A 57,671-nucleotide genomic window follows, 5' to 3' on the forward strand; every position below is an offset into this window, starting at 1 on the left:
ACCGCCAACCGCGGCGCCACCCGATCCGCGCCCCGACGGTGCACGATCACCGTCCTTGCCCCCGGCTCACCGGCAAGATAGAACGCGGCCTCGACCAGCACCCCCGTCGACAACGGCCAGAACTCCGCCTCCACCCTTGGCACCTCACCACCGGTCGGCTCCTTGCAGACCAGCACGCCATCGGCGTCCGGCAACTCCACCTCAGGCAACCAGCGGTAACGGACATCGTCCGGGCCGTCGCCCTCGAGCAGGCTCACAGCGCCGGCACCCCTTCCACGTCGGTCACGCACAACATCGGCGCCACCAGCCAGTCCCCGTAACACCGCTCCCGCGCATGACGCTGCGCCGCCGCCGGCGAATCAAACGGGCCAATCAGCCCCTCCAACCGCCGCCCCGTGCCGAACGTCGCCAACCCCCACCGGACAACCGACCCGACCGGCACGCCGTCACCCGACCCGCCAATCCCCACCTGTTCCTCACACCCGGCCATGGCCAGCCCCCTTCCGAGGCGACGACGATGGGCGCAGCCCCGACCAGGCCAAGCCCACGGCGACTAGTCCGCCGATCAAGACGGCCCGCGCCGAGGACAACCAGGCCAATCCGGCAGGCGCCGCCGGAGATCAGTCTTTGTCGCTCACCGAGCGGCTCCTAGTGACACTCACGGGTCTCATTCCGTGGCACCTCCGTGGCACCCAGTAGCGGCATGGTGCCGTCGGAGTGCCACCTAGGTGCCGTTTCGGCCTCCGCGAGCGCCAGGCCGTGACATTCGGACCATCGGCCGGTAAAGCTTGCTGAAAGTCCGGCGGGACTGTCCGGACTGCCGGAGTTCTGGGCCAGCACGAAGGAAGTCCGCGTATGCCGTCGACCCCCGCCGAGCCCCGAACGCTGCTTGCCCGCTGGGTCCGCCAGCAGGGATGGACTGTCGAGGAGTTCCGCCGCCGCTATGCGGAAACCGCACAAGCCATCGACGCGCGGGCCGACAGCGTCAGCGAACGGCAGGCGAAACGCTGGCTCGCCGGCACACTCGTCCACCGACCCCATCCGTCCGCAAGCTCAGTCCTCGAAGCCCTGTGCCGGCACCCCATCGACACGCTGCTCAGTGAAGCTGACCCGGCTCCGGCCACGCCTGAACTCCTTCCTCGGAGCCAGCCACCGCCGGTGCATCAGCCGCCCGCATTCGAGGCAACCACCGCAGTGGCAGATGCCGAGGAAACGTTTCGATTCCTGGTGCGCGCGGAGAACACACCCGCTCCCGAGATCATCGAGATGTTGTGGAGCGAGGTACGGCGTCTGTCCCGTTCCTACGGCGATCACTTGAGCCTCCGTGTCGACGACTTGATCGTGGCACGCAAGGCGATCTTCCGACTGATCGACGGCCCAACCGAACCGCACCAGATACGCGATCTCTACCTACTTGGCGGCCTGGTGTGCGCGATGCTCGCGCATGCATCCCGCGATCTTGGTCAGACGCGGAGAGCCATCACCTACCAGGACACCGCACTTCTGTGCGCCGACCGATCCGCACACCCCGGCCTCCGCATCATCGTCCGAACCGAACAGGCAGCCACCTCCTACTGGATGGGTCAATACGCCGAATCCATCCAGTTCGCCGAGCTCGCCGGCCGCGATACGGAACGCGCACACGGATCAATCGCCGTGCTGCCCTTCGTGCAACAGGCCCGCGCCTACGCGGCAATCGGCGACACGGGCCGGAGCCGCAACGCCCTGACCCACAGCTACCGGACACGTGATCAGGTCGAACCTGACGAACTCGACGACATGGGCGGCCTGATGCGCCTGTCGCTACCCGAACAGCTCGGCATCATCGCCGGAACCGCAGCCTGGTTCCCCGACCCCGCCGAATCCGAACGGGCAGCACACGAAGCCGTCACCGCGTATCGCCAAGCCCCCTACGCGGACCGATCCCACAACTCCGAAGCCATCGCCCGCGCCGACCTGGCCACCGCCCGCATCCGCCTCCACGCACTCGACGGCGCCCACGACGCGCTACGCCCCGTACTCGCGATCCCCGAACCGCACCGAGTACTCCCGATCAGGGAAGGCGTGCGACGACTCAGTGTCGTACTCCAACAAGATCCACTCTACCGGGTCACCCCGGAAGCCCGGGACCTCGCCATCGCCATCGACGACTTCACCTCCGGCATCCAGCCGAACGCCCTGGAAAGCTGATCGTCGCGAACTTTCTTATGGGTTTCAAGGGCGGCCCTTCGGGCCGCCGGGTGGGCCGCGCCGCACACGCCACGCCGCCACACCCGCCACGCCCGCGGGACTCGCCGCACCCCGACGGGGCCCCGCCTCCCTCCGGTCGGCACCCCGCCGGAGCGTCGGCCCCACGGGAGTGTCGGAGCGTCGACGCGTCGGAGCGTCACAGCCCACCCCACGACAACCGCAGCACCAGCCCCGCAAGCCACGCCCAGGACCAGACCTTTCAGCCTGGCGGACAACGGCACCAGCCCCACCGGGAACGCCGGTCACCGGCAGTCGGTTTCCCCCTTTCCCGCCGGCGCCGGATCGTTTAACGGACTGGCGGACACGTCAAGGGCGCTACGCGTCGCAAGCGATCATCCTTCGGATGACCCTTGACCCGCCCACCACTCCGCTAAGGCAAGGCGCTGTCAGGAAAGGACGAAAAAACGGAGGGGCCGACAACACCCGCTGTTCTTCGTCTGCGCTGGCCGCCCCCCGACCCGACCGGCACCGCGAACCCCGCCGAGGCACCGGACACCCCGCGCCCCCCGACNCGCCCCCCGACCCGACCGGCACCGCGAACCCCGCCGAGGCACCGGACACCCCGCGCCCCCCGACGTCCCCGCGGACGGCTATTCTTCCTGGTCAGACGGCATCGATCCGAGCGCCGGCCGCGTGACCTCACCGGAACACCCATTCCTTAACGTTTCGTCACATCGTTGCGTATCGCGTGTAGTGAAACGTAAGTGACGATTCAGGGTGGACGGGCAGCGGGTTTCCGGTGCCCCCAGACGCTTCTGGCCGCCCGAGCCCCACGGGCGCACCGCTTCCGACGAGGATCGCCGCCCCCGACGACCCGGCACGGCCAGACGACGAGCCCGCCCCTGTCGGAGCACCCACGACGCCGCCACCGGGCCCGGACACGACGACGGCCGGTAACCCCTACAGGGTTACCGGCCGCCCGAAGCGCCGTTGGCGTCTACCTGTTCTGCTGCTTCCCACCCGGCCAGCCGTTGACGTGCGAGGCATACCACTGGCTTGCCATCGTCGCCGACACCGTCACCGAGTCCCACCACCGCGCCGCCACGTCATACGGCATGTCCGACGCCACACTCNCCCGCNCCCCCGCCGGAAGGATCAACGTCGGCCGCAGCACCGAGAACCTCGGACCCCCCGCAGGAAGATACACATCCGCCCGTTCCCCGGGATGCGCCTGAAGATCCACACCCACCGTTGACCGGCCACCCCCACCGATCCGCACCTCTGGCATCATGCTCACGGGTTCCTCTCCTGTTCGCTCAGGATGGGGATCAAGGCCCGGGACCGGTGCTCGTAACACCGTCCCGGGCCGCCTATTCCTTGCCAATCCCGCACGGTCCATTGCCCGCGGGGATGTCATGGGCGACGCTATGCCGCCGCCGCAGCCGGGAAACGGTCCGGATGCGGAATCACGTCGATGGACTCTTCGCCCGCGTGCCCGCCCTTGCTGGTGGGCAGGACCGTGACCTTGCACAGGTAGTCGACGATGCTGCGCCGCCGATCCAACGGCAGCCCGGGAAAGTTCTTCGCCGTCACCCCGTGCAACGCCGACGGCAGAACCGTCAACTTCTCGTCCCGTTCCAGGTCTTCGAGCTTCCCGCGCAGCCGGGTCAGGTTCCGCTTCAATCCCTCCACGGAAACATCTTTCAGATCATCGGTGGGATCGCCGACCAGGGCGTCTTCGACCTGACTGATACGCAGCCGGACCTCATCGGCGCGCGCCCGCAGATCATGGGTGGGAACCGCGACGTCAGGAACGTCGAACGTCACCCCGTCCCGGGCCAGCCAGCCGACCACGAACCGGGTTACCACATCGTCGACGAGATCCCCGCGGCGCCGGAGATGATTCTGCGATGCGCACCGGTACATCCGCGCCCCGGCACGGTTCCCCCCGGACCGCATCGCCCCCGCACACCGGCCGCAGACCGCGATCCCCGACAGCAACCGGTTCGGCTTGTTCCCCGGAGAACTCCGCCGCGCCGGGTCCGTCAGCACCGCCCGGCACAACTCCCACCGCGCCACGTCCACGATCGCCGGCCACGCCGCCGGACCCAGGATCCGACCCTGATGCACCCGGAACCCGGCAACCCGCCCATGGACCAGGATGCCCCGCAGTGTCGACGACGACCAGCGCGCTCCCTGCGACGTCGCCACGCCCGCATCGTTCAACTCAGCCACCAGCGCGCGCAGCGGACGGCCCGCGATCACCCCACCGGCCGCCCAGCGGATCACCTCCGCTTCCGCCGGGCGGACCGTCATCCCGTCAGCCTCATAACCGAACGGACGCCGCATGCCCCCATGCGGCAAACCCGCCTCGGCGTTCTGCAACATCTTCCGCCGGACCCGGTCCGAACGGTGCTCCGACTCATACCGCGCCAACCCGCCCAGGATCCGAGCATGCAACCGGCCCTCACCCGTCGACAGGTCAACACGGCCGCCCTTGACCGTCTCGATACGCAACCCGGTCCCGTTCGCCAAATCCACGATCTCTTCGAGTTCCTTCGGGCTACGCGTCAACCGGTCCACATGCCAGACCAGCAACACGTTCCACCGGCCCGACTCGATCCCGGCCAGCACCTCCTCATACCCCGGACGCCGCTTCTTCGAATACGCCGACACATCGTTGTCCGTCACCACCTCCGGACGCGGCATCCCCAGCCGATCCGCCAAATCGTTCAAGTCCGCAGTCTGACGGGCAACCCCCAGACCCGCGCCCTCCCGATCCAACGAGATACGCACATAGCCCACCGGACGCACCGGCCCCGGAACACCCACCACCGTGACGAAAGGATCAGTTACCGTCATAGAACTATTCTAAAACGGCAGTGTCTTAATTAGAGCGTGAGCCGGTCGATGTCGGTATCGCCTCCCTCGACCCAGTCGGCCAGATGGTGGATCTGGAGCCAGCGGGTGTGTCCGCAGCCGGGGTACTGGCAGCGACCCTGGTCGCGGGCGTAGACGGCGTCGCGGAGTCGTGGGCTGGGGTGGCGCTGGCGGCGGCCGAGGTGCAGGGGATTGCCGTCGGGGTCGGCGAGCAACGCGCGGATCAGCCCGTCGCAGCCGAGCCGTTGCAGGACCTGTGGGGACAGCCCGATCCCGCCGTCGACGTCGGCCCACGCTCCGATCCCGATCAGTGGTGTCGCCGGCAGCCCGGCGACGCCGTCCGCAGCACTGTCGTTCACGTCCGGGGCACTGGCACCGCTCTCCGCGCCGGGCTGGGTGTCACGGCCGGCGGGGGTGTCGGGGCGGGTGGTGAGGTGCACCGTGAGGGTGTGGCCGGGGGTCGTCAGCCCGGGAGCGGGCCGGTCGAGGAAGCCCTCGGCCAGGGCGACCAGCGCATTGGCATCCCGCTGCCGGTCCCGCGACGTGGTCACCCGCTCTCCGTCCGCGGGCAGACCCGCCACCCCGGCCCCGTCCGCCGCACCATCGCCTGCCGCACCATCGCCGCCTGCCGCGGCGTCGTCGTTGTCGTTCGTCCTGGTGCCCGCAGGGGGAGGGGTGGTGTCCTCGAGACTTGCCCGGGCCGCGTCCAGTGCCGCGATCAGCCGGGCGCCCTCCTCGGGAGCCAGCACCGCGTGCAGGCAGAGCATCCCCTCGTCATCGATCCGCCAGGACAACCGCCGGGCGGCGCGGCGTACCCGCTCATCCCCCCGGACCTGCCGGTAGGACCGCACCAGCCGCTCGATCTGGCCCGCGCTGCAGAAACGGGCATGGGACAACCAGACCTGCTCGGTCGCCGGCTCCGCGACCCGGGTCACCGCCCGCACCTTGGAATAGGACAGGGTGCCGGCGGCGAAAGCGGCACGGATCGCGGGAAGACGCTCCAATGCGTGCGCGGTGGCCAGATGCTCCCGTGCGGTCCGCAGACCGATCCCGCACCGCCAGGCCAGCCAGTGCGCGCACGACCCCATACCGACCCCGGACCAGCCCTCCCGCCGGTCGAACGCCGCCAACGCCGTCAGCCAACCGCAGGTCGCCGCCGCGATCCGCCCCGCCCAGCGGCAGATCACCTCCTCCACCACCCCCAACGCGGCCGTCTCCACATCCACCTCCAGAACGGATGGGAATGGTGAGGACGTCGGAGAAGGAGCTGCCGCTGCTGCCATCATCATGATCACCGGGCCAGGGGTGTCGTCGATCATCGGACCCGAGCATCGTCCCACCCACCACCGACAAAAACCGATCAAGATCAACTGTGGCGGGTCGGCACACCCGTGACCAGGGCCTGTCATGACCTCCCCAGGGCCACGACCGCTGCGGACCGATCTTCATGTCTGCGGATGATCGGTTGATCGCGGGAATGCTCAGAGATGCGGGCCTGACTTCCGGTGATCCGGGTGTTCCCTGAGGTCGGTGTTCCGCGGAACCGCGCCGTGCCGCGCTGCCGGACGCGAGCTCGACTTCCATGACCAGGGTGATGTGGGTCGGACGCGGCCGGCAGTCTGTGGGGAGGCGGGCGCGGGTTCGGTGCTGGGCCGGGCAGGGGGTGCTTGTGTGGCGGGTGCTTGTGTGGCGGGTGCTTGTGTGGCGGAGTGTGCGGCCGCGCTCAGGCGGGCTGCCACAGCTCGACCCGGTTGCCCGCCGGGTCGGTGACCCAGCCGAAGCGACCGACACCCTCCATGTCCTGCGTCTCTTCGGCCACGTCCGCTCCCTTGGCGCGCAACTGCGCAAGCATCGCATCCAGGTCGCGGACCCGGAAGTTGAGCATGGTCTGCTGGGCGCGGGACCCGAAGTAGTCGGTCTCGGACTCGAACGTCGTGAACACGGTCGGCCCGGCTCCCTGATGCCACAGGCCGTTCTCATCGACGTCCAGACCCAGGCAGTCGCGGTACCACGCACTCAGAGCCGCCGGGTCCACGGCCCGCAGGAAGTAGCCACCGATGCCAAGCACACGTTCCATGCCGCCATCCTGCCAGGACGGCGATCGGGCGGGCTGGCATCACACCATCGCCCGTAGGGACCGGACCCTGGACGCAGAGTCCCTGCAAACGATCGTGGTGTTCCGCGGAACCGGCTCCGGGATCGGCGCGAAGTCTGCGGTCGGCACTGCCGGTCTCGGACGTGGTCGGCGCTACTGTCCGCTCTCGAGACCCGGGCCGAACGCGCGCCGCAGGTCTGGCCCGTCGAAGCTGAGCGTGTAGATCGCGGGCATCGGCATCGAAAGCCAGAAGGCGCAGTCGATCGGAAGGCCGAGAGCGAGCAGCGCCCGAGAGATCCACGTGCCGTGCGTGGCAGCCAGGATTGTCGTCGCGGGCGCGGCCGACCCCACGAGCGCACGAACCGTGTTCCCCGCACGGGTGGTGAGCTCGGCGAGTGATTCGCCTGCCCCGATGACCGTGCCGGGTTGCGCCCAACTCCGCTCGTAGTGGGCCTGCCAGTCGCGCGTCGGAGCCAGGCCTGACCGCCACTCGCGAAGCTCGTCACGGCGGCAGATGGGCAGTCCCACGACCCGGGCAGTCGGTTCCAGGGTCTGGATCGCGCGAAGGTACGGACTGGACAGGAGGCGCGATGCGCGGCCATGGTGACCGAGGGCTGAAACAAGGTCGAGGGCCTGTTCGCACCCCTTCTCAGTGAGAGGCCGCCGATACTCGTCGGGGCCATCGGGAGTCGGGGCGACCGAGCCGGCGTGACGGACCAGAAGCAGATCAACCACAGGCGCGATCATGCCTCGCCGGCGTAGGCGAGGGGACGTGCCGCGCGCGGGTGGGAGTCGGGTTCCCGCCCGCGCGCGGCACGGGTCTTCAGCGCAGGCCGGAGCGGACGAAGCCGCTCACGACGTGGCGTTGGAGCAGCAGGTAGATAATGAAGATCGGCAGGCAGGCCAGGCCGGCGGTCGCGGTCAGCGGGCCCCAGTCGTCGCCCTCGGTGGCGCTCATGAAGCTGCGGATGCCGAGCTGCAGCACATCGTTGTGCCGCTGCAGGACCAGCGCCGGCCAGAAGTACTCGTTCCAGGCGTTGACGAGCAGCAGGATGCCCAGCGCCGCCAGGGCCGCGCGCAGGTTCGGCACGACCACCATCCACAGCGTCGACCAGGACGACCGGCCGTCCATCCGCGCCGCCTCCAGCAGCTCCTTGGGGAAGCTGTCGAGGTGCTGGCGCAGCAGCAGCACGCCGAGCCCGGAGACGATGTTCGGGACGATCACCCCGGACAGGGTGTTCAGCAGCCCGAGCTGGTGCAGCAGCACGTAGTTCGGCAGCATGGCGACCTGGAACGGCACCAGCCAGCTACCGACGAAGGCCAGGTAGAGCACCCGCTTGAGCGGAAAGTTCCAGGCGGCGAAGGCATACGCGGCGAGCAGGCTGGTCAGGAGCTGCCCGAGCGCCGTGAGCACCGCGACGACGGTGGTGTTGAGCAGCAGCCGCAGGACGTCGACCTCGTCGATCGCCGTGCGGTAGCTGTCGACGGACAGCGGCCACGGCAGCGGGCTGACCTCGTAGACGTCGTTCGGTCGCCGCAGCGACGTCGCATACAGCCAGTAGATCGGGAACACGCAGGCCAGGCCCAGCAGGGCCAGCGTGAGGTGGCCGACGACGACGCGCGTCCTCGACCGACCCCCCGGCGTCTCCGGGGCGTCGAAGTTGGTCATCGGGGCGCCCTCTCAGTCGTCGTGGATGGTGACGCGCTCGGAAATCCACAGCAGCACCGCCGCCACCAGCCCGAACCCGAGGAAGAACACCACTCCGGCCGCCGAGGCGAGGCCGGCGTCGAAGCTCTGGATGCCGTACTCCCAGAGCAGGTAGTAGACGTTGGTGGTGGCGTCGACCGGACCGCCCTGGGTGAGCGTGTCGATCAGCGGGAACGTCCACTGCGGCGCGAACAGCAGCGCTGTGGCCAACACCAGGAACACCAGCGTCGGCGACAGCAGCGGCAGCGTCAGCCAGCGGGTGATCTGCCAGCGCGACGCCCCGTCGACGGAGGCGGCTTCCGCGTAGTCCCCGTTGATCGAGGCCAGGCCAGCGGCGACCACGACCACGGCGAACCCGAGGACGTGCCAGCCGGTGATGCCGGTGATGGCGATCAGGGCGGGCCATCGCTCGTGGAACCAGTTCACCGACGAGCCCGTCGCCCGGTTCACCGCTCCGGTGCGGGGGCTGAGCAGCCACTGCCAGACCGCGGCGCTCGCCACCGGCGCGACCAGGAACGGCAGGAAGATCAGCGCCTGGTAGATGCTGCGCGCCCGGCCACGCACCTCGCGGGAGAGCAGCCCCACCACGACGGGGATGACGATGGTGAACGGCAGCAGACCGATGATCATCAGCAGGGTCCGCCAGACCGACCCGCCCAGCTCGGGCAGGGTGAACAGCCGGTGGTAGTTGTGCCAGCCGACCGGGGTCGCGGGCTGCGTCGGCGACAGGTTCCACGAGTAGAACGAGTAGTTCGCCGTCTCCACCAGCGGACGGTAGATCCAGACGATGAGCATGCCCAACGCCGGGACGAGGTACAGGTAGGGCACGACGCCGCGGCCGAGGCGGCGGGCCAGGCGCCGGGCGGTCCGGCCCCGACCCCCGGCGGCTGCCGGCGCCACGATCGGCGCCGGCAGCGTGGGGGGAGCGACCTCGACGAACATCCCGCTCATCCCGGGGTGGTCTGCGGGGTGAGGTTGCGGATGAACTCCAGCCTCTCGGCCCGGTCGTTGTCGTAGACCTGGCCGGCGGGAGACAGCGGGATCGCGGTGGCGACGAACTGGCCGTCGATCAGGTCGATCCGGCTGAAGCCGCCGCCGAGCAGGCCCCGCAGCCGGCCGTCGGGCGGCAGCGGGTCGGTGTCGTAGGCGAGGGCGGGGCTGACCCAGACGGGGATGCCGGCGAGCGCGCCGGCGCCGGCGTGATGGGCGTGCCCGCTGAGGATCATCCGGACGTCGGTGCCGGCGACGACGTCGGCGAGCCGCTCGGCGGCGGCGAGCCGCAGCAGGTGCACGGTCGGCACCGGCGACGGCAGCGGCGGGTGGTGCACGATCAGCAGGGTGCCGCGGGGCGCCGGGGTGGCCAGCACGTCGGCCAGCCAGGCGAGCTGGGCGTCGGTGAGCCAGCCGTCGTGGCGGCCCGGCGTGGTGGAGTCGAGGGCGACCAGGCGCAGGCCGTCGACCAGGTGGACGCTGTCGCAGGGATGGTCGGCCGACCACTGGCCGGCCTGTCCGTCGAGGCCGACGGGCACGCCGGCGCCGTTCAGCAGCTCGGCGCGGAAGGCCAGCCGCTCGTCGTGGTTGCCCATCGCGTAGACGACGGGCGCGTCGAACGTGGCCGCCAGCGGGTCGACGATCTGCCGCAGCCGCCGGTAGGAGGCGGGGGAGCCGTCGTCGGCGAGGTCGCCGGTGAGCAGGATCCCAGCGACCGGACCGGTCGAGGACGCCACCGTCGCGGCGACCGTCTCCAGCAGGGCGAAGGTGTCCACGCGGTCGTGCATCAGCTCGCCGGCTGGCAGCAGGTGCGTGTCGCTCACCTGGATCAGGGTCAGCTCGGCCGGTCCGGTCGTGGTCATCGGATTACGCCTTCGGGAGCAGTGCCGCGCCCTGCTTCTGGGCGGCGGTCAGGGTCGACTGCGCGTCCGCGCCCTGGTAGACGATCTTTTCGACCGCCTCCATCATCCCGTCACGGACCTGGATGTAGTTGACGCCGGGAATCGAGATCCACGGCTCCATCCGGTCGAGCTGAGCGATGTTCGGCACGACCAGCGGGTTGGCCTTGGCCCAGGCGGCGAGCCCGTTCGGGTCGTCGACGAGGCCGGTCCGCAGCGGCAGGTAGCCGATCTTGGTGGAGATCGTCTTGTAGGCGTCCTCGCTGGTCAGGAACTTGATCAGCTCCCAGCCGGCGCGCTGCTTGGCCGGGTCGTTCGACAGCACGAACAGCGACGCGCCGGAGTTCGTCGGGATGGTCGGCTTCTTCCCGAAGCTCGGCATCTCCGCGGCGCGCAGGTCCCACTTGCCCTTCGAGCCCTTCACGAACGTGCCCTGGATGGAGCTGGTCTCCAGGAACATGCCGATGTTGCCGGCGGCGAAGCTCGTGTAGGCCTCCTTCTGGCCGAGCACGGGGGTCAGGCCGTCCTTGACCAGGCCCTGGGCCATCTGGACCGCCTGGACGGCGGGGGGCTGCGAGTAGGTCAGGGTGGTGCGGTTCTCGGAGATCACCCGTCCGCCGTTGGAGCGGACCAGGCTCTGGAAGCACCAGTCCTTGGCGATCTTCGTGAGGCAGTCGAGGTACACGCCGTCGTGGTTGGTCTTGTCGACGATCGTCTTGGCGTCCTGACGAGCCTCGTCCCACGTCGTCGGCGGCTTCGCCGGGTCGAGACCGGCCTCGGCGAAGATGGAGGCGTTGTAGTACAGCACCGGAGTGGAGAAGACGAACGGCACGCCGTAGGTCTTGCCGTCCCAGTCACCGAGGGTCCGCGCGGTCTTGGCGTACGGGAACTTGGCGCCGTCGAAGTTCGCCTGGACGGCGTCCTTGCCGACCAGGTCGTCCAGCGACTTCACCTTCAGCGAGTGGATGGCGAAGTCGAGGTCGCTGAAGCCGAGCTGGACGACGTCCGGCGGCGAGCCGGCGGCGATCTGGCTCTGCAGGCTCGACACCGTGTCGGTGGCCGGGTTCGGGCTGGAACCCTGCGGCTTCTGCGCCGTGACGTGGATGTTCGGGTGGGCCTTCTCGAACTTGCCGATCAGCTCGTTGAAGGTGTCGGTCCAGGCCCCGGCCTGCCCGAAGTTGTAGCTCTCGAAGACGATGGAGACCTTCTGGTCCTTGCCGAGCTCGGGGATCTTGCTGGTGGCCTTCGGCGCCACGTCGTCGCCACCGCCCCCGGGCGAGCCGCAGGCGGCCAGGACGGACAGTGCGGTGGCGGCCGACAGGGCCACCAGGGAGAACGATCTCCGGGCGAACGGTCTTTTCACGTGCTGCTCCTCGGCGAGGTGACAGTGCGAGCGGGTGAGCTGTGGCGGGTGTCAGGTGGCGACGGGGACGCGGGCGGCGGGGACCTGAGGGTCCCGGTCCGGCTGCCAGACGAGCCGGCGTCCCGACTCCCGGTCGAACAGGTGGGTGTGCTCGGGGCGGACGGTGAGGACGACGGCCTCGCCGACGGTGAAGCCGGCCGGCCGGCGGGCCCGCACGGCCACCTCGGCCGCACCGACGCGGCAGTGGGCGATCTCCTCGCTGCCGAGGTTCTCGATGCTGCGCACGCTGCCGCGCAGCGTCGCCGCGGGGGCACCGCCGTTGGGGGCACTGCCGTTGGGGGCACTGCCGTTGGGGACACCGCCGGCCTCGGGCGCCGGGCCCGCGTCTGCGGCCGGCCGCAGGCTCAGGTGCTCGGGGCGGACGCCGAGGATGGCGGGTCGCCGCACCTGCTCGCCCTCGTGAGAGGGATGGTCGAGGCCCAGGGGGACGTCCACGCCCTCGGCGACCGCGTGCAGCCGGCCGTCGCGGCTGACGATCTCGGCGTCGAGCAGGTTCATCGGCGGGGAGCCCAGGAATCCGGCGACGAACGCCGACGCCGGGGTGTCGTACACCTCGGTCGGCGTCCCGAGCTGCTCCAGACGGCCGCGGTTGAGCACGGCGACCGACGTCGCCATCGTCATCGCCTCGACCTGGTCGTGGGTGACGTAGACGAACGTCCGCCCGAGCCGGCGGTGCAGCTCGGTGATCTCCGTGCGGGTCGCGGTGCGCAACTGGGCGTCCAGGTTCGACAGCGGCTCGTCCATCAGGAAGGCGCCGGGGTCGCGGACCAGGGCGCGGCCGAGCGCCACCCGCTGGCGCTGGCCGCCGGAGAGCGCACGCGGCCGGCGGTCGAGCAGCGCGCCGAGGTCGAGGATGTCGGCGACCTCGGCGACGCGGCGGCGGATGTCGGCCTTGCGCTGCTTACGAGCGCGCAGCGGGAATCCGATGTTGCGTTCGACGGTCAGGTGCGGGTAAAGCGCGTAGCTCTGGAACACCATCGCGAGGTCGCGGTCGCGGGCCGGGGCTTCGGTGACGTCGTTGCCGTCCACGAGCACCCGGCCGTCGCTGGGGGAAACCAGACCTGCGATCATGCGCAGCAGCGTCGACTTCCCGCAGCCGCTGGGGCCGAGCAGGACCAGGAAGTCGCCGTGGGCGACGTCGAGGCTCACCCCGTCGACCGCCCGCACGTCACCATAGCGGCGCGTGACGTTTTCGACGGTAATACGGCTCACTGGTTCCCCCCTCCGATCCGGCGGCATCTGCCAAACAGCTGTGTTATGTCCTGCGCGCGCCGGGGCCGGACCAGTGCCGAACCGGTTTGTCCCCTGGCCGATGAATTCCCGGCACCCGGTCCGTGTACGTGTCGATTAATTCCGTGTCGACGGGCAGCTGCAGTTCAGCAGGTCTCGGTGAATCGTTGGTGAACGGATCGCGACGAATATGTCGGTGACCGCCCCCGATTGGAGGTTCCAATCGCCCGAGAGGAATCCGGCTACGCGGGCCTGCGGCGCTCGCGGATCCAGGCCGCGACCGCGGGGCCGATGACGGCGGCGTCCTTCGTCCAGGCGAAGTGGTCGCGGTGGGCGACGCCGGCGGCGGCGGTGATGTGCCACCGGTCGATGCGGGCTCGGGGCATGCGGCGGCAGAGGAAGTCGACGTTCGACTTCGGTCCCAGCCGGTCGTCGTCGAGGGAGATGGCCAGCACCGGCAGGTCGAGCTCGGCGAGCAGGCGGTCGTAGTCGCGGGTCGTCCCGTGCGGCCGGTAGCGGCTGGTGCGGGAGTGCCGCGCCCAGTCCGTCATCACCCGGCCGGGCATGGCGCCGCCGATGAGCATGCCGCCCGGCCAGTAGCCGCGCACCCGCGCGACCAGGCCGATCGTCTGGATCGAGTACAGCGCCTCCGCCCAGCGTCGGAAGCCGAACGCCTTCCAGTACACGGTCCCCGTGCCGATGACGCAGACGCCGGCGATCCCGCCCCCCGCGGGTTGCTCGGCGGCGGCGTGCAGCAGGGCGATCTGGCCGCCGAGGCTGTGCCCGAACAGGTATGGCCGCGCCCCGGGGAACCGGGTCCGCACGGCGGCCAGCACCCGCGGCAGGTCGACCTCGATCAGCTCGCGGTAGCCGAAGGTCGGCTGGTCGTGCAGGCCGGGCGTCGACTCGCCCTGGGCGCGCAGGTCCGTCGTCACCACCGACACCCCCGCCGCGTGCAGCGCCCGCGCGATCGGCAGGTAGAACTTCGCCTTGAGCGCCATCGCGGGCAGGATCAGCACGACCGGCGCGCCCGGATCGGCCTGGGGGAGCACCCGCAGCACGAACGACACGCCTCCGACGCTGTCGACCCGCAGCGCCTCCAGCGCCGAGAACTCCGACCGGCGCGGCGGTGCCGAGCCGGGTGCGGAGCCGGGCGCCGTCCCGGGCGTCGGGCCGGTCACGGGGCGGCCGGGGCGGCCGGGGCGGCGAGCTCGGCGACGTAGGCGAAGCGGAAGGTGGCGACCAGGGTGCCGGCGGCGTCGTGCAGCACCGCCTTGCCGTCGAGGTCGACGCGCTCGCCGGGGCCGGCGGCGAGCACCTGGCGCACCGCGCGCTCGTCGACGGTTCCCACCGCGCGCACCAGGCCCCGGGCGGGTCGGCGGAACGACGACCAGCTGTCGCGCACGACGAGCCATTCCACGTCGGCGATCCGGCCGGCCGTCGCCCCGACGAACGCGCACGCCCCGGCGATGTCCGCCGCGAGGAACTGCGCGCCGGCGTGCACGGTGCCGAACTGGTTGGTCAGCTCGGGACGGTCGGGGATCTCCACGACCGCGTGGTCGGCGTCGACCTCCGTCACCTCGACGCCGACGAACGCGCCGAACGGCACCACCGTGTTCGCCATCCGCCGGATGTGCTCGAAGTCCACGCCCGCGCCCGGCTGGGCGAAGACCGCGAAACCGGGTGCTGCCGGGCTCAGAACTGACGGGTTGCTCACCTGGGTCTCCTACCGCTGATGGACGTGCCGCTGATGGACGTGCCGCTGATGGAGATGGATCGCCTGGCGCGGTTCCGCGGAACACCACGATCATGAGAGTCGGGCCGCGGCCAGGACTCCAGACGCGACGCGCGGTTCCGCGGAACACCACGATCGGCGGGGCTAGCCGAGGCGGCGGAACACCCGCCGTGCCACCGAGGCCCGCAGCACCTCGGAGGGACCCTCGTAGATACGGAAGGCGCGCGCCTCGACGAGGAAACGGGCGACGAGGTGGTCCTCGCAGACGCCGAGGCCGCCGAAGAGCTGCACCGCCCGGTCCAGCACCCGCCACACCGCCTCGGACACGAAGGTCTTCGCGATGGCGGCGTCGTGGCGGGCCGCCGAGCTGGTCGCCCCCTGAGTGTCCAGGGTCGCGGCGGTGGCGTGGACGAGCGCGCGGGCCGCGGCGATGTCGATCTCGTTGTCGGCGACGAGGGCCTGCGCCATGCCGTGCTCGGCGATCGGGGCGCCGAAGGAATGGCGTCCCAGCACGTGCTCGGCGGCCAGGACGTGCGCGCGGACCGCCAGGCCCAGCCAGTTCATGCAGAACGTCAGGCGGGACGGGGCCAGCCGGGCCTGGGCGTACTCCAGACCCAGCCCCACCTCGCCGAGCACGGCGGCGTCGTCGACGCGGCAGTCGTCGAAGGCGACCTCGCAGTGGCCGCCCGGGGCGCTGGTGAAGTCCAGCGTCGGCATCCGGCGCACCACCCGCATCCCTGGGTTGTCCGCGTCGACGAGGAACATCGTGGGGCCGGCGTCGGTGCGCGCGACGCAGATCGTGAACGCGGCGCCGTCCGCGCCGGTGATGAGGTGCTTGGCACCCGTGATCGACCAGCCGCCGGGCACCCGGGTGGCGACGGTGCGCAGCATGCTCGGGTCGGATCCGGTGCCGGGGGCGGGTTCGGTCATCGCGATCGCCGAGCGCACCTCGCCGGCGGCGAGCGGCGCCAGGTAGCGCTCGCGCTGGGCCGGAGTGGTGGCGTCGGCGAGCAGGTGGATGTTGCCGTCGTCCGGGGCCCAGCAGTGCAGGGCCAGCGGCCCGACGAGGCTCGCGCCCGCCGCGATGAGCACGTGCGCCTGCCCGCGGAAGTCCAGGCCGAAGCCGCCGTACTCGACGGGCGACAGCGGGCCGAACACCCCGGCGTCCCGGGCGGCCGCCACCAGCTCCAGGCGCAGCGCGTCGTCCATCCGGCGGCCGTCGACGACGATCTCGCGCTCGACGGGGACGACGACGTCCCGGATGAACCGCGCGGTGCGTTCCGCCAGCAGCACGGGATCCGGCGGACTCGATGCCTCGGAGGGCCTGACGATTGTCTCGCTCACGGTTGCTCCCACCGGTAAAAACGTGCTGCATGCGGGGTCATTCGCGCGGGGTCATTCGCGCGGGGCCATTGTTGCCGTGCCCTGCGCGTTCGGTCGTCGGCCATCGACGTTTTCGATGGGGTGATTGCCGTTGTATTGATCGCTGTTCGCGTGATGCCTGGCATGAGACGGTTTGCCGGTGAGTTCGGTATCTCGCTGGACGGTCCTGCGGGTGGACGAGGCGACTCTGGCAGCGGAGAACGTGCTGGTCGTCGTGCTGGTGGACCCGCAAGGAGAGGCTCTCGACACCTGGGCTCCGGGCGCCCACGTGGATATTCGGGTACCGGGTGGGGAGATCCGCCAGTACTCGTTGTGCGGTGATCCGTCCGATACCCGGTCCTGGCGAATCGCGGTGCTCCTGGAGGAGAAAAGTCGGGGCGGGTCGCGCTACTTCCATGAACAGGTCGTGAAGGGTACGGAAATCGAGGTGGGCGCCCCGCGAAACAATTTCCCGCTGGTGGCCGGCGGGTCCTATCGGCTGGTCGCCGGCGGCATCGGGATCACGCCTCTGCTGCCGATGCTGCACGAGCTGGAGCGCCGCGGCGCCGACTGGCGGCTGTACTACGGCGGTCGGGCACGGCGGCGGATGGCGTTCCTGCCCGAGCTCGCCCGCCACCCCGACCGGGTGCGCGTGCTGCCCGAGGACACCGAAGGCCTGCTGCCCGTCGACGACATCGTCGCCGAGCTCGCCGCAGACTCGCGGCTGTACTGCTGCGGGCCGGAGCCGCTGCTGGCGGCCACCGAGCGGGCGTTCGCCGCCCGCGGTATCGGCAGCCTGCACGTCGAACGGTTCCGTCCCCGCCCGACGGACGGCGCGGACGAGGCCGACCAGCGGGCCTTCGACGTGCTGCTGGCCGGCTCCGGGCGGCTGGTGCGGGTGCGCGCCGACCAGTCGGTGCTCGACGCGCTCGACCGCGCCGGGCTCGACGTCCCCTCCTCGTGCCGCGAGGGCACCTGCGCGAGCTGCGAGACGACCGTGCTCGACGGCGAGGTCGACCACAGGGACTCCGTGCTGTCGGCGGAGGAGCAGGCCACCGGCACCACGATGATGATCTGCGTCTCGCGGGCGCGTTCGGAGCGGCTGACCCTTGACCTCTGACCGATCGACCTCGACACCCCGCTGCGGGCATGCCGTCGTCCTCGGGGCGGGGGTCGGCGGCCTGCTCGCCGCCCGGGTCCTGAGCGAGTCCTTCGACCGGGTCAGCGTCCTCGACCGCGACGACCTGCCCGGCTCCGTCGACGCGGGCGATCTCGGCGACGCGGGCCGTCCCGCCGCCGGGCTCGGCGCCCGCCGTGGGGTGCCACAGGCCGGGCACCTGCACGCGCTCATGGACCGTGGGCGGGAGATTCTCGAGGAGCTGCATCCCGGCCTGGTCGCGCAGCTCGTCGCCGCCGGGGCGCCGACGAGCGAGGCGCTGGTCGGTGGGCGCTGGTACCTGCAGGGACGCCGCGTCGGTCCGGTCTCCACCGGGCTGACGTCGGTGCTCGCGAGCCGGCCGCTGCTCGAACGCGAGCTGCGCCGGCGCACGGCGGCCCTGCCCGGCGTCCGCCTGCTACCGAGGACCGCGGTGATCGGCCTGGTTGACGTCGGCGGCCTGGTTGACGTCGGCGGCCTGGTTGACATCGGCGGCGGGGTTGACGTCGGCGGCGGGGTGGGCGAGGGCGGCGGGGTGGGCGAGGGCGGCGTCGGCGGCGTGCGGATCCGGGCCGGCGGCGGCGACGGCGCGTCGACGGTGCTCGCCGCGGATCTGGTGGTCGACGCCAGTGGGCGCAACTCCCGCTCCCTGGACTGGCTCGCCGCCGCCGGGCACCCGGCACCGCCGACGTCGCGCGTCACCGTGGACCTCGGCTACGCCTCGCGGGTCTACGAGCGCCGCCCCGAGCACCTCGGCGGCGACCTCAGCGTCATCGTCTCCACCACCCCGGGCCTGCGCGGCGGGGGCGCGGTGGCCGTCGAGGGCGACCGCTGGATCGTCACCCTCGCCGGCCTGCTCGGCGAGCATCCCCCGACCGACCACGACGGGTTCCGCGCGTTCGCCCGGCGGCTGCCGACCCCCGACATCGCCGACCTCATCCATGCGGCGACCCCCCTGACCGACGCCGTGCCGTACCGGTTCCGGGAATCGGTGCGCCGGCACTTCGAGGCCGTGCGCCGCCCACCCGAGGGGATCGTGGTCGTCGGCGACGCGCTGTGCAGCTTCAACCCGCTCTACGCGCAGGGCATGACGGTCGCCGCCCAGCAGGCGCTGGTCCTGCGCGACTGCCTGCGCGCGGGTCCGCGCGGGCTGCCGGGCCGCTTCTACCGGGCGGTCGGACCCGTCCTCGACGTCGCCTGGGACATGGCGACCTCCTCGGACCTGCGCTACCCCGCGGTGGTGGGCCGGCGCACCCTGCGGGGCCGGATCACCGGGAGCTACGCGGCCCGGGCGCAGCGCCGCGCGCACCGCGACCCCGCCGTCGCCCGGACCCTCATGCGCGTGGTCCACCTCGCCGAGCCGCCGACCGCCCTGCTGCGCCCGACGCTGGCCGTCCGGGTCCTCGCCCCCGGCGCCCCGCGGGCGATCGCGCCGTCATCCCCGCCCACCATCCGTGACCGCCTGGCCGTCCCCCACCACGAGCAGTCGTAGAAGGAGCACAGCATGGTCACCGTCCAACCCGCGTCGTCCGAGACCCTCGACCGACCGGACGAGTCGTCCCCCGAGCAGACGGGGGCCCGGCTGCTCGCGAAGCTGTTCGACCCCGCGAACCGGCACGACCCCTACTCCATCTACACCGAACTGCGCGCCGCCGGGCCGCTGCACACCGGGCCGTTCAACCTGAAGCTCGCCAACCGCTACGCGGACTGCGCGGCGGTGCTGGGCAGCCAGGAGTGGGGCCACGACCGCGAGCCCCACCAGCTCCACCCGACCATCCCCGCCGAGGCCTTCCCGGCGTCGTTCCTGTGGATGGAGCCGCCGGACCACACCCGGCTGCGCGGCCTGGTCACGAAGGCGTTCACCGCGCGGACCGTGGCGGCGCTGCGGCCCCGCATCGCCGCGCTCGTCGACGAGCTGCTCGACAACGCGCTGCGGCAGGGCGAGTTCGACCTCATCGCCACCATCGCCTACCCGCTGCCGCTGACGGTGGTCTGCGAGATCCTCGGCGTGCCGGCCGAGGACCACCCGCTGGTGCAGGTCTGGTCGCAGGCGCTGGCCCGGGCCTTCGACCCCGACGTGCTGATGACGCCGGAGGCGCTCGCCGAGCGCAACCGCGCCATCCCCGAGTTCCTGTCGTACTTCCGCGCCCTGGTCTCCCGCCGGCGCCGGGAGGCGACGGGCGACGACCTGATCACCCAGCTCGCCGCCGTCGAGGAGGCGGGCGACCGGCTCACCGAGGAAGAGCTGCTCGGCACCTGCGTGACGCTGCTCATCGCCGGCCACGAGACGACGGTGAACCTCGTCGGCAACGGGATGATGGCCCTGATCCGCCACCCCGACCAGGTCGCGCTGCTGCGCGAGCGCCCCGAGCTGATCGGGCCGGCCGTCGACGAGCTGCTGCGCTACGACTCGCCCATCCACATGAACACCCGCGCCGCCAAGCGCGAGCTGGTGGTGGCCGACGAGGTCTTCGCCCCCGGCGAGGGGATCGTCGCGCTCATCGCCTGCGCGAACCGCGACCCGCTGGTGTACGACGACCCGGAGCGGCTCGACGTCACCCGTTTCCACACCACCAGGCCGATCGCCCGGCACCTGTCGTTCAGCCTCGGCCACCACTACTGCCTCGGCGCGCCGCTGGCGCTGCTCGAGATGGAGCTGCTGCTCGCCGGGGTGCTGGACCGGGTCGCCGACATGGAGCTGCTCACCGACACGCCGCCGTACAAGCCGAACATGCTCATCCGCGGCCTGGCCGAACTCCCCACGCGCTTCCACGCCGCCTGAGTTCCACGGCACCCAGGTTCCACGCCGCGGGCTCACCGGTCGGCCGCATGGGCCGGCGCCATCGCCTCGGTGAGACCGAGGGCGGCGCCGGCCCTTCGCCGGTTCAGGCGGCGGCGGGGGAGAGGTCGACGGGCAGCGAGCTCAGCCCGCGGTGGATGAGGCTCGGCTGGTAGGACAGCTCGTCGGTGGCCAGCGACAGCGCCGGTGCCCGCTCGACCAGCGTGCGGATCGCGGTCGTCGCCTCCAGCCGGGCCAGCGGCGCACCCAGGCAGTAGTGCAGGCCGAGGCTGAAGCCGAGGTGCCGCGGCGAGCGGCCGGGTTCGGCGTAGCGGGTGATGTCGAGGCGCTCACCGCCGTCGAACACGTCGGTGTCCCGGCCCGCCGAGCCCATCAGCACGATCGCCCCGTCCCCGCGGCGAAACCGGCGCTCGCCGACGGTGGTGTCGGTGAGCGCGACCCGCATCGTGAACTGGGTCGGCGTGTCGTAGCGCAGGATCTCCTCCACCGCCGACGGGGCCAGCTCGGGCCGGGCGCGCAGCAGCGCGAGCTGGTCGGGGTGGGCGAGCAGGGCGAGGATGCCGTTGCCGACCAGGTTGATCGACGTCTCCATCCCGGCGACGAGCAGCAGCACGCAGATGCCGAGGACCTCGGCCGCGGTGAGGACCTCGCCGGACTCCTCCACCGCGACGAGCCGGCTGAGCAGGTCGTCCTGCGGGTCGGCCTTGCGCCGGGCGACGAGGTCCTGCAGGTAGGCGACGACGTTCGCCCCGGCGTCGTTGCGGCGGGCGATGTCCTCGGCGGACAGCAGACCGTCCGGGTCGGTGCCGCGGGCGATCGCCAGTTCCCAGGAGCGCAGCAGCTCGGCGTCGGACGCGGGCACCCCGAGCAGCCGCTGGCCCACCATCGCCTGGGCGAGCGGCGCGGACAGGTCCCGGATCACGTCGAGCCCGCCGGCGGCGAGCGCCCGGTCCACCAGCGTGTCGACCAGGCTGGTGATCATCGGTGCGAGGTCGGCGACCATCCGGGCGCTGAACGCCTTGTTGACCAGCGTGCGCAGCCGCCGGTGGTCCGGCGGGTCCATCCGGATGAACGACCCGGGCAGGCTCGCCTGCTGGTCCCAGAAGGGGCTGAGCCGGTCGACGTTGCCGTGCCCCCATGCCTGGCTCTGCAGCACCGCGGCGCAGTCCGAGAACCTGGACATCAGCGTCACCTCGGCATCGCCCAGGCGGACGGGTGTCGGGACGGCAGCCTCGCGCAGCCGGCGGTACCGAGGGTAGGGATCGATCCGGTGGGCGGTGTCGAACACGTCGTGGGCGTCGACCCGGTCGCCGTCGATCTCCGCTGTGGTCATGAATCCCGCTCCTTCGTATGCGCCACCCGGCCCTGGGACTGCGGTACTGGGAACACGGGTATGCGCGCGGAGAAATGCAGGTGGCGGCGTCATCGTGGGTCCGGGGTTGGTGCCGGTCAAGGGCTCTTTGCCGCGGGCCGGGCAATTCTCATCGGTCGATAAGGAGCGGGTATCAGGCGCGCACGCTTTTCAGGTCGGCCGGAAGATGGACGAAGCGGAAGCCGGCGCCGAGCAGGCGGGGCAGGGCCGCCGCCACGCCGGGTCCGGTGCCGCGGCGGGGATGGTTCATGTGCCCGATCACGATCGAGCCGGGCGGGGCTGCCAGCAGGCTGGCGCGGACCTGGGCCGCGGTGTACGTGGCGCCACCGTCACCGTTCACCGCGAACGAGACGATCGTCTCGCCGAGGTCACCGACGATGCGGGCGGCGACGTCGTCGCTGTACGCCGTACCCGGCCGGAAGAGCCGGGGCGGTCGGCCGAGCAGGCCGGTGAGCTTGGCATGATTGCCGGCCACCTCGTCGTAGACCTGGCCGGCGTCGCGGGTACCGGGGATGCCGTAGGCCGACCGGCCCGACACCGACAGCGGCCGATGCAGGGTGCCGTGGTTGGCGATCTCGAACAGCGGGTCGGCGGCGAGGTCGGCGAAGGCGGGCCGGTTCGCGTCGATCCACCGGGAGTTGAGGAAGAGGGTCGCCGGGACGCCGTACCGGCGCAGCGTGGTGATCAGGCCCTGGTCGTAACCGCTGCCACCGGGGCCGCCGCACGCGTCGAAGGTGAGTGCCAGCGCCCTGTCGGCGACGGGCAGCCGCGTGATCGTCCCGGGCAGGTCCAGGGCCCAGGCGTGCGGCCGCAGCCCACCGTAACGGGCGACGACCTCGGCGCGGCCCACCCCGGCCGGCGTCGCCGCGAGACCCGCCTCCATGGGAATCCGCCGACCGGCCGGGTGGGGCCCGCCCGTACCGGCCGGGTCGGGTCCGCCCGTGGCAGCCGCGGAACGGTCGGTTCCACAGCCGGCGAGGACGCCGAGCGTCATTCCGGCGACGCCGGTGACCAGAGCGCGGCGAGATGCCGGCATTGCACTATCCCCCGATCCGGCCCCGACGATCCGGCGCCGACCACCCCCGGATCCCACGATCCGGCCCCGGCAATGGTGTCACGGCCAGCGTCGACCGCACCGACGCCACCCGCTGTGGCCGTGCATGGGCCAGCTGAGGCCGGGAATTCCGCATCGGTCGATAAGAAGCGGATATCGAGTGCGGCAGTCCTGTCCCCGCGGCCTAGCGTCGGTGACGTGGCCGAGGTCAGTGGCATGGCAGAGACCGGTGGCATGGCGGAGACCGGTGGCATGGCGGAGACCGGTGGCATGGCGGAGACCGGTGGCATGGCGGAGACCGGTGGCATGGCGGAGACCGGTGGCATGGCGGAGACCGGTGGCATGGCGGAGACCGGTGGTGTGGCGGGGGTCGGTGGCGCGCGCGAGATCTTCGATCCGCGGTGGCGCAGCGATCCCTATCCGCTCTACCGGACGCTGCGGGAGTCGGCCCGCTGTCACTGGCTGTCCCCGGCCCGGCTCGGCGTACTTACCCGGCACGCCGACTGCGTCGGCGTCCTGCAGGATCCCGCCTGGGGCCACGTCCCGATGGAGAGCAGCGCGTTTCGTCCGGTGACGGATCAGGATGAGGGCCTGCGGTCGATGCTGCGGGCGAACCCGCCGACGCACACCCGGCTGCGCCGCCTGGTCAGCAGGGCGTTCACCCCGGCGAGGATCGCCCGGTTCCGCCCTATGGCCGAGGCGCTGTCGGATGAGCTGCTCGACGCGGCCGTCGACCGCGGCGAGGTCGACCTCGTCGAGGCGTTCACCCGGCCGCTGCCGCTGCGGGTCATCTGCTCGTTGCTCGGCGTCCCGGCGCGCGACGAGAAGGTCTTCAGCGGCTGGGCGTCGGCGCTGACCCGGGGCCTCGACCCCGACCAGGTCCTCGACCCGGTGGAGCGGGCCCAGCGTACCGAGGCCACCCGGGCGTTCGCCGACTACTTCACCGAGCTCATCGCCCGCCGCCGCGACGAACCCGCGGACGACCTGCTCAGCGACCTGATCGCCGTGCAGGAACAGGGCGACCGGCTCGGCGCGGACGAGCTGCTCGAGATCTGTGTCCTGCTGCTCGTCGCCGGCTACGACACGACCGTGAACCTGGTCGCGAACGCCGTGCTGGCACTTGCCCGGGACCCGGGCCAGTACGCGGCGCTGGGGGCGGACCGGGCGCTCGTGCCGGCGGCGATGGAGGAGACGCTGCGCTACGACCCGCCCGTCCAGTGGACGGGACGCACGGCGCTTGCCGACACGGAGCTCGCCGGGCAGACGTTCCGCGCCGGAGACGGCATCATCCTCCTCGCCGGCGCCGCCCACCGCGACCCCGCGGCCTTCCCGCACCCCGACCGGTTCGATCTCACCCGCTACGCCTCGCCGTCCGCTCCCGCGGCCCGCCACCTCGGCTTCGGCCACGGCCTGCACTACTGCCTCGGCGCGCCGCTGGCCCGCCTGGAGGCCGAGACCATGCTGACCGCCCTGCTCGACCGCGTCGCCCGGCTGGAGATCACCGCCGAGCCGACCTACCGCCCCCATCTCNCCGTCCGCGGCGTCGACGCCCTGCAGGTCCGCCTCCACCCCGCCGGTTGAGCCTGCTGCGCAGATCGGTCGGCGGCCACGCCGCGAGCCCGCTGGCGAGGTGCTGTGGCGCGGTTCCGCGGAACCGCGACCGCTCGTGGTTCAGGGGCGGCCCGCTGCCAGCCATGCTGCCTGCGTACCGGGCAGGAGACATCAACTCCCACACCCGGGAACTGGTGCACTTCGTCAGACACACCTCGGCCGCGGCGGCCACAGGGGCAGCAGTGGTCGGACAGCGTTGCCGTGATCGAACCCGGTATGGTTGCTCCGCATGACCGAGATCGAGACCGAGATCACCGCAGGTCTCATCCGCGACCTGCTGCGGGACCAGCATCCGGATCTGGCCGAGCTGCCCCTGCGCGAGGTGGCGGGCGGCTGGGGTAACCAGATGTGGCGCCTCGGGGACGAGCTGGCCGTGCGGATCCAGCGCATGGACACCGACCCCGATCACCAGCTCAAGGAGCGCCGGTGGCTGCCGCTGCTCGCCCCACGCCTGCCGCTGCCCATCCCCGTCCCGGTGCGCGGTGGTGCGCCCTGCGAGCGTTTCCCGAAGATGTGGACGGTCATGACGTGGGTGCCGGGCCTGCCGCTGGACCACGGGTCGATCACCCGCGGCGAGCACGCGGCCGACACCCTGGCGGCGTTCCTGCGGGCGCTGCATGTGGCAGCGCCCGCCGACGCACCGGTGGACACGGGCCGCGGCGCGCACCCCAAGGACTGCACCGACGGCTTCGAGAAGTTTTTCGGCTCCGTCGACGCTGACGCGATCGGCTCCGACGCCGCCGACGTCCGGGCCGTCTGGGACGACGCCGTCGCGGCCCCCGCCTGGGCGGGTCCGCCGGTGTGGGTGCATGGCGACCTGCATCCCGCGAACGTCGTCGTCGCCGACGGGACGCTGGCGGGCGTCGTCGACTTCGGCGACCTGTTCGTCGGCGACCCGGCGTTGGACCTGGCGGCCGCCTGGGTGCTGCTGCCGGCGGGTGCGGCCGCACGCTTCTTCGCCGCGTACGCGGAGGCTGACGAGGCGACGGTCCGGCGCGCCCGCGGGCTGGCCGCGCTGAAGAGCCTCTTCCTGATGCTGATGGGCCAGAATGGGGACCGCGGTCTGCCCGGCGGCAAGCCGGCGTGGGGTCCGGCGGGACGGGCGGCGCTCGACCGGGTCCTGCCGGACGTAACAGCCCGCACCAGCGCGGATTCCGTCGGCGCCTGACATGATCCGCGCCGGCGGCGACCAGCGCGGTGCCGACCAGCGCGGTGCCGACCAGCGCGGTGCCGACCAGCGCGGTGCCGACCGGTGCGTCCGCCACGGCCTGCGGTCGCGACGATGAGCCGGGCCTGTGCGCCCAGCCCGCCCTGGACCGCCTGTCGTAGAGGTGCCGCGGGATGCCTCGACGGCAGTGACGCGCCGCCGTCCACGGATGGCGGCATCCGGGCTTGATTCTGGCGTCAAGGTGACGTCATAATGGCGTCATGGACCTTGGGTCGTATGTGGAGGACTTGCGCCGGGAGCTTGCGGTCGCCGCGCAGGCGGGTGGCCCGGACGCGCTTGCGCTGGCCGAGCGGCTCGTCGGGCCGTTGGAGTCGGCCACCAGGCTCGCCCTGCTGGAGGCGCTGTCGGCGGCCGCGGATGAGATCAGCCGTGAGTTGGCGCCGGGATCGGTCGAGGTGCGGCTGCGTGGCCGAGATGCCGACTTCGTGGTGACGCCACCGCCGATGGTCCAGGGCGCCGGGGATGACGTCACGGATGGCGTCACACCGTCCGCCGGAATAGTGCCCGCCGGGACTGAGCCGGACGCGGGGGAGGGTGACGAGGGGCGGACGTCGCGGATCACGTTGCGCGTCCCGGAGCATCTCAAGCCGCGCATCGACGAGGCGGCCGAGCGCGAGGGGTTGTCCGTCAACGCCTGGCTCGTGCGCGCCGTCGGCGCCGCGCTCGACCCCGGTGGCGCACCCAGACGCCCGGGCACGGGGGGAGCCGATCAGCACGGGCGCCGGTACCGCGGCTGGGTTCGGTAGCCGGCCGCGGGGCCACATCGATCACTCAGTCAAGGCCGATCACTGAAAGCCGATTACAGAAGAAGGAGATGCGCCATGCCGAGTTTTGCTACCCCTGAACCGATCCTCGCCGTCGTCGAGCTGGGCGTCGGCAGCCTGCGGATCCGGGCGAGCGATCGCGCCGACACCGTCGTGGAGGTGCGCCCGGCCGAACCGGCCAGCGACGCCGACGTGCAGGCCGCCCGGGAGACCGCCGTCGAGTACTCCGCCGGCCGGCTGACGATCCGCGCACCCAGGAGGCGTCTGCGTTCGCTGTTCGGGACCGGCGAAGCGGTCGAGGTGACGGTCGACCTGCCCACCGGCTCGCGCCTCGACGCGAGCGCGGGGACGGGTGTCCAGGCCACGGGCCGGCTGGGTGACTGCACGGTCCAGGTCGCCCGCGGCGGTGTCGACCTGGACGAGGTCGCCGACCTGCGGCTGCGCACCGCCAACGGAGATGTCGTCGTGGGGCGCTGCCGGGGGCGCGCCGATGTCGGGACCGCCAACGGCGCGGTCCGGATCCAGCAGCTCGACGGCCCGGTGCTGGTCCAGACGGCGAGCGGCGCGATCACCCTCGGCGAGGCGGCGGACGACGTGCGGCTCGCCACCGCCGCCGGGGTCATCAGCGTCGACCGGGCGCTGGCGGGCGTCGACGCCCGGACCGGCTCGGCCGATGTCCGCCTCGGCGAGGTGGTGCGGGGCACCGTCGCCCTCGTGACCGGATCTGGCCGGCTCGACATCGGCGTGCGGGAGGGCACGGCGGCCCTGCTCGACCTCCGCTCGGGTGACGGGACCGTGCGCAGCGAGATCGCCGCCGTCGACCGCCCGGCCCCGACCGACGAGACCGTCGAGACCGTCGAGATCCGCGCCCTCTCCGGCCGCGGCAACATCCTGGTCCACCGCTCCCGGCCCGCCCGGTCGTCGATGCTGACCAAGTAGGCGGGACGGTCGGGCGGTGGTGCGAGTCGGCGCCGATGATCCGTTGTGATTGTAGATCAATCGTAGATATTTTCTCGGATCGATCGGCCTACCTCGGCCTACCCGACTCGGAGGTCAGGTTATGGGCGGGTGACGGGACTGCGTCGCAACGCACTCGTCTGTTTAGCTCGTCTTCCTCTGCGTAGTACTGACCATGGTCGGTCGGACCTCTAACCTGACGTGGATCTTCAGCGAGGGCCCGCGCTGATTCCTTCGTAACTGCCGGAGGTCTCACCTTGTCCGTTCTCACCCGTGTCCGGCGTGCGCGTTTGGCGCTGGGCTCCCTCGGCGCGGCCAGTCTGGCGGCCGCCCTGTTCGGCCTGTGGGCCGCCGCGCCCGCGCAGGCCGCGGGCCTGCCGGCGCCCGACCACGTCGTCGTGGTGGTGTTCGAGAACCACGCCTACTCGCAGGTCATCGGTTCCTCGAGCGCGCCGTACATCAACTCGTTGAAGAGCGGCGGCGCGAACCTCACCCAGTCCTACGGCCTGACCCACCCCAGCCAGCCCAACTACCTGGCGCTGTTCTCCGGTGGTACGCAGGGCGTGACCGACGACAGTTGCTACACCCCCGGATTCAGCAGCGCCGCCAACCTCGGCTCCGAGCTGATCGCCGCCGGCAAGACCTTCGGCAGCTACAACGAGGGCCTGCCGTCGCAGGGGTCCACGGTCTGCACGAACAGCTCCACGAAGTACGCGCGTAAGCACAACCCGTGGTTCGCCTTCAGCAATGTGCCGACGAACACCGCGAAAACCTTCACGCAGTTCCCGACCGACTACACGACGCTGCCGAAGGTCTCGTTCGTCGTTCCGAACCTGTGCAACGACATGCACGACTGCTCGGTCGCCACGGGCGACACCTGGCTGCAGAACAAACTCAGTGCGTACGCGACGTGGGCCAGCACCCACAACAGCCTGCTCGTGGTCACCTTCGACGAGGACGACCACAGCAGCGGCAACCGGATCCCGACGGTGTTCTACGGGCAGCACGTCACCGCGGGCAGCAGCACGTCGACGACCTACAACCACTACAACCTGCTGCGCACCCTGGAGGACCTCAGCGGGTTGACGACGCACGCGGGCAACGCGTCGAGCGCATCGGACATCACCGGCATCTGGAGCTAGCGACCCGTGTACGTCGCGGACACCCGCACCAGACCGGCAGGCCCGGGGACCACCCCGGGCCTGCCGGCCCCGCCGCCGGCGACCCGGGCGCCGGCATCCCGGACACCGTCGGACCTCGCGCGGCGGGCCGTGCCCGCCACCGTGCTGATCCTCGGCGCGGTCAGCCTCATCACCGACGTCTCCGCCGAGATGGTCACCGCCGTGCTGCCGCTGTACCTGGTGACCGGGCTGGGGCTGTCCCCGCTCGGCTTCGGCCTGCTCGACGGCATCTACAACGGCGCCAGCGCGCTGGTCCGGCTCGTCGGCGGCCACCTCGCCGACCGCGGCCGGCGCTACAAGTCGATGGCGGTCCTCGGCTACGGGCTGTCCGCGCTGTGCAAGCCGGCTCTGCTGATCGCGCACAGCGTGGCGGGGATCAGCGCCGTCCTCGCGGTGGACCGCACCGGCAAGGGGCTGCGCACCGCCCCGCGGGACGCGATGATCTCGCTGGCCGCCCCGCCCGAGGCCCAGGGCCGCTCCTTCGGCGTGCACCGGGCGATGGACACCGCGGGTGCCCTGCTCGGGCCGGTCGTCGCGTTCGTGGTCATGCGCGCGGCCGCCGACGGGTTCGACGCGGTGTTCACGGTCAGCTTCTGCATCGCGGCCACCGGGGTCGTCGTGCTGTTGCTGTTCGTGCCCGGCCACGGGCCCGCACCGGCCGCGGTGCTGTCCCCGGAGGATGCCGTGCCGGGCGACCCCATGCCAGCCGACTCCATGCCAGCCGAGCCGGGGCCAGCCGAGCCGGGGCCGGTGTCCCTGCGCGCCGCCATGGGTCTGCTGGGCGGCCGCGAGCTGCGTCGCCTCACCCTGTGCGCGCTCGTGCTGGGGCTCGCGACCGTGAGCGACTCGTTCCTCTACCTGATGCTGCAACGCGACCTGGATCTGTCCGTCGAGTGGTTCCCGTTACTGCCACTGGGAACGTCGGCGTCGTTCCTGCTGCTGGCCATCCCGCTGGGGCGCGCCGCCGACCGGTTCGGCCGCTGGGCCGTGTTCCTCGCCGGGCACGGCGGCCTGCTGATCGCGTACGGGCTGGTGCTCGCCCCGGTGCGGGGCGCGGCGCTGCCCATCGGCGTGCTCGTCCTGCACGGCGCCTTCTACGCGGCGACCGACGGGGTGCTCATGGCCGCCGCGGCCGGGTCGGTCCCGGCGCGGCTGCGTTCCAGCGGGCTGGCCCTGGTCCAGACGGGGCAGGCCGGCGCCCGCTTCGCCTGCTCGCTGATGTTCGGTGCCGCGTGGACGGCCTGGGGCGACCACACCGCCCTGGCGGTCGCCGCGGCGGCGTTGGCGGCCTGCACGGTGGCCGCCGCCGCGCTGCGCCCCGCCCGGTCCGCGCCCGACCAGGGGAGGCAGCCATGCCCGTGAGTGTCCGCGTCCGCCTCGGCGTACTGCTCGCGGTCGTGGTGGTGCTGGCCGGCGTCGCCACCGCGGCGGTGGTGCACGCCTCCGGTCGGGCGGCGAGCCGGGCCGACGACCAGGCCGGCGGGCCCGCGGTCCGGGCCGGCCAGATATCGCTCACCGCCACGGCGGCCGGCGGCGCGGCCGCCGGCGAGCGGCTGGTGTTCCGCACGATGGGCTGGGGACCGCACCGCGACGAGCTGGTGTCCGTGCCGGCCGCGGACCCGGCGGGGCCCCGCACCGCCTCCGGCGTGCGCTGCCTGCGCTTCCACGCCGCCGGCGGTACCGGCATCTGCCTGCGTCGGGCGCCGGGCGTGGTGGGGGAGAGCTACCGGGCGGTGGTCCTCGACGCCGCCCTGCACGAGCGGCGCGACTTCCCGCTGGGCGGCATCCCCACCCGGTCCCGGGTCTCCCCGAGCGGGCGCATGGTGGCCTGGACCGTGTTCGTCGGCGGCGACTCCTACGCGGACAGCTCGTCGTTCTCCACCCGGACCTCCATCCTCGACACCCGCACCTGGCGGCTGGACGGCAGCCTGGAGGACTACCGGATCGTCCGGGACGGCCGGACCTACCGCAGCCCGGACACGAACTTCTGGGGGGTGACGTTCGCCGACGACACGCACTTCTACGCCACGCTCGCCACCGGCGGGCAGACCTACCTGGTGCGCGGCGATGTCACCGCGCGCACGGTCACCACCCTGCGGTCGAACGTCGAATGCCCGTCGCTGTCCCCGGACGGCACCCGGTTGGCGTTCAAGAAGCGGGTGGCGGNCCTGCCGGCCGACGCGCCGTGGCGGCTGACCGTCCTCGACCTGCGAACGATGCGCGAGACCGCCCTGGCCGAGCGGCGCAACGTCGACGACCAGGCGCTCTGGCTCGACGGCCGCACCCTCGCCTACGCCCTGCCCGGCGACTACGGCAGCGACCTGTGGACCGTGCCCGCCGACGGCGGCGGCAGCCCGCGGCGCCTGACCACGGCGGCGCTGGCTCCCGCCGTGGTCGGCTGACACGGCTCGGCGGACACGGCTCGGCTGACCGGGCCCCTCAGGCGGACTTGCGGGGCAGGCTCCAGTAGTCGCGGTTGACGGCGATCCGGCCCTCGCGCAGCGAGCCGAAGGAGGACCCGCGGATGCCCGCCGGCTGCATGACCCACTCGATGGCGTAGGTGGCCCCGTCGGACAGGGTGGTCACGACGTCGTAGGTGGTGCCCGCCGTCTGGCTCAGCGCGTTGTCGATGAACGCGCGGGCCTCGTCGGTCCCCGTGGCGCCGTGGCCGGTCGGGACGTCCTCCAGCACGACGTCCGGGGTCAGGGTGGCCAGGATCGCGTCGGTGTCCTGCTTGTTCCAGCCGGCGAAGTAGTCGTCGATGACGGTGGTGTCGCTCATGGTCGTGTCTCCTCCGTGAGGGCGGGCCGCGCCGGGCCCGCCGGATCGATCCGGTCGGCGACGGGCGGCGCTGCCGCCGGCACCGTCGCCAGCACCCGGCGCAGGGCGCGTTCGAGTGTCGAGAGGTCGTCCAGGCCCGGTCCGGTCATGCCCGCGGCGGCCAGGCTCGGATGCGTGCCGCCCGCCGCCATCAGACCCCGGGCCGCGAGCCAACCGGTGAACAGCAGGTAGGTGGCGGTGAACAGCTCGACCGCCGCGGGTTCCGCCAGGCCCGCGGCGCGCAGGATCGCCAGCGCCGTGCCGGTGAGCCGGCCCGCCGCGGCGGAGGGCCGCGACGCCGTCAGCGCTCGCATCCCCGTGCCGGGGTAGCGCCGGAACGCCTCGTCCATCGCGGTGACGAGCCCGACGTACTGGTCGACCCAGGGCGCGGCCGGATCAAGCTCGATGCGGATGTCGGCGGCGACCGCCTCGACGACCCGGTCGGCCAGGTCCTCGCCGCCGCGCAGGTGGTAGTGCACCGCGGGCGGGGTGACGCCGAGCTCGTCGGCGACGGCGCGCACGGTCAGCCGGTCGAGGCCGCCGCGCTCCACCACGCGCAGCGCGGCGTCGAGCACGTCGCGCTGGGTCAGCGGCGCCGGCTGCGTCCCGCCGCGCCTGCGTGCCACCGGCCGCCTCCCGTCCCTGGGTCCCTGGGTCCCTGGGTCCCTGGATCTCTAGATCTCTAGATCTCTAGATCCCTGGACCGTCCCCGCCGTCATTATGCCATAGTAAATCGTCCCGGACATGACCTTGAGGGAGGCCGACATGGACAACGACGTCGTCGTCATCGGGGGCGGGGTGGGCGGCTGCGCGCTCGCCGTCCGCCTCGCCACGGCGGGTCTGGGCGTCACGGTGCTGGAGCGCGAGCGCGTCTACCGCGACCAGATCCGCGGCGAGGCGATCGCACCGTGGGGGTTCCGCGAGGCCGTCGAGCTGGGCCTCGGCGACACGGTGCTCGGCACCGAGGGTGCGTCGGTGATCAGCCGGATGGTGCCCTACGACGAGATGCTGACCGTCGAACGGGCCCGCGCCGCCGCGATGGACCTGTCCACGGCCGTGCCCGGAGCCCCGGGGATCATCGGCGTGGGCCATCCGGAGCTGCGTGAGGCGCTGGCCACCGCCGCGGTCAAGGCCGGCGCGACCGTCGTGCGCGGGGTCGGGCGTTCCACGGTGGATCCGGGCCCGGCGCCCTCGGTCACCTACGAGCTGGACGGGGCGCACCACACCCTGCGCGCCCGGCTGGTCGTCGTCGCCGACGGCAAGAACTCCGCGACCCGCACGGCGCTCGGCATTCCGATCACGGTGACCACCCCGCGGGTGATGCTCACCGGGCTGCTCGTCGACGACGGCGGCGCGTGGGACCGCGCCGAGACGACGCTCGGCGTCGACGGACGCAACCAGTACGTCGTCGTGCCCCGCGGAGCCGACCTGATCCGGCTCTACATCGCCCGGCACGCGACCGACCCCGAGCGGTTCAACGGGCCCGAGCGGGTGGCGCGTTTCCTGGCGGCGTACCGCTCGCCGGCGCTGCCGTGCCCCGACGCGCTCGCCGAGGCCACCCCGGCCGGGCCGTGCGCGACCTTCCCCATGACCGACGCCTGGACCGACAACCCGCTGCGGCCCGGGATCGCGCTGCTCGGCGACGCCGCCGGCTGGAGCAACCCGGTCACCGCCCAGGGGCTGAGCATCACCCTGCGCGACACCCGGGTGCTCGCCGAGGCCCTGCTCGACACCCCCACCTGGACCCCGCAGACGCTGCGCGGCTACGCCGAGGAACGCGGCGAGCGGATGGCGCGGCTGCGCTTCGCCACCGCGCTGACCGATCTGCTGTCCGCGTTCGGCCTGCCCGAACGGGCGGCGAAGCGCCGGCGGATGACGAGGCTGCTGCGCGAGCGCCCGGACCTCGGCGCCGCGCTCGGTGCCGTCCACGCGGGCCCCTGGGCGCCGTCCGCCGCGGCGTTCTCCCCGGACATCCTCACCACCCTCGCCCTCGCCTGACCCGCCAGAGCCGCCGGGGCCGGGCTCAGGCGGTCGAGCGGACGTCGGCGGCCAGGCGGCGCAGGAACTCCTCGACCACGTCGACGAGCTCCCCGACCACCTCGCCGGGCGCGTCCGGGTTGAGCACGGCGGGCAGCTCGGTCTCGGCCGCGCCGGCGAAGCTGCGGGTGCTCAACCGGACCATCGACTCGAACACCGGGACCCCGAGGCTGGCGGCCTGGTGGATGTGGGGCCGCAGGAAGCTGGTCGGCTGCCCGCGGTAGTACTGGACCATCATGAGCACGACGCCGAGCACGCGCGGCTCGAGGCGTTTCGCCGCGGGATGCACGCCGGACTGCAGGTCCGCGACCCGGTTGTACTCCCAGACGTAGCGGCGCAGCTTGCCCAGCAGGTGCTCGATGCCGAGCGCGGAGAAGTTGTCCGGGCGGGCGGGGATGAGCACGTGGTCGCAGGCGGCGATCGCGGCGCGGGTCATCACCCCGAAGTGCGGCGGGCAGTCGATGAGGACCAGGTCGTAGCCGCCCATCCCGGGGGAGGCGAGCCCGGTGGCGAGGCGCTGGTAGACGTCGAAGTAGTGGCGGGTGGACCGGTGCGCCTGCGCCCCGCCCAGGTGGGCGGCGAGGTTCATCTCGATGTCGCCGAGGGACAGGTGCGAGGCAAGCAGGTCCAGCGTGCCGCCGCGCTCGGCGACGGCGGCGGCGACGACCGGCGGGGTCGTCACGTAGCTGGCCAGCGGCGGCGGCAGGGTCTCCGGCCGCCACGACTCGAACCACGCCTTGACGGTCCTGCGGTGCTCGGCGAGCTCGGTGCGCCAGACCTCCGGCTGGTAGAAGGAGAAGGTGAGGTTCGCCTGCGGGTCCAGGTCGATCAGCAGGACCCGCCGGCCCAGCCGGGCGATGGCGGCGCCGATGTTCGCGGTGAGCGTCGTCTTGCCCACCCCGCCCTTGTAGCTGGCGATCGCCACGACCTTCACCGCATCCTCGCTCCCGGTCGTGCGCCCCGCCCGACCGCGCGGTGACGTCTCCTCGTGCCTGGCCGGACCGGCAACTGCTCCGTGTCCGGCTCACAAGCAGACTACGGCCGCCGCGGATTCGGTCCCGTGGTCCGGGAAGAACCCCGGGAAGAACCCCGGGAAGAACACCGCCGCGACGGCCCGCCGCGCCGGTCCACCCGGCTCGCGGGGTGGCCGGATCGGGCGATGGGCCCACGGCCCGATCCGGCGGCGCCGAGCCGCGCGCGAGCCCTGCGCGACGGCGCCGGGCGTCCTGCGCGCCGGCCCGCCCCGGCGGTGTGGGACCGGTGCGGACAGGCCCCTTCCGGCCGGTGTGGTGGCCGTATCGGGCGCCCCTGCGCGGCCGGTCACGGCTCCCGTTCGTCGCCGCGGCCGTCCAGGCAGCGGGAGAGCCAATCGGTCGCCGCGGCGAACTCGCGGTCCGACACCTGCGCGCGTACGGACGCGGCCACCCCGTCGGCCCGTGGATACGACCCGAGGAAGCGCACCTTCGGGCAGATCCGGTACAGCCCCATCAGGGCCTCACCGACCCGGCGATCGCTGGCATGCCCCTCGGCGTCGAGGGAGAAGCAGTACTGGCCGAGGCCCTCGCCGGTGGGCCGGGACTCGATCCGCATCAGGTTGACCCCGCGCACGGCCCACTCCTGGAGCAGCTCCAGCAGCGCGCCGGGGTGGTTCTCAGTCAGCCACGCCACCGCGGACGTCTTGTCCGCCCTGGTCGGCGCGGCGATGCGGCCGGGGCGGCCGACCAGGACGAAGCGGGTCGTGGCGTCGGCGGCGTCGTTGATGTCCGTCACCAGCGCCTCCAGGCCGTAGAGGCGGCCGGCGAACTCCCCGGCGAAGGCGCAGTCGAAGCGCCCGTCGCGGACCAGGCGCGCCCCCTCGGCGTTGGACGCGGCCGACTCCCACTCGGCGTGCGGCAGGTTCGCGGCGAGCCAGCGGCGCACCTGGGCCTGGGCGACCGGATGGCCGGTGACCGTCTTGACGTCCTCCAGGGTGGTGCCCGGCCGCACGAGCAGGGCGAAGCTGATCGGCAGCAGCACCTCCCGATAGATCATCAGGGGGCTGCCGGTGGCGAGCTCGTCGAGCGTGGTGGTCACGGCGCCCTCGACGGAGTTCTCGATCGGCACCAGCGCGCCGGCCGCGTCGCCGCTGCGTACCGCGTCCAGCGCCGCCGTCACGGAGGCGGAGGGAACCAGCTCGCCGGTCGCCGCCTCCGGCAGCGTCTGTAGCGCGGCCTCGCTGAAGGTCCCCTCGGGGCCGAGGTAGGTGTAGCGGGCCTGGGCAGGCAAGTCAGACCTCCTGGGACCGGATCGGGCAGCGCCCGTCGTCGGGCGCTGCGTGGAAGGTCGTGTGCTGCGTGGCGAGTCGTGTGCTGCATGGCTGGTCGTGTGCTGCATGGCTGGTCGTGTGCTGCATGGCTGGTCGTGTGCTGCATGGCTGGTCGTGTGCTGATGGGGTTGCGAGGATGGGTGGCGCGGACGGGGTTCAGAGGTGGCGCAGCAGCGCGGTGGGGTCCTCGACGGCGTCGGCGACGAAGCGCAGGAACGCCCCGGCGGTGGCGCCGTCGCACACCCGGTGGTCGAAGGTGAACGACAGCTGCACGACGCTGCGCACGGCCAGCGCGCCGTCCACCGCCCACGGCCGGGGGACGATCCGGCCGACCCCGAGCATCGCCACCTGCGGGTGAGCGATGATCGGCGTGGACCCGTCGACGCCGAAGACGCCGTAGTTGTTCAGCGTGAACGTGCCACCCGTCAGCTCGCCCGGGGTGAGCCGGCCCCCGCGGGCGGCCGCGGTCAGCCGGGTGAGCTCGGCGGCCAGCCGGGCCGTGGACATGTCCTCGGCGTGATGCACCACCGGCACGGCCAGCCCGCGCGGGGTCTGCGCGGCGAACCCCAGGTGGACGCCGCCGTGGCGGCGCACGCCGGTGGCGCGGCCGCCGGTGTCGGTGACGACGGAGGAGTTCAGCTCGGGCGCGCGCAGCAGCGCGGCGACGCAGACGCGGGCGAGGATCGCCAGCAGCCCGATCCTCGGTTCGGCGCCGCCGGCGTTGAGGGCGTCGCGGGCGGCGAGCAGGCCGGTGGCGTCGGCGTCGACCCAGCAGGTGGCGTCGGGCACCTCGCGCCGGCTGCGGGTGAACGTCTCCGCGGCCCGCCGCCCGATCGCGTCGAGGGGGACGACGGTGGCATCGGACTCGGCGGGGTGCGGCGCGGGGGCCTGCCTGTCCCCGACGGCGGCCTCGACGTCGCGGCGCATGATCAACCCGCCCGGGCCGGTGCCGGCCAGCCCCTGCAGGTCGACGCCGTGGTCGCGGGCGAGGCGGCGCACGAGCGGCGACACGACCGCGACCGCGGTCCGCGCGGCCGACCCCGACGGCTCCGACGAGCCGACCAGTCTCGCCGACCCGGCCGATCCCGCAGACCCGGCCGATCCCGCAGACCCGGCTGACCCGGACCGCCCGGACGATCGGGACGGCCCGGAGGGCATCGCCGGCCGCGGGGTCGGGATGGTGCCGACCCGTCGGCGGCGGGGCCGAGACGGCTCGGTGCTGACGCCGTAGCCGACGAGGATGTTCCCCGACCCCGACCCCGACCCCGACCCCGAACCGGACCCGGTCCCCGACCCCGAACCGGACCCGGTCCCCGATCCGGAGCTGGCGGCGGAACCTGGGGCCGCGGGGGCCGTCGCCGGCTCGTCGACGGCCACGGTGATCAGCGCGGCGCCGACGGGGACGCCGGTGCCGGCGGGGCCGGCCAGCGAGGTGACGACGCCGGCGTAGGGGCAGGGCACCTCGACGACGGCCTTGGCGGTCTCCACCTCGGCGACGGGCTGGTCGACGGTGATGACGTCCCCGACGTCGACGAACCAACGGACCACCTCGGCGGAGGTCAGCCCCTCACCGAGGTCGGGAAGGGCGAAGGCGCGTACCGCGGCCACGGGCTCACTGCTCCCACTGGAGTCGGGCGACGGCGTCGAGGATGCGGTCGACGCTGGGCAGGTGGTGCTTTTCGAGCATGGGCGGGGGATAGGGGATGTCGTAGCCGGTGACCCGCAGCACGGGGGCGGCGAGGTGGTGGAAACACCGCTCGGTGACCCGGGCGGCGATCTCCGCGCCGACGCCGGCGAAGCCCGCCGCCTCGTGGACGACGACGGCGCGGCCGGTCGCGCGCACCGCCGCGCAGACCGTCTCGTCGTCGAACGGCACCAGCGAGCGCAGGTCGACGACCGCGAGGTCCCAGCCCTCCGCCCGGGCGGCCTGCGCCGCCTCCAGGCAGACGGGCAGCGACGGGCCGTAGGTCAGCAGGGTCGCCGAGGTACCCGGCCGGCGCACCATCGCCCGGCCGATCGGCGGCACCTGGGCCGTCGAGACCTCGGCCGGCGAGAAGTCCGCCGCCGACCAGTAGAGCCGCTTCGGTTCCAGGAAGACCACGGGGTCGTCCGAGGCGATCGCCGAACGCAGCAGCCCGTAGCTGTCGGCGACGGTGGCGGGGGTGACGACGTGCAGGCCGGGGGTGTGCGCGTAGTACGCCTCGCTGGAGTCGCTGTGGTGCTCCACGCCGCCGACGCCCCCGCCGTACGGCACCCGGATCGTGATCGGCAGGCCCATCCGTCCGCCCGTGCGGTTGCGCATCTTCGCCACGTGCGAGACGACCTGCTCGAACGCCGGGTAGGCGAAGGCGTCGAACTGCATCTCCACGACCGGCCGCAGCCCGTACATCGCCATGCCGACGGCGGTCCCGAGGATGCCCGCCTCGGCCAGCGGGGTGTCCAGGCAGCGCTGCGCCCCGAACTCGGCGGCCAGCCCGTCGGTGACCCGGAACACACCGCCGAGCGTGCCGACGTCCTCGCCGAGGACGTGGACGCTGGCGTCCTCGCGCAGCGAGTCACGCAGCGCCGCGTTGAGGGCCGCCACCATCGTCGTGCTCATCGGGCCTCGTCCTCGGCGTCCGTGGCGGCGGCGAGGGCGGCGTCGGCGTCCGCGTCGAGGCGTGCCGCGAGCTCGGCGGCCTGCTCGCGCAACTGGCTCGTCGGCCGCGCGTAGACGTGGGCGAACAGGGAGTCAGGGTCGGGATCCGGCGGGTTGTCGAACTGGGCGCGGATCTCGCCGGCGAGGACCTCGGCTGCCTTCGCGGCGGCGGCCACGCCCGCGTCGTCGAGCAGCCCCACGGCGCGCAGATGCCCCTCCAGCAGCGTCAACGGGTCGCGGGCCCGCCAGGCGTCGACCTCGGCCGCGCTGCGGTAGCGGGTCGCGTCGTCGGCGTTGGTGTGCGCGTCCAGCCGGTAGGTGACCGCCTCGACGAGCACGGGTCCGCGGCCCGAGCGGGCGTGCTCGACCGCCGCGGACAGCACGCTGTGCATCGCCAGCGCGTCGTTGCCGTCGACCAGGCGGCCGGCGATGCCGTAGCCCACCGCCTTGTGGGCGAGCGACGGCGCCGCGGACTGGCTGGCCAGCGGCACGGAGATCGCGTAGCCGTTGTTCTGGACGAGGAACACCACGGGTGCGCCCAGCACCCCGGCGAAGTTCAGCGCCTCGTGGAAGTCGCCCTCGCTGGTGCCGCCGTCGCCGACCAGGGCGAGCGCGACCAGGTCCTCGGCCGCGGCGGGATCCGTCGCCGCGCGCAGGCGGGCGGCGTGGGCCAGGCCCACCGCGTGGGGCGCCTGGGTGGCCAGCGGCGTCGACAGCGGCGCGATCCGGTGCTCGTACGGGTCGTAGCCGCTGTGGGCGTGCCCACGCATCAGCGTCAGCGCGTCCAGCGGCCGCACGCCCCGGGCCACCACCGCGAGGGTGTCGCGGTAGCTCGGGAACAGCCAGTCCACCTCCCGCAGCACCATCGCCGCGGTGATCTGGCAGGCCTCCTGGCCGGTGGACGCGGGGTACACGGCGAGCCGACCCTGCCGGGTCAGCGTGGTGGCCTGCTGGTTGAAGCGGCGGCCGAGGACCAGCCGGCGGTACAGATCGCGCTGCAGCTCGGCGTCGAACGTCTTGGCCGCCGGTGTGCCGAGGATGCGCACCGGCTCGGGATCGGGCAGTAACGGCGCGGGGTCACGGCGCGGGCCGTGGGAGTGCGGGGGCCCGACGAGGCCGGGTGCGGTGCTGTCGTCGAGGACGGTCATGGGCCACCTTCGGGACTCGGTGGTGGAAGGGGGATGGCTGCCTGCCCAGGCCGGCGCTGCCTCAGGCCGGCGCTGCCCAGGCCGGCGCTGCCCCGGCGGGGGCCGTCGCGGGCTTCCCGCGTCGCGCTACCGGGCCTCGCGCTGTCGGCCTCGCGGCGGCCTCGCTGCAGTACGCGGCCTGGCGACGCGCCGGCGTGTCCTGCTCCTGTGCCGCGTCCTGTCCCGGGGCTGCGACACGGCTTGGGGTGGCGCCACGGCTCAGGGGCGTGCCATGGCTCGGGGGTGCGTCACGGCCTGCGCCGCGATTGCTGCCAGGCGGCGTCCGGGTGGACACCGGGCAGGGTCAGACGGAGGACGCCGTGGCAGCGTGCGGTCCGGCCCGAGAGGGTCCGGCTCGCCGGCAGGCCCGGTTCGGGTGCCGTCGGTGGTCACGATCCGTCTCCGCTCACCTACTTCGCTCTGGGTGGACTCCGGTGCATTCCTGGAGTCCGCATCCGCGCTGTGGCCGGCCTCTGCGATCGATTTTCCACCGCCGGTCGACACTTGGATCGTGGCGATAATCACCTTGGGTTGACTGTGCGGCGTGACTTGTTGCGCGGCCCACCTTCTACGTCGTGTAGAAAGGAGGCTGTGGGCGCGGTCGAGACCGGTGGAATGGTGGCGGAACGGCCATTACGGCGTCCCTCGGCCGAGCCCTCGAAGTTGCGGCATGCCCAGCTGTCAACGGGGGTGAGGTTTCGATCCGCCGGCTCCCCGCCGCGGTCGAGAGGGCGCGCGGATAGGGCGGAGAAGGCGGATCGGCGGAGAAGGCGACGACGGCAGGTGCCGGCGAGGGAGGTGGCTAGCCGAGAGCCCCGGTCTGTTGCAGCAGCGTCAGCGCGTCGGCGATGGCCCAGTGCTCGAACATGAGCCCGTCCCGGTAACGGGTGAGGTCCATGACGGCGAACTCGACCGGCCGGCCGGAGGCGGGAACGCCAAACCACTCGCCGGTGTGCCGACCACGGAACACCTTGTGGGTGGAGACGACATCGCCCGCACCGATGCAGTGCAGGAGTTCGACCTGGAAGTCCGAGAATGCCGCGTGCAGGGCCTCGGTGGCCACGCGCACACCNTCCCGGTCGGGACTCTGCCCCGGGCTCGCCGTGTGATTGCGGAAGTCGGTGTGCACGAATTCCTCGACGAGGTCCGCCCTGCCCTGACCCTGCACCAGCTCGACGAAGGAACGCATGCGCTCGGTGTTGGAGCCCGATTCGGCCACGTGGCCTCACCCGTCTCGGCAGCAGGAGCAATGTGTGTACCGCGGGAATACGTGCCCGATCGTACCCGCGGCCACACCTCGGCGGCCCGGCCGGAAGCCGGGACAAGCAGGAAGCCGGGACAGAAGGAAGCCGGGACGGCAAATGGTCAGGCGTTGATCGCGCCCCCGGCGAGCAGGCCGGCGAGCAGGACGGCGACGGCGATGCGATAGAGGATGAAGGCGTTGAAGTTGTGCCGGGCGACGTACTTGAGCAGCCACGCGATGGAGGCGTACGCGACGACGAAGGAGACCAGCGTGCCCACCGCGAGCGGCGCGGCCGAGACGCCGCCGCCGACGGCGTCCTTCAGTTCGTACAGACCGGCGCCGGTCAGCGCCGGGATGGACAGGAAGAACGACAGCCGGGTGGCGGCGACCCGGTCGAGGTCGCGGATGAGACCGGTGGAGATCGTCGCACCGGATCGGGAGAAGCCCGGGAAGAGCAGGGCGAGGATCTGCGAGGTTCCGACGATCATGGCGTCGGGCAGCGAGATGTCGTCCTCGCCGCGCTTGTGCCGGCCGTACTGGTCGGCGAACCACATCAGCGCGCTGCCAGCGAGAAGTGAGGCGGCGACGACCCACAGTGAGGCGAGCGGTCCGTCGATGAGGGGCTTGGCGGCCAGCCCGACGAGGACGACGGGGATCGTCGCGTAGATGACCCACCAGGTGAACGTGTAGTCGTGGTTCGCCCGCGCCGCCGGGTTGGCCAGGCCACGGCCCCAGGCGGTGACGAAGCGGCGGATGTCGGCGAAGAAGTAGACGAGGACGGCCGCGATCGCGCCGACCTGGATGACGGCGGTGAAGCCGACGACCGCCTTGTCGTCCACCTGGATGTCCATCAGCCCCTCGGCGATCTTCAGGTGGCCGGTGGAGGAGATCGGGAGGAACTCGGTCAGTCCCTCGACGACGCCGAGGATGATGGACTGTCCGACGCTGATCGCGCTCACGTGATGGCTGTCCTAGTTGGTCTCGGTGCGGTGCTCGGCCCGGGATGCGGTGCTCGGCCCGGGATGCGGCGCGGGTCCGGGAGGCGGCGCCGGTTCGAACGGCGGCACAGGTCTGGGATGCGGCACTGGCCCGGGCTCGCTGCCGCGGGCGGGCGGAGCCTGACCGGCAGCATGGTAGATCACTGGTCGTGTGAGGATGATGTGACCCCCCCGGGTGCCTGCCCGGTGCGCGCCCGGCGGTGGGCGCGGTACTCGCGCAGCACCGGTATGGCCGACAGCACCACGATCACCAGGGACACCGGAATCATGTAGCGCTCGATGGGGATGGTCTGGCCCAGCGCGTAGCCGAGCAGCGTCACTCCGGCGGCCCACAGCAGCCCGCCGATCAGGTTGAACGTCGTGAACACCCGCACCGGCATCCGCACGACGCCGGCCAGCGGATTGAGGAACGTCCGGACGACCGGCACGAACCGGGCGAGCAGGACGGCCTTGCCGAACCCGTACTTGTCGAGCACCCCGCGGGCCTGCTCGACGTATTCCTGCCGGAAGAACCGGGAGTTCGGCCGGTCGAACAGCCGCGGCCCGGCCCGCCGGCCGACGAGATAGCCGGTCTGCGCTCCCGCGACCGCCGCGACACAGGTGCCGAGCAGCACCGTGGGCAGGTGCAGGTGGGGCCCGGACGCGGCCGCGTCGCCGGCGCAGAAGGCCCCGGCGAGAAACAGCAGCGAATCACCCGGCAGGAAGAATCCCACGAACAGACCGGTCTCCGCGAAGATGACGACCATCAGGCCGAGAAGTCCGACGGAGGACACGATCGATGACGGATCGAGAATATTCAGCGCGATATCGCTGGACACGACAGATCCCTCTCACCCGGGCGGCGACACGACGGCAGCGGGAGAGACCGATCACCGACCCGCCGCCCCCCACCCTGCCGGGACGACGATGTGAAGGCCGTGTGAGCGTCGATTCCCGGCTGGGCAGGCGGGCGGCCGGGAATGCAGGCGGTCCGTTTCACCGCGCGGCGGTGCGGGCCTGCCGGCGGTATCCGTGGACGACCAGCAGGACGAGCGCGCCGAACAGGATCGCCGAGGCGCCGGCGGTGCCGTAGGCGAGGCCGCCCTTGGCCGTCGGCTTGGTGAGCAGATCGCCCAGGGTAGCGCCCATCGGGCGGGTCAGCACGAAGGCCGACCAGAACAGCAGCGTGGTCGGGAGGCGGCGGCTGTACCAGGCGACCGCGATGACCGCGAGCAGGGACCAGATCAGCGCCGCTCCGCCGGCATAACCGAGGCCCGAGCTGTCGGACAGGAAATCGCCCAGCGAGGTTCCCAGCGTGTTCGACAGCAGAATGGCGGTCCAGTAGAGCAGTTCGCCCCGGAAGGTAACGGGCCGGGTGATGTCGAAGGTGTGTCCGGAGCGCCACCAGGCCGCGAACAGCAGCAGGAGCAGGGCGAGCAGCATCGCCGCGCCGCGGGGATAGCCCAGGCCGAGGGTGCGGTTGGCGAAGTCCGACATGGTGGTCCCGGCCATGCTGGTCGCCAGGATGACCGTCCAGTAGAGCCCGGGATGCAGACGGTCGGCGCGGACCTGGGCCGTCAGGCTGGCGAGGAACAACGCGATGAAGATGATCGAACTGGCGGCGTAGCCGACCTTCATGGTCTGGGCCAGCAGATCGCCGCCGGTCTCGCCCAGGGTCGTCGCGATGATCTTCGTGATCCAGAACAGCAGGGTGACCTGGGGGATCTTGCTGGCCGCGGGCAGGGCTCGGGCGGCGGCGCCCGGCCGGCGCCGCTGCCCCGGGACCCCGGCGGGCGGGGCGCCGTCCGCCGGGGCGGGCGCCGCCGGCGCCGGATCCTCAGGACCCATCGCGGCACTCTCCGCCGCGCCGGGATCCGAGAACGTGCTCCGAGTGACTGTGCATGCACCCAAGGTAGGGGCCGCGGATGTGAAGAGCATGAAGCCGGACCGTCACAGACGCCGGAAAGTGCCTGCTTCGGCCGAGCATCCGGACGGCGCCACCCGGACCGGCCGGCGTCGCGACCGGCCGGTCCGTGCTATGAGTCGGTCCGTGCTACCAGTCGGTCCGTGGCTGCAGCGCGCGGTCCTGCGGGACCTCCGGTCGGGTGGGCTCCGGGATGACCGCGGGTGGGACCTCATGGCGCTGGATGTCGCGGCGGGTGACGGCGACGTAGGCGACGAGAGCCACGATCAGGACGGTGGCGATGGCGCTGACGACCCCGTCGCCGAGGCCGACCCCGGTGCGGTCGTGCGGCTTGCCGAGCCAGTCGGCGAACGAGGCGCCGAGCGGGCGGGTGACGATGTAGGCCAGCCAGAACGCGGCGACCTCGGACAGCCCGAACCGCCACCAGGCGATCGCCGGCAGGGCGATGATCACCGCGAACATGATGCCGGAGGGCAGGAAACCGAGGTGCAGCGTGCTCGCCGTCAGGTCCCCGAGGGCGGTGCCGAGCGCGAAGGTCGCGAGCACGGTGCACCAGTAGTAGGTCTCCCGGCGGCGGGTGACGATGCTGTGGATGGACAGCGTCCCCTCGCTGCGCTGCCACCGGTAGAACACCGCGGCCAGGACGATGGCATAGAAGATCGTCGTGCCGACGTGGCCGAGCGGCGGGCCGTCGGCGGCCATGGTGCCGAAGACGGCCAGCATCACCACGGCGAACCAGTAGATCGGCGCCTGGTAGCGCCGCGACCGGAACTGCAGCCAGAGCGCGGCGACGAAACCGAGCAGGCCGATCGCCGCCGCCAGCACCAGGTTCACCCCGGCGAGGAAGTCCGCGGTGGCCTCACCCATCCCGGTGGTGAGGATCTTGATGACCCAGAACAGGGCCGTGATCTCGGGGACCTTGGGCGCGAGGGGCTCACGGCCACGGATCCGGCGGTGGGACTTCGACCGCATCGAGTGCTCTTTCCGGGTGGGGGACAGGGGCTGGTCTGCCGCGGCGGAGCCGACGAGGGTACCGCCTGCAGAACATCACGCAGCGCGTGTGAGGAGCGTGTGAGAGCAACCCCCTCGTCGTCGCGCAGGGGCGCGACCCACCGGCGCGACCCACCGGCGCGACCCACCGGCGCGACCCACCGGCGCGACCCACCGGCGCGACGCGCGTCGCGCCGCCGGCTCGGTATGGGCAAAACGGGGTGCCCCGGTTCTTCCCGCCTTCTAGCATTGGGATCCGTTTCGGCCGTCCGGCCGTTCTCGGGGATTGGCGGGGACATTCTCGTGCGAGGTCATGTTCGGCGCCGACTGCTTGCCGTGCTCTGCGTTCTGGGCGGCGTCCTGGTCCTCGCCTGCTGGCTGGTGGCGGCCCTTTCGCCGGTGCCCTTCGGCTGGGCGGTGGCGGGCGGGGTGAGCGTCGTCGCCGTCCAGTATCTGGTCGCGCCGTGGGTCATCGCCTGGCTCGTTCCGGCAACGGAGCTCGCCCGCACGGCCGACGGTTACCGCAGCGACGAGCCGGTGGCCGCGATCGTCGCGCGGCAGTGCCAGGCGGCGGGCCTGCCCCTGGTCCGGCTCGGCATCGTCGACGACGGCGATCCGAACGCCTTCACCTTCGGCCGCACCCGCCGCGACAGCCGGGTGTGGATCTCCCGCGGGCTGCTGGACCGTCTCGACGACCGCGAGGTCGAGGCGGTCGTGGCGCACGAACTCGGCCACGTCGCGCACCGGGACGTGGCCGTGATGACCGTGGCCAGCCTCATCCCGATGGTCCTTTACTTCGCGACGGCCGGCGGGCGCGCCGCGAACGGGTCGGGCGGCAACGACGTCAACCGGCTGCTGGCCTTCGCCGCCTACCTCGTCGCGCAGCTCGCGCTGCTCGGTTTCGCCCGGGCGCGCGAGCTCGGCGCCGACCACGCCTCCTGCCGCGCCACCGGCGATGGCGACGCGCTGTGCTCCGCGCTGGTGCGCATCGCCTACGGCATCGACGAGGTGGGCCGCGAGCGGGCCGCGCGGATCGCCGCGCTGCGCGCCGACGACGAGAAGCGCCAGGCCCGCCGCCTCGCCCGTCGGGGGGCCCGGCTCCGGTCGACCGGCGCGCTGGGGATCGCCGGTCCGGGCGGCCTGCCCGCCGCCGGGCTGCTCGGCCCGGGACTGCCGCCCGAGCGCATCGCCGCGGCAATGCGCTGGGAGAACACCAGCCCGTGGGCCCGCTGGCAGGAACTGTTCGCCACCCATCCGCTCGTCGTGCACCGCATCGCCGCCCTCGAGCGCAGCGGCCTACCGGGCGCCCCGACGCGCTGGGGGGCGGTGCGCGTGGCCGCGGCGGCGCGGCCGGGGGAGCGGGCCGTGGCCCGCGGCCGGTTCCTGGTGGAACTCCCCATCTACCTGGTCGGCTGGGCGTGCCTGTTCGCCGCCTTCACCCTCTCCCAGCACAACCCGGACGTCGGCGGCCCGCGGACGGTCGCGGCGCTGGTCGCCGCCGGCGGGCTGCTGCTGGTCGTCCGCGCGGCGCTGCGCAGCCCGCTGGGCGCGCCCGAGCCCGTGGACGAGGCCGCGAGCCTGCTCGAACGCCTCGACGCCGGACCGGTCGGCGCCGTGCCCGTCAGTCTGCGGGGCCGGATCGTCGGGCGGGGCGGCTACGTGGCCTCCCCGGACTTCGTCCTCGCCGACGACAGCGGCCTCGTGCCGATCGTCTACCTCCAGCCGTTCCCCGGCGCGCGGACCTTCTTCGGGCTGACCGGGGCGGACGCCTTCGTGGACGAGGAGGTGCTGGTCACCGGCTGGTTCCTGCGCGCACCTGGCCCGTACGTCGAGCTGCGCTCGATCGTCGCGGCGTCGGGGCACACCGCCCGAAGCTGGCAGTTCGTCGCCCGCTACGCGCTGTCGTCGGCCGTGTTCCTCGCCGGCTGTGTCCTGCTCGCCACGAGCCTCTAGCCACCCGGCCGGAGTCCGCAACGACTCCCGAGATGATCAGGATTCGCTGGTGGGCACGAGCTCGAGGACGTGGAGGTGGTCGCGGGCGGCCCGGATCGCGGCGGGCGCGGAGTCGAACATCTGGCCCCGCCCGTGCAGGCGGTCGAGCAGTCCGATGGCGGCCAGCGGGCCGGTGTGCTCCGGGCGAAGACCGCAGAGGTAGACGGTGATACCGCGGTGTTCGAGCCGGTCGATGACGTTGCGCAGAACGGTCGCGCCGGTGCTGTCGATCGTGCTGACGCGGGAGAGCCGCAGGACGAGGACCCTGATGGGGGCGACCTCGGAGAGTTCGGACAGGAAACGGTGGGCGGCGGTGAAGACCATCGGCCCGTCGATGCGGTAGACGACGATGTGCTCGGCGAGCAGCGTGTACTCGGCCTCGTGATGGTCGTCGGGGTCGAGGGGCACCTCCTCGAGGCGGGCGCTGCGGGCGATCTGCCGCAGGGCCAGGGCGCCGGCGGCGGCGAGTCCGAGCAGGACGGCGACGACGAGGTCGAAGGCCAGGGTCGCACCGGCCGTGAGGACCAGCACGGCGGCGTCGGAGCGGGAGGCGCGGGCGAGGGCACGCACCGCGGAGATCTCGACCATCCGCAGGGCGGTCGCGAGGAGCACCCCGGCGAGCGCGGCGAGGGGGATGCGCGCGACGACCGGCGCGGCGACGAGCATGATCGCGGCAAGGGTCACGGCGTGGGTGAGGGCGGCGAGCCGGGAGGACGCGCCCGAGCGGACATTGACGGCGGTGCGGGCGATCGCTCCGGTGGCGGGCACCCCGCCGAACAGCGCAACGGCGAGGTTGGCCAGGCCCTGGCCGAACAGTTCACGGTCCGGGTCGTGCCGCTCTCCGACGGTCATCGCGTCGGCGACGCTGGCCGAGAGCAGGCTCTCCAACGCCGCCAGCGCGGCCACCGCCACGGCGGCGGAGGCCAGGGACGGCACCGCGGTGAGATCGAGGAACCCAAGGGAGGGACGGGGCAGGGTGGCGGGCAGCGCGCCGAGCGTTGCGACCTCCCCGCCGCCGACCGCGACCACGATCGTGGCGACGGCCACGGCGAGCAGCGAGAACGGAATCGTAGGCCACCGCCGGGAGCCGGCGAGCATGCTCACCGCGACCCCGGCCGCGATCGCGAGCGCGGTCCAGTCCGGGTGGTGGGCGAAGTCCACCACGGCCTCCCAGGCCACCAGGGCCACCTTGTCCCCGTCGCGCGCGTGGACCCCCAGGGCGGCCGGCACCTGCTGAAGAAAGATCACCGCGGCGATGCCGGCGGTGAAACCTTCCACGACCGGGACCGGGACGTAGCGCACGGCCCGTCCGGCGCGCAGGAACGCGAGCCCGAGCAGGAGGATCCCGGCCAGCAGCCCGACGGTCAGCACCCCGGCAGGGCCGTGCCGGTGCGCGATCGGGACCAGCACGACGGTCATCGCCCCGGTGGGACCGGACACCTGGAGGTTCGACCCGCCGAAGATCGCGGCGACGGCGCCCGCGACGATGGCGGTCGCCAGGCCGGCGGACGCCCCCAGGCCGGAGGCGACGCCGAAGCCCAGTGCCAGGGGCAACGCGACGACGGCGACGGTGAGCCCCGCGAGCAGGTCCCGGCCGGGCCGGCGCCGCATGCGCGCCACCTCGGCTCGCCCGGGCAACAGCCGCCGCAGCGACGCCCCCCGAGCCAGACCGACCGCGCGGCCGCGGGCCACGTGGGTGATCGAGCGTTCGGACCATCCGGTCGATCTCATGGCGTGGATCGACACCTCCCTCGTCGATGAGATGAGAAATTGAAAGATTCTTCATAACATGAAGCCGCGAAAGTCGTGGAAGCCGCGGAACTCCGACGCAGAGAATTCGACGCCGGGAAGCCGTGAAGAGGAGGACCTTCTACTCGGAGACGGACAGGGCGTGCAGGGCGGCCGCGGCGACGGCGGGAGTGAGCCGCGGGTGCTCCAGCGGCGGTAGCAGCCGGCCGGGCGGCGTCTGACCGACCAGCGCGTGCACGGCGGCGACCCGGGCCGAGAACGTGATCGGGCGACGGGCCGTCAGCGCCGCGCGCAGCAACCCGGGAAGCGCGTGCAGCGGCCGGGGACCCGACGTGGCGCGGGCCAGCGGCGGGGGCGCCTCCGGCCGGGTGCGCAGCACCGGAGCCTGCTCGGGCGGCGACGCCAGGCCGAGGAGATCCACGATCAGATCGAGCCGGCCGGCCAGGTCATGTAGCGGTTGGATGCCGTAGGCGACGGGGTCGTACAGGGTGAGGTCGTGGATGCCGGTGCCGACGAGCAGCCCGGCCAGATCCCCGCCCCGGCGCGGATCCACCAGGGCGATCCGCGCCCGCTCCGGCGCGATGCCCCGCCCGCGCAGATGCGTCAGGACCGCCGCCGCGGCCGCCACCGCGAGACCGTCGTTCACCGTGTCGAGCAGCAGATGGGGGGTCGGCTGCACCACCGCGGCGGAGCGCAGCGCGGCGCGGACGGCGTCGATGTGGCTGACGTGGGTGTGGACCAGCACCGTGGCGGCGAATCCGGGTGCGAGCATGCCGATCGCGAGGCCCAGGTCCGCGGCGTCCCGGGCGGCGATGGGCATCGGGATGACGTCGAGACCGGTCGCCCGGTGCAGGTGGGCCGCCTGGGATTCGACCGCTGGCAGGGCCGCCTCGGCAGCGAGCGGCTCGAAGTCCAGCACGGCGCTGGCGTCGGAGAGCAGCGCCACCCGGCGGGGTCGCCCGGTGAACCGGTCGGTGTGGGTCGGGTGGGTGGCGAGGTGGCGGATGACCCGCCGGTCGGCGTCGGCGTCGAGGAGGGCGAGGTCGTGCCCGGTGGTCATGGCGGTGGACAGGGACTGGGTGAGCTTGCCCGTCGACGCGACGACGAAGACCGGGTCCTCCACGCGCAGGAGATCCGCCCCGAGTCGCTCCCGCAGCGTCCGCATCAGCCAGCTCAGGGTCGACCCGCTGTCCGCGTCCAACGTGACCCGGCGGCCGCCCCCCGGATCCGGCTCGTCCGCATGGCAGAGCACCGGCCCCGGCGCCGCGGCGATCACCGTGTCGATGACGGGCCGCGCCCCGGACGGCACCCAGATCATCACGCTGAACGCGGCGTTCACCCCCGCCGCCCCCGCGGCTCCCGACACCGTCACGCCCGGCCCGCGAACATCGGCGCATGCCGCCGTGCCCCGGCGCATCCCGTTCTCACGACGCGCTCGCCTCGGCTTCCCGCAACTCGGCCAGCAGCCCCGCCTGTCCGGCCGCCATCTCCGTCAGGATCCGGCGCGCCGCCCGCATCAGCTCGGCCACGTCCCCACCGGCGAGCGCATACACCACCGTCGGACCTTCCCGCGTCGCCGTGACGATTCCCGACCTGCGCAGCACCGCGAGCTGCTGGGACAGGTTCGACGACTCCACCTCGATCGCCGCCAGCAGGTCCCGCACGGGCATCGGCCCGTCCTGCAACAGCTCCAGAACCCTGATGCGCACCGGATGACCCAGCATGCGAAAGAACTCCGCCTTCGCCTGGTACAACGGCACCCGCCCCGTCACCCGCCGCCCCTCTCGCACGTCCGTCTCGGTGGGCGGGGCTCATCTCCGGCTCGCCCGAGATGAGCATCTCGCTAGTTGCAGAATTTTTCAACTTCTGTGTCCCGGCGGCTGTCGCGGCCAGGGTGTCCCCGGCAGTGGTGACGGCGCAGGTCGGCGCAGGTCGGGTCTGGTGGAGATCGACGCAGGCCGGGGATCCGCCCGGACGCGTGGTGCGGTTGCGCGGAACACAACGTTCGGCGGAACACAACGTTCGGCGAGGCCGCGGCCGGGGGAACGCCCCCGGCGCGCGGTGTTCGAGACGTGACGGGATGATCAGGAGCCGGTGGGCAGGAGCTCGACGACGGGGATGAGGCGGGTCACGGCCGCCTGCAGCTCGGTGAACTGCGGGTAGCGGGCGGCCTGGCGGGCGTACATCTCGTCGCGCTTCGCGCCGTGCACCTCCGTGGCCGTGACCTGCAGCGTCCGGCCCTCGACCTCGATGGTCGCCTGCGGGTTCGCGCGCAGGTCGTGCAGCCAGCGCGGGTCCTCGTCGACGCCCGGGTTCACGGCGTAGACGAAGTACCGGTCGGCGTCGGCGTAGAAGTTCAGCGGGCTCACATGCGGCGTCCCGTCGGCCTCCGCGCCACTGATCAGCAGCAGCAGCGTGGCTCCCGTGTACTTTCCGGCGGGTCGGCCGCCATTGGCCCGGAACTCGTCGACGAAGTCGCTGATCTCCTGCGTGGTGAACATTTTCTGGCTCATCGGTTCGCCTTTTCTCCTGGTGCCGCGAACCGCGCGGGAGGGATCGGCCGCCGGGCCGGCAGCGCGCGTTCACCGGGCGCGGCGCGCGCGTTGCCGTCGCCGACGGGAGGAGTCGCAAGCCGATGGCGCTCGCCGCGCGGACAGACATCCGGGATACGTCCGGCCCTCGGCCCGCCGCGGTGGGACGTCCTTCACGCCGCCGACGTCAGAACCGTGGCCAGGGCCTTTGCGTGGGACCGGCCGGCGAACCGGCTGGGGAGTGGCCGGTCCCACGCCTCGGAGTGGTATGTGCGAACCGTCAGGAGGTGCGGGGGGATCTCAGGTGGTGCGGGGGGATCTCAGGTGGTGCGGGGGAAGTTGTAGAGCGTCCGCGCGTTGGTCTCGACCATGCGCAGGGCCTCGTCGTCGGGGACGTTGATCAGCGCCTCGGTGAGCAGCTTGCGGGTGTTCGGCCAGTTGCTGTCGGAGTGCGGGTAGTCGCTCTCGAACATGATGTTGTCGACGCCGATGCGGTGGCGCGCCTCGATGCCGGCCTCGTCGACGATGAAGCACCCGTAGATGTGGTCGCGGAACAGCTCGCTGGGCCGCACCTCGGTGTTGACGTCGTTGTACCAGCGGTGACGCTCCCACACGTAGTCGATGCGCTCGAGCATGTACGGCATCCAGCCGATGCCACCCTCGGACAGCGCGATCTTGATCTGCGGGAAGCGGTGGAAGACGGGGGAGAGCAGCAGCTCGGAGGTCGCCGACATGGAGTTCAGGCCGAACAGCGAGATCGCGACGGTGAAGTTGGTCGTGGCCGCCTCGGGGGAGCACTGCGGCGACCCGCCGGAGCCGAAGTGCAGGCAGATCGGCAGGCCGGTCTCACTGGCGGCGGTGAGCACCGGGTCCCAGTGGGTGGTGTGCCAGGACGGCAGGCCGAGGCGGTCGGGCAGCTCGGGGAAGGTGATGCTGCGCGCGCCCTTGGCGGCGGTCCGCCGGATCTCGGCGGCGGCGGCCTCGACGTCCCAGTAGGGCACCATCATCAGCGGGATCTGCCGGTCGGGCGCGGCGGCGCACCACTCGTCGAGGATGAAGTCGTTGTACGCGCGCACGGTCTCGGTGGCGAGCGCCAGGTCCTGCGAGGCGGCGAGCACGCTGCCGGCGAAGCCGGCGAAGTTCGGGAAGCAGAGCTGCGCGTGGATACCTTCCTCGTCCATGTCCCGCAGCCGATCGGCGATGCGGTAGCAGCCCGGTAACATGTCGTCGTAGCTGCGGGGGTCCAGACCGTAGTCCTTCGGGCTCTTGCCGGCGACCGCGTTGAGGGCGAAGTTGCCGGCGCGGCGGCCCTCGTAGATCCACCAGTCGTTGCCGTCCTCGGCGCGCTCGATGCGCGGGCAGACGTCCTGGTACTTCGCGGGCATGCGATCGAGCCAGACGCGTGGGTGCTCGATCACGTGATCGTCTACCGAGACGATCTGGGCGTTGGCGGGCAGCATGTGATCCTCCTAGGGGACAACGGCCGATCCGCTCCGTGGAGAAGTCCCGATCTTCTGACAAGTACGTCACATTTTCAGGAGCAGCGCAAGGGGCGGCCGACAACGTCAGAGCGAGCGAATCTGACGACCGCGTCGCAACACGACCGAGGTGGGAGGCCGGCGAGGACCGGCGGCGACGGCGGCGCGCTGCCCACGGGCCGGTCGGCGCAGGCGTGTTGTGCCCGCGGGAGCGGGTAGCGCTGACCCGTCGGCCCCGGCCGGGCCGGCCGCGGTGGTCGCCGGCCGGCGACCAGCCGGATGTCCCGGTTCATCCCGGAGGCGTCCCCATCGGACGACAACGGTCGGCTCATCCCGAAGCGAGACGGAGACCTGGCATGGCGATCAAGCTGGCGGAGCGGGAGCGCGCACAGGCGGCGACGCTGCCCGAGGACGACATCGTGGGAGTTCTGCTCGCGCAGCACGCGCGGATCCGCGACCTGTTCGCGGCGGTCGGTATGCAGCGTGGCGAGCCCCGCAGGAGGGCGTTCGGCGAGCTGCGGGCGCTGCTCGCCGTGCACGAGACGGGCGAGGAGATGGTGCTGCGGCCGGTGTCGCGCCGGTCGGCCGGCCCCGACGTCGTGCGGGCCCGCAACCACGAGGAGAAGCAGGCGGCGAAGGTGCTGGCCGCCCTCGAGAAGCTCGACGTCACCGGCCCGGACTTCGACCGCCAGCTCGCGGCGCTCGAGCAGGCGGTGTCGGATCACGCCGAGCGCGAGGAGCTCGAGGAGTTCCCGGCGGTGCGGGCGGCCACCAGCCAGGACGAGCGGCGCAAGCTCGGCCGGCAACTGCGCGCGGTCGAGAGCCTGGCGCCGACCCACCCCCACCCGAGCACGGTGGGCTCCCCCCTCGCCCAGTGGGCGGTCGGCCCGTTCGCGTCGCTGGTCGACCGGGCCCGCGACGCCCTGAGCCACAGGTAGACGCCCTGCGCCACAGGTAGTAACAGGTAGTAGCCGCACCGGTGGTCGGCGGGTCTCAGATCCGCCCTCCGCCGCGGCCGGACAGGGCGCGCCGCGCGCCGCGGGCGTGATCGAGCCAGCCGGCGGCGCCGCGCAGGACCGGGGTCTCGTCGCCCCGGCCCGTGCTGACGCCGACGAGCCATTCGCGCAGGACCGTGCTCGTGGCCACGGCGGGAACCCAGCCGAGCTCCCGGCGGGCCCGCCCCGTGTCCATGAGCGGGACGCCGCGGGCGAGGTCGATCCAGCCGGGGCTCACGGGCGCCAGCCGGGCCCGGTAGGCGGCGCCGACCGCGGCGCGCAGCAGCGCCGGCGGCAGGGGGATCCCGCGCCCGCCGAGCATGTCGGGCAGCGTCTCCGGCGTGATCGGCGGGTCCGCGGCGATGTTGTAGGCGCCGCGGGCCGCCGGGCTGGTGGCGGCGGCCGCGAAGGCGGCGGCGGCGTCGCGGGAGTGCACCACCTGGAACGTCAGCCCGCGCACGGCCGGGACGACCGGCAGCCGACCCTCGCCGGCGCCGAGGAGGCGCAGCAGGCCGAGCGGCGCCAGCGGGCCGAGGAAGTACCGGGCCTGCGACTGCGCCGCGGCGGCGGACAGCACGATCGCCGGGCGCAGGCGGGACACCCGGATCCCCGGATGATCGGCTTCGAGGCTGTCCAACAGGTGTTCCACGGCGACCTTCTGGACGCTGTACGGGGAGGTCTCGATCCCCGTAATCGGCCAGTTCTCGTCGACCGGCCGGTGGGACTCCCGGGGGTGGTAGGCGCCGACCGACGAGGCGTACACCAGCGCCGGCACCCCGGTGGCCAGCGCCGCCGCGAACACCCGTTCGCTCCCCGCGACGTTCGTGGCCTCGGTGCGGACCGTCGCCCGCTCAGGTTGGATCAGCCAGGCCAGGTGCACGACCGACGCGCAGCCGCGGAACGCCTTCTCCAGCTCGCCGAAGGCCCCGGGGCGCGCCACGTCGAGCGCCAGCCAGCGGACCTTGCCCCGCTGGACACCGGAGGACGGGCGACCGCGGGACGGGCGACCGCGGGACGGGGAACCGGGCGGCGGGCGGCGGGCGATCGCGACGACCTCCTCGACCCGCCGGTCGGCCGCCAGCTCGCGGACCAGGTGAAAACCGATGTTGCCGGACGCTCCGACGATGGCGATGCGCATCCTGTTCCCGTGCCCCGCCCGCGGCCATCAACCCGTGCCAGAACCTGTCCGTACGATCGCGTCGTGGCCGACGCTCTCGCTCAGCTCGATGACTACCTCACCGCCCGCCGTCCCGAGTTCGAGGATCGGCTCACCCGCCTCGTCGGGATTGCCGGCGTCAGCGCCGATCCCGCCCACCAGCCCGACATCGGGCGCACGGCCGACCTTGCCGCGACGCTGCTGACGGACGCCGGCCTCGCCGCCCGGATCGTGCCCACGTCCGGCAATCCCGTCGTCCACGGCGAGTACATCGCCGGTTCCGACTGCCCCACCGTCACGATCTACAACCATCTCGACGTCCAGCCCGCCGACCCGGCGCAGTGGGACACCGAGCCGTTCCGCCTGACCATCTCCGGGGACCGCTACGCCGGTCGCGGCAGCACCGACGACAAGGGCCCCGCGCTCACCGCGCTGCAGGCCGCCCAGTTCGCCATCGCCCAGGAGCTGCCGGTCAACATCGCCTTCGTCTGGGAGCTGGAGGAGGAGATCGGCAGCCCCCATTTCGAGGCCTTCGTCCGCCAGGAGCTGCCGCGGCTGGCCACCGACTCCGTCCTCGTCTCCGACACGGTCTGGATCGCCGCCGGCCGGCCCGCCATCGACTACGGCCTGCGCGGCCTGGTCACCTTCGAGGTGACCATCGAGACCGGCACCAACGACACCCACTCCGGCCTCACCGGCGGGCCGGCCCGCAACCCGCTGGCCGAACTCGCCCAGATCGTGGCGGAGTGCCTCGACCCGGTGACCGGGCGCGTGCTCATCCCCGGCTTCACCGACGCCGCCGCGCCGGTGACCGACGAGGAGATCGACAGCTTCGTCGCGTCCGGCTTCGACGTCGCCACCTTCATGGCGATGCACGGGCTGACCTCGCTGCGCACCACCGACGTCCGCTCCGTCCTGGCGCGGATCATGGGCGAGCCGACGTTCGAGGTACACGGCTTCACCGGCGGCTACACCGGCCCGGGAGTGAAGACCGTGATCCCGCCGCGCGCCGGCGTCAAGCTCAGCTCCCGCATCGTTCCCCATCAGGACCCCCATGCCGTGTTCGAGCTGGTCCGCGACTTCATCCAGCGCCGCCATCCGGACGCCCAGGTCGAGCTCGAGGCCGCCCTGCCCGCCTACCTCGGCCCCCGCACCGGCCCGCACGCCGACGCCGCCCGCGCGGCCGTCGAGTACGCCTTCGGCGTCACCCCCGCGTTCGTCCGCGAGGGCGGCTCGATCGGTGCCGTGCTCACCATGGACCGCTACCTGAAGGCCCCCGTGATCCTGCTCGGCCTCAGCCTGCCCAGCCACGGCTATCACGCGCCGAACGAGCACTACGACTGGACCCAGGCCGCCGGCGGCACCAAGATGTTCGCCCACTACTTCGCCCACCTGGCCGCGGGCGGGCGCGAGGGCCGCTGATCCGCCGCGTGCGGGTAGGCGCGGAGTAGCGTCCAGAGGAAACGTCCGGGATGTGTCGCTGGCCGGGCTGTGCGTCGGACCAGGCGGCCGCGTTGACCGGACGACCGGTGTGGACGGACGCGGGAGGCGGCTTCATGGCAGCGGTCAGGCTTGACGCGCGGCGCATAGTGATCACGGGCGGGGCCAGCGGGATGGGCGCGGGGCTCGTGCAGACGCTGCCCGGTCTCGGCGCGCAGGTCGTCTCCCTCGACATCACCGTCGATCCCGGCGAGCAGATCGCCGCGCAGGCCGGCGCCCGCTTCGTCCCCTGCGACGTCACGGACCCCGAATCGGTCGACACCGCCTTCGCGAAGGCGGTCGCCCACCTCGGCGGCCTGGACGTCCTCATCCACGCCGCCGGCATCGCCCCCGCCGCACCGGCCGCCGAGCTCTCCCTCGACCACTGGAACAAGATCCTCGCGGTCAACGCCACCGGCACCCTGCTCACCAACCAGGCTGCGTTCGCCCACCTGCACGAGCACGGCGGCCAGATCATCAACTTCGCCTCCGCCGCCGGCGTGCTCGGCTACCCGAACAAGGCCGCCTACGCCGCCAGCAAGGGTGCCGTCGTCGCGTGGACCCGCACCGTGGCGGTCGAGTGGGCCAAGCAGGGCATCACCGTGAACGCGGTCGCCCCCGCGATCGTGACGCCGATGTACGAGCGGACCCGCGCCTCGATGACCGCCGAGCAGCTCGCCGCGCACGACGCCGACCTGGCGCGCAGCATCCCGATCGGCGGGAAGCTCGGCGACGTCCAGCGCGACTTCGTCCCCGTCCTCGCCTTCCTCGCCAGCGACGGCGCCCGCTTCATGACCGGCCAGATCTTCCCGGTCGACGGCGGCACCCTGATGATGCGCTGACGCCCCGACAAGCTCAGATGCGGGCACCTTTGTCCTGAGCGCGTTTCCTGAGCGCGCCGGACAGCACCGCGGCGACGTACTCCGGATCGTCGACCCGGTACCTGCCGCCGCCGGTGCGGCCGAGGAAGCGCAGCTTGCGGCTGCTCGCGACGAGCCGTCCCGGCGTCTCGCGGGGACCGCTGGCGAGCTGGCGGGTGGCAGCAACTGACGCCGACCGGCCCTCCGTTCTCCCCACGTGAATCGGGCGCGACGCGGATCGGGGTGGGGTTTGCCGCCGCGGGCGACGGCAATCTCGGGGAGAGCGCGGGCGATCGGGACAGGAGCGTCGCCGGTGACAGGTCAGGGCCGCCCGACGGTGACGCGGTCGCGGCCTGCCCGCAGGGTCGGCCCTGGGCCGCCGAGCGACCGGGACCGGCCGGCGAGGGGAGTGGTCGAACGGCCACGAGGACGAGGACGCGAGCGAGNGTGGCAACGCATCCGCGTTCCGACAGTGCTGTCACGGCGCGTGACACCGTCATCGGGCTTGCCGTCATCGGGCTCGCCGCCGTCGAGGTCGGCGCCGTCGAGGTCAGCGCTGGCGGTGCCGTTCGCCAACGGCCGCGACGGCCACCCGATCGGCCTGCTCCTGGCCGGCCTGAGCGACCGGCTCGCGCTCGACGGCGACTACCGTGACTTCGTCGCCCTGGTCGCCGG

Annotated in this window: 50 protein-coding genes and 4 pseudogenes (1 of these 54 running past the window's edge); 19 read left to right on the plus strand and 35 right to left on the minus strand. The window is 72.6% G+C overall.

Annotation, left to right across the window (positions count from 1 at the left end):
- Nucleotides 1-257: pseudogene (locus tag UK82_RS23880) on the minus strand (hypothetical protein); the annotation flags it as partial.
- 598 nt (nucleotides 258-855) lie between these two features.
- Here UK82_RS23880 and UK82_RS23890 point away from each other — a divergent pair.
- Entirely contained in the window at nucleotides 856-2,190 is a 1,335-nt protein-coding gene (locus UK82_RS23890) for a hypothetical protein (RefSeq protein WP_152990001.1), read from the plus strand.
- A gap of 1,425 nt (nucleotides 2,191-3,615) precedes the next feature.
- Here UK82_RS23890 and UK82_RS23900 read toward each other — a convergent pair.
- The 12 genes and pseudogenes from UK82_RS23900 to UK82_RS23955 all read right to left on the minus strand — a co-directional run bounded on the left by UK82_RS23900 (nucleotide 3,616) and on the right by UK82_RS23955 (nucleotide 16,494).
- Nucleotides 3,616-5,052 carry a recombinase family protein gene (locus UK82_RS23900; RefSeq protein WP_082122159.1) on the minus strand — a complete coding sequence of 479 codons (1,437 nt, stop codon included), beginning with the start codon at nucleotides 5,050-5,052 and terminating at the stop codon, nucleotides 3,616-3,618.
- A gap of 32 nt (nucleotides 5,053-5,084) precedes the next feature.
- Nucleotides 5,085-6,389, minus strand: a pseudogene (locus UK82_RS23905) (DUF222 domain-containing protein); the annotation flags it as partial.
- A gap of 404 nt (nucleotides 6,390-6,793) precedes the next feature.
- A complete protein-coding gene (locus UK82_RS23910; protein WP_044886385.1) occupies nucleotides 6,794-7,147 on the minus strand; it encodes a VOC family protein in 354 nt (117 codons plus the stop codon).
- A gap of 171 nt (nucleotides 7,148-7,318) precedes the next feature.
- On the minus strand, nucleotides 7,319-7,912 hold the full coding sequence (locus UK82_RS23915; protein WP_063897559.1) for a histidine phosphatase family protein: 594 nt from the start codon (nucleotides 7,910-7,912) through the stop codon (nucleotides 7,319-7,321).
- Nucleotides 7,913-7,988: 76 nt separating this feature from the next.
- Nucleotides 7,989-8,834: a carbohydrate ABC transporter permease gene (locus UK82_RS23920; protein WP_044886383.1), complete on the minus strand. Its 846-nt coding sequence runs from the start codon at nucleotides 8,832-8,834 to the stop codon at nucleotides 7,989-7,991.
- A 12-nt stretch (nucleotides 8,835-8,846) separates the two neighbouring features.
- The gene (locus UK82_RS23925) at nucleotides 8,847-9,824 is read right to left on the minus strand and encodes a carbohydrate ABC transporter permease (RefSeq protein WP_082122029.1); all 978 of its coding nucleotides are present in this window, start codon (nucleotides 9,822-9,824) and stop codon (nucleotides 8,847-8,849) included.
- Nucleotides 9,821-10,726, minus strand: a complete 906-nt coding sequence (locus tag UK82_RS23930) for a metallophosphoesterase (protein ID WP_044886381.1) — start codon at nucleotides 10,724-10,726, stop codon at nucleotides 9,821-9,823. Before UK82_RS23930 ends, UK82_RS23925 begins: the two co-directional genes overlap by 4 nt.
- A 4-nt stretch (nucleotides 10,727-10,730) precedes the next feature.
- Nucleotides 10,731-12,125 carry an ABC transporter substrate-binding protein gene (locus tag UK82_RS23935; RefSeq protein ID WP_055409458.1) on the minus strand — a complete coding sequence of 465 codons (1,395 nt, stop codon included), beginning with the start codon at nucleotides 12,123-12,125 and terminating at the stop codon, nucleotides 10,731-10,733.
- Nucleotides 12,126-12,176: 51 nt separating this feature from the next.
- Nucleotides 12,177-13,397 carry an ABC transporter ATP-binding protein gene (locus UK82_RS23940; protein WP_055409460.1) on the minus strand — a complete coding sequence of 407 codons (1,221 nt, stop codon included), beginning with the start codon at nucleotides 13,395-13,397 and terminating at the stop codon, nucleotides 12,177-12,179.
- Nucleotides 13,398-13,657: 260 nt separating this feature from the next.
- Nucleotides 13,658-14,518: an alpha/beta fold hydrolase gene (locus tag UK82_RS23945; protein WP_044886406.1), complete on the minus strand. Its 861-nt coding sequence runs from the start codon at nucleotides 14,516-14,518 to the stop codon at nucleotides 13,658-13,660.
- A gap of 74 nt (nucleotides 14,519-14,592) precedes the next feature.
- Nucleotides 14,593-15,132, minus strand: a complete 540-nt coding sequence (locus UK82_RS23950; RefSeq protein WP_044886378.1) for a PaaI family thioesterase — start codon at nucleotides 15,130-15,132, stop codon at nucleotides 14,593-14,595.
- Between the two features lie 162 nt (nucleotides 15,133-15,294).
- Entirely contained in the window at nucleotides 15,295-16,494 is a 1,200-nt protein-coding gene (locus UK82_RS23955; RefSeq protein ID WP_044886377.1) for an acyl-CoA dehydrogenase family protein, read from the minus strand.
- Between the two features lie 211 nt (nucleotides 16,495-16,705).
- On the opposite strand from UK82_RS23955, the gene UK82_RS23960 reads away from it, so the two are divergent.
- Genes UK82_RS23960 through UK82_RS23970 form a run of 3 tightly spaced genes read left to right on the plus strand, consistent with a single transcriptional unit; the run spans nucleotide 16,706 to nucleotide 20,450 of the window.
- Nucleotides 16,706-17,632 (plus strand): PDR/VanB family oxidoreductase, encoded by a 927-nt coding sequence (locus UK82_RS23960; protein WP_055409462.1) that lies wholly within the window; start codon nucleotides 16,706-16,708, stop codon nucleotides 17,630-17,632.
- Nucleotides 17,622-19,160 carry an NAD(P)/FAD-dependent oxidoreductase gene (locus UK82_RS23965; protein WP_055409464.1) on the plus strand — a complete coding sequence of 513 codons (1,539 nt, stop codon included), beginning with the start codon at nucleotides 17,622-17,624 and terminating at the stop codon, nucleotides 19,158-19,160. The genes UK82_RS23960 and UK82_RS23965 overlap by 11 nt, the downstream gene beginning before the upstream one ends.
- A gap of 12 nt (nucleotides 19,161-19,172) precedes the next feature.
- Nucleotides 19,173-20,450, plus strand: coding sequence for a cytochrome P450 (locus UK82_RS23970; RefSeq protein ID WP_055409466.1), 1,278 nt, complete (start codon nucleotides 19,173-19,175; stop codon nucleotides 20,448-20,450).
- Nucleotides 20,451-20,553: 103 nt separating this feature from the next.
- Here the strand turns inward: UK82_RS23970 and UK82_RS23975 are convergent, their stop codons facing one another.
- Together UK82_RS23975 and UK82_RS23980 are read right to left on the minus strand one after the other, a co-directional pair.
- Complete coding sequence (locus UK82_RS23975) at nucleotides 20,554-21,801, minus strand: cytochrome P450 (RefSeq protein WP_055409468.1); 1,248 nt, start codon at nucleotides 21,799-21,801, stop codon at nucleotides 20,554-20,556.
- Between the two features lie 172 nt (nucleotides 21,802-21,973).
- Nucleotides 21,974-22,876 carry a polysaccharide deacetylase family protein gene (locus UK82_RS23980; RefSeq protein ID WP_055409469.1) on the minus strand — a complete coding sequence of 301 codons (903 nt, stop codon included), beginning with the start codon at nucleotides 22,874-22,876 and terminating at the stop codon, nucleotides 21,974-21,976.
- Between the two features lie 342 nt (nucleotides 22,877-23,218).
- On the opposite strand from UK82_RS23980, the gene UK82_RS23985 reads away from it, so the two are divergent.
- The 9 genes and pseudogenes from UK82_RS23985 to UK82_RS43245 all read left to right on the plus strand — a co-directional run.
- On the plus strand, nucleotides 23,219-24,424 hold a 1,206-nt coding region (locus UK82_RS23985; RefSeq protein WP_396230631.1), incomplete at its 3' end, for a cytochrome P450.
- Nucleotides 24,425-24,734: 310 nt separating this feature from the next.
- Nucleotides 24,735-25,673 (plus strand): phosphotransferase, encoded by a 939-nt coding sequence (locus UK82_RS23990; RefSeq protein ID WP_055409471.1) that lies wholly within the window; start codon nucleotides 24,735-24,737, stop codon nucleotides 25,671-25,673.
- A gap of 29 nt (nucleotides 25,674-25,702) precedes the next feature.
- A complete protein-coding gene (locus UK82_RS41690; protein WP_255354349.1) occupies nucleotides 25,703-25,834 on the plus strand; it encodes a hypothetical protein in 132 nt (43 codons plus the stop codon).
- A 99-nt stretch (nucleotides 25,835-25,933) separates the two neighbouring features.
- Nucleotides 25,934-26,479 carry a toxin-antitoxin system HicB family antitoxin gene (locus tag UK82_RS23995; RefSeq protein WP_055409473.1) on the plus strand — a complete coding sequence of 182 codons (546 nt, stop codon included), beginning with the start codon at nucleotides 25,934-25,936 and terminating at the stop codon, nucleotides 26,477-26,479.
- A 75-nt stretch (nucleotides 26,480-26,554) separates the two neighbouring features.
- The gene (locus tag UK82_RS24000; RefSeq protein ID WP_055409476.1) at nucleotides 26,555-27,436 is read left to right on the plus strand and encodes a DUF4097 family beta strand repeat-containing protein; all 882 of its coding nucleotides are present in this window, start codon (nucleotides 26,555-26,557) and stop codon (nucleotides 27,434-27,436) included.
- Between the two features lie 275 nt (nucleotides 27,437-27,711).
- Nucleotides 27,712-28,596 carry an alkaline phosphatase family protein gene (locus tag UK82_RS24005; protein ID WP_055409478.1) on the plus strand — a complete coding sequence of 295 codons (885 nt, stop codon included), beginning with the start codon at nucleotides 27,712-27,714 and terminating at the stop codon, nucleotides 28,594-28,596.
- A 6-nt stretch (nucleotides 28,597-28,602) separates the two neighbouring features.
- Nucleotides 28,603-29,997, plus strand: coding sequence for an MFS transporter (locus tag UK82_RS24010; RefSeq protein WP_236706370.1), 1,395 nt, complete (start codon nucleotides 28,603-28,605; stop codon nucleotides 29,995-29,997).
- Nucleotides 29,994-30,801 (plus strand): TolB-like translocation protein (locus UK82_RS43240; protein WP_396230632.1); only part of this gene is annotated, 808 nt, incomplete at its 3' end. The genes UK82_RS24010 and UK82_RS43240, both read left to right, overlap by 4 nt.
- A 1-nt stretch (nucleotide 30,802) precedes the next feature.
- A pseudogene (locus UK82_RS43245) lies at nucleotides 30,803-31,037 on the plus strand (TolB-like translocation protein); the annotation flags it as partial.
- A gap of 37 nt (nucleotides 31,038-31,074) precedes the next feature.
- Here UK82_RS43245 and UK82_RS24020 read toward each other — a convergent pair.
- Together UK82_RS24020 and UK82_RS24025 are read right to left on the minus strand one after the other, a co-directional pair.
- Complete coding sequence (locus tag UK82_RS24020) at nucleotides 31,075-31,416, minus strand: nuclear transport factor 2 family protein (protein ID WP_044886369.1); 342 nt, start codon at nucleotides 31,414-31,416, stop codon at nucleotides 31,075-31,077.
- The gene (locus UK82_RS24025) at nucleotides 31,413-32,081 is read right to left on the minus strand and encodes a TetR/AcrR family transcriptional regulator (protein ID WP_044886368.1); all 669 of its coding nucleotides are present in this window, start codon (nucleotides 32,079-32,081) and stop codon (nucleotides 31,413-31,415) included. The genes UK82_RS24020 and UK82_RS24025 overlap by 4 nt, the downstream gene beginning before the upstream one ends.
- 118 nt (nucleotides 32,082-32,199) lie before the next feature.
- Here UK82_RS24025 and UK82_RS24030 point away from each other — a divergent pair, with 118 nt between their 5' ends.
- A complete protein-coding gene (locus tag UK82_RS24030) occupies nucleotides 32,200-33,453 on the plus strand; it encodes an NAD(P)/FAD-dependent oxidoreductase (protein ID WP_095212152.1) in 1,254 nt (417 codons plus the stop codon).
- 25 nt (nucleotides 33,454-33,478) lie between these two features.
- On the opposite strand, the gene UK82_RS24035 is transcribed toward UK82_RS24030, so the two are convergent.
- The 11 genes and pseudogenes from UK82_RS24035 to UK82_RS24080 form a co-directional block, all read right to left on the minus strand.
- Nucleotides 33,479-34,426 carry a ParA family protein gene (locus UK82_RS24035; protein ID WP_044886366.1) on the minus strand — a complete coding sequence of 316 codons (948 nt, stop codon included), beginning with the start codon at nucleotides 34,424-34,426 and terminating at the stop codon, nucleotides 33,479-33,481.
- A 386-nt stretch (nucleotides 34,427-34,812) separates the two neighbouring features.
- Nucleotides 34,813-35,757 (minus strand): prephenate dehydratase, encoded by a 945-nt coding sequence (gene pheA / locus UK82_RS24040; RefSeq protein ID WP_055409480.1) that lies wholly within the window; start codon nucleotides 35,755-35,757, stop codon nucleotides 34,813-34,815.
- 196 nt (nucleotides 35,758-35,953) lie between these two features.
- Nucleotides 35,954-37,405, minus strand: a complete 1,452-nt coding sequence (locus UK82_RS24045) for a dihydrolipoamide acetyltransferase family protein (protein ID WP_055409482.1) — start codon at nucleotides 37,403-37,405, stop codon at nucleotides 35,954-35,956.
- A gap of 4 nt (nucleotides 37,406-37,409) precedes the next feature.
- Nucleotides 37,410-38,396: an alpha-ketoacid dehydrogenase subunit beta gene (locus tag UK82_RS24050; RefSeq protein WP_044886363.1), complete on the minus strand. Its 987-nt coding sequence runs from the start codon at nucleotides 38,394-38,396 to the stop codon at nucleotides 37,410-37,412.
- A complete protein-coding gene (locus UK82_RS24055; RefSeq protein ID WP_055409484.1) occupies nucleotides 38,393-39,583 on the minus strand; it encodes a thiamine pyrophosphate-dependent enzyme in 1,191 nt (396 codons plus the stop codon). The genes UK82_RS24050 and UK82_RS24055 overlap by 4 nt, the downstream gene beginning before the upstream one ends.
- A gap of 841 nt (nucleotides 39,584-40,424) precedes the next feature.
- The coding region (locus UK82_RS39875) for an ester cyclase (protein WP_236706371.1) at nucleotides 40,425-40,694 on the minus strand (270 nt) is incomplete at its 5' end.
- Nucleotide 40,695: 1 nt separating this feature from the next.
- Nucleotides 40,696-40,811, minus strand: a pseudogene (locus tag UK82_RS39880) (ester cyclase); the annotation flags it as partial.
- A 176-nt stretch (nucleotides 40,812-40,987) separates the two neighbouring features.
- Entirely contained in the window at nucleotides 40,988-41,824 is an 837-nt protein-coding gene (locus tag UK82_RS24065) for an undecaprenyl-diphosphate phosphatase (protein WP_044886361.1), read from the minus strand.
- A gap of 179 nt (nucleotides 41,825-42,003) precedes the next feature.
- A complete protein-coding gene (locus UK82_RS24070) occupies nucleotides 42,004-42,681 on the minus strand; it encodes a DedA family protein (protein ID WP_044886360.1) in 678 nt (225 codons plus the stop codon).
- A gap of 157 nt (nucleotides 42,682-42,838) precedes the next feature.
- Nucleotides 42,839-43,690, minus strand: a complete 852-nt coding sequence (locus tag UK82_RS24075) for a hypothetical protein (RefSeq protein ID WP_110431473.1) — start codon at nucleotides 43,688-43,690, stop codon at nucleotides 42,839-42,841.
- A 205-nt stretch (nucleotides 43,691-43,895) separates the two neighbouring features.
- The gene (locus UK82_RS24080) at nucleotides 43,896-44,738 is read right to left on the minus strand and encodes a membrane protein (protein ID WP_044886359.1); all 843 of its coding nucleotides are present in this window, start codon (nucleotides 44,736-44,738) and stop codon (nucleotides 43,896-43,898) included.
- 321 nt (nucleotides 44,739-45,059) lie between these two features.
- Between UK82_RS24080 and UK82_RS24085 the strand changes: the two genes are divergently transcribed.
- Entirely contained in the window at nucleotides 45,060-46,709 is a 1,650-nt protein-coding gene (locus UK82_RS24085) for a zinc metalloprotease HtpX (protein WP_044886358.1), read from the plus strand.
- 36 nt (nucleotides 46,710-46,745) lie between these two features.
- On the opposite strand, the gene UK82_RS24090 is transcribed toward UK82_RS24085, so the two are convergent.
- From UK82_RS24090 to UK82_RS24110, 5 genes are all read right to left on the minus strand, one after another.
- Complete coding sequence (locus tag UK82_RS24090) at nucleotides 46,746-48,359, minus strand: SulP family inorganic anion transporter (RefSeq protein ID WP_370657261.1); 1,614 nt, start codon at nucleotides 48,357-48,359, stop codon at nucleotides 46,746-46,748.
- Nucleotides 48,360-48,618: 259 nt separating this feature from the next.
- Nucleotides 48,619-49,815: a malic enzyme-like protein gene (locus tag UK82_RS24095; RefSeq protein WP_236706375.1), complete on the minus strand. Its 1,197-nt coding sequence runs from the start codon at nucleotides 49,813-49,815 to the stop codon at nucleotides 48,619-48,621.
- Nucleotides 49,816-49,921: 106 nt separating this feature from the next.
- Complete coding sequence (locus UK82_RS24100; RefSeq protein WP_255354350.1) at nucleotides 49,922-50,269, minus strand: helix-turn-helix transcriptional regulator; 348 nt, start codon at nucleotides 50,267-50,269, stop codon at nucleotides 49,922-49,924.
- Nucleotides 50,270-50,581: 312 nt separating this feature from the next.
- A complete protein-coding gene (locus UK82_RS24105) occupies nucleotides 50,582-51,010 on the minus strand; it encodes a nitroreductase/quinone reductase family protein (RefSeq protein WP_044886356.1) in 429 nt (142 codons plus the stop codon).
- A gap of 338 nt (nucleotides 51,011-51,348) precedes the next feature.
- Entirely contained in the window at nucleotides 51,349-52,488 is a 1,140-nt protein-coding gene (locus tag UK82_RS24110) for an amidohydrolase family protein (RefSeq protein WP_044886355.1), read from the minus strand.
- Between the two features lie 374 nt (nucleotides 52,489-52,862).
- On the opposite strand from UK82_RS24110, the gene UK82_RS24115 reads away from it, so the two are divergent.
- Nucleotides 52,863-53,444, plus strand: coding sequence for a hemerythrin domain-containing protein (locus UK82_RS24115; RefSeq protein ID WP_055409489.1), 582 nt, complete (start codon nucleotides 52,863-52,865; stop codon nucleotides 53,442-53,444).
- A 55-nt stretch (nucleotides 53,445-53,499) separates the two neighbouring features.
- Here UK82_RS24115 and UK82_RS24120 read toward each other — a convergent pair whose 3' ends face one another.
- Entirely contained in the window at nucleotides 53,500-54,639 is a 1,140-nt protein-coding gene (locus tag UK82_RS24120; protein WP_055409491.1) for an NAD-dependent epimerase/dehydratase family protein, read from the minus strand.
- Nucleotides 54,640-54,702: 63 nt separating this feature from the next.
- Between UK82_RS24120 and UK82_RS24125 the strand changes: the two genes are divergently transcribed.
- Both UK82_RS24125 and UK82_RS24130 read left to right on the plus strand, forming a co-directional pair.
- A complete protein-coding gene (locus UK82_RS24125; protein WP_044886352.1) occupies nucleotides 54,703-56,079 on the plus strand; it encodes a M20/M25/M40 family metallo-hydrolase in 1,377 nt (458 codons plus the stop codon).
- A gap of 134 nt (nucleotides 56,080-56,213) precedes the next feature.
- Entirely contained in the window at nucleotides 56,214-56,978 is a 765-nt protein-coding gene (locus UK82_RS24130; protein WP_044886398.1) for an SDR family NAD(P)-dependent oxidoreductase, read from the plus strand.
- 13 nt (nucleotides 56,979-56,991) lie between these two features.
- Here the strand turns inward: UK82_RS24130 and UK82_RS34160 are convergent, their stop codons facing one another.
- A complete protein-coding gene (locus UK82_RS34160; protein WP_044886351.1) occupies nucleotides 56,992-57,213 on the minus strand; it encodes a hypothetical protein in 222 nt (73 codons plus the stop codon).
- A 345-nt stretch (nucleotides 57,214-57,558) separates the two neighbouring features.
- Here UK82_RS34160 and UK82_RS24140 point away from each other — a divergent pair, with 345 nt between their 5' ends.
- On the plus strand, nucleotides 57,559-57,671 hold the 5' end (the start) of the coding sequence (locus tag UK82_RS24140) for a GGDEF domain-containing protein (protein ID WP_277912948.1). It continues 643 nt past the right edge of the window; only the first 113 of its 756 coding nucleotides appear in the window; the start codon lies at nucleotides 57,559-57,561; its stop codon lies beyond the right edge, outside the window.

The sequence above is a fragment of the Frankia sp. ACN1ag genome (genome assembly GCF_001414035.1).
Classification (GTDB): domain Bacteria; phylum Actinomycetota; class Actinomycetes; order Frankiales; family Frankiaceae; genus Frankia; species Frankia torreyi.

Excerpts from the sequence above, each read along its gene's own strand:
- UK82_RS23890 (WP_152990001.1), top strand. The coding sequence starts at position 856 with ATGCCGTCGACCCCCGCCGAGCCCCGAACGCTGCTTGCCCGCTGGGTC.
- UK82_RS23900 (WP_082122159.1), bottom strand. The coding sequence starts at position 5,052 with ATGACGGTAACTGATCCTTTCGTCACGGTGGTGGGTGTTCCGGGGCCG.
- UK82_RS23910 (WP_044886385.1), bottom strand. The coding sequence starts at position 7,147 with ATGGAACGTGTGCTTGGCATCGGTGGCTACTTCCTGCGGGCCGTGGAC.
- UK82_RS23915 (WP_063897559.1), bottom strand. The coding sequence starts at position 7,912 with ATGATCGCGCCTGTGGTTGATCTGCTTCTGGTCCGTCACGCCGGCTCG.
- UK82_RS23920 (WP_044886383.1), bottom strand. The coding sequence starts at position 8,834 with ATGACCAACTTCGACGCCCCGGAGACGCCGGGGGGTCGGTCGAGGACG.
- UK82_RS23925 (WP_082122029.1), bottom strand. The coding sequence starts at position 9,824 with ATGAGCGGGATGTTCGTCGAGGTCGCTCCCCCCACGCTGCCGGCGCCG.
- UK82_RS23930 (WP_044886381.1), bottom strand. The coding sequence starts at position 10,726 with ATGACCACGACCGGACCGGCCGAGCTGACCCTGATCCAGGTGAGCGAC.
- UK82_RS23970 (WP_055409466.1), top strand. The coding sequence starts at position 19,173 with ATGGTCACCGTCCAACCCGCGTCGTCCGAGACCCTCGACCGACCGGAC.
- UK82_RS23975 (WP_055409468.1), bottom strand. The coding sequence starts at position 21,801 with ATGACCACAGCGGAGATCGACGGCGACCGGGTCGACGCCCACGACGTG.
- UK82_RS23980 (WP_055409469.1), bottom strand. The coding sequence starts at position 22,876 with ATGCCGGCATCTCGCCGCGCTCTGGTCACCGGCGTCGCCGGAATGACG.
- UK82_RS23990 (WP_055409471.1), top strand. The coding sequence starts at position 24,735 with ATGACCGAGATCGAGACCGAGATCACCGCAGGTCTCATCCGCGACCTG.
- UK82_RS23995 (WP_055409473.1), top strand. The coding sequence starts at position 25,934 with ATGGACCTTGGGTCGTATGTGGAGGACTTGCGCCGGGAGCTTGCGGTC.
- UK82_RS24000 (WP_055409476.1), top strand. The coding sequence starts at position 26,555 with ATGCCGAGTTTTGCTACCCCTGAACCGATCCTCGCCGTCGTCGAGCTG.
- UK82_RS24020 (WP_044886369.1), bottom strand. The coding sequence starts at position 31,416 with ATGAGCGACACCACCGTCATCGACGACTACTTCGCCGGCTGGAACAAG.
- UK82_RS24030 (WP_095212152.1), top strand. The coding sequence starts at position 32,200 with ATGACCTTGAGGGAGGCCGACATGGACAACGACGTCGTCGTCATCGGG.
- UK82_RS24050 (WP_044886363.1), bottom strand. The coding sequence starts at position 38,396 with ATGAGCACGACGATGGTGGCGGCCCTCAACGCGGCGCTGCGTGACTCG.
- UK82_RS24055 (WP_055409484.1), bottom strand. The coding sequence starts at position 39,583 with ATGACCGTCCTCGACGACAGCACCGCACCCGGCCTCGTCGGGCCCCCG.
- UK82_RS24075 (WP_110431473.1), bottom strand. The coding sequence starts at position 43,690 with ATGGGTCCTGAGGATCCGGCGCCGGCGGCGCCCGCCCCGGCGGACGGC.
- UK82_RS24080 (WP_044886359.1), bottom strand. The coding sequence starts at position 44,738 with ATGCGGTCGAAGTCCCACCGCCGGATCCGTGGCCGTGAGCCCCTCGCG.
- UK82_RS24090 (WP_370657261.1), bottom strand. The coding sequence starts at position 48,359 with ATGCGGCGCCGGCCCGGCCGGGACCTGCTCGCGGGGCTCACCGTCGCC.
- UK82_RS24095 (WP_236706375.1), bottom strand. The coding sequence starts at position 49,815 with ATGATCTGGGTGCCGTCCGGGGCGCGGCCCGTCATCGACACGGTGATC.
- UK82_RS24105 (WP_044886356.1), bottom strand. The coding sequence starts at position 51,010 with ATGAGCCAGAAAATGTTCACCACGCAGGAGATCAGCGACTTCGTCGAC.
- UK82_RS24110 (WP_044886355.1), bottom strand. The coding sequence starts at position 52,488 with ATGCTGCCCGCCAACGCCCAGATCGTCTCGGTAGACGATCACGTGATC.
- UK82_RS24115 (WP_055409489.1), top strand. The coding sequence starts at position 52,863 with ATGGCGATCAAGCTGGCGGAGCGGGAGCGCGCACAGGCGGCGACGCTG.
- UK82_RS24120 (WP_055409491.1), bottom strand. The coding sequence starts at position 54,639 with ATGCGCATCGCCATCGTCGGAGCGTCCGGCAACATCGGTTTTCACCTG.
- UK82_RS24130 (WP_044886398.1), top strand. The coding sequence starts at position 56,214 with ATGGCAGCGGTCAGGCTTGACGCGCGGCGCATAGTGATCACGGGCGGG.